The following is a 57,671-nucleotide window of genomic DNA, read 5'->3' on the forward strand; positions in this document are numbered from 1 at the left end:
GATAATGGTCCACAGTCTTTTTTTTACAAAAATCCGAAAAGTATAGATAATTCACACACAACTTTTGAGATTGATCCGATAAAACTTCTTCTGTAATTTTATAGTTGTATTCGGAAAATTAGATAAGAACTATATCGCAAGTATTAAGTCCAATTGTTAAGTTCTAAAACTGTAAATAGATTAAGAAGCTGTACTCTTATTGAAGTCGTTGAAAATAATTTTTATTGCTAAGTAGAATATATCATTCTGGTTAATTATATAGTAGTAGTATTGTAAATCTTCAAATTCTTATTTTTTCTTCTTAAAGATACTATCTAGAATAGTATTAATTCCTAGAAATAAAAAGAGAATAGCACCAATACACAGTATAAAGGCTATAATAAGAAGCGGTATATAAAGTGGCTTTTCACTATTATCTAATGCTAAATGTAATAATGTAGGACCAGCAAACATTAGGCCTAAACAAATCCCTAATCGTTTTAATCCTTTAGCTAATATGTCTCTGTCTGTTCTATTGTCTTCGTCCATGAGTAATACTATCTCTTACGTTTTTATGTTTACTTAATAATATAGTTGCTTCTGATTGTGAAATATTAAGTTCAGTCATAATCATTTTTGTAGCTCTATTGACTAATTTGTCATTACTAAGCTGCATATCTACCATTTTATTTCCTTTTACTTTTCCTAGCTGAATCATTACTGTTGTAGTAATCATATTTAAGACGAGTTTTTGAGCTGTACCAGCTTTCATTCTCGAACTTCCTGTTAAGAATTCTGGACCAACAATAACTTCAATTGGAAATTGCGCAGTTAAAGACAAAGGACTATTACGATTACAGGTTATACAAGCCGTTATGATACTATTTTCGTTGCATTTTTCTAATGCACTAATAACATAGGGGGTTGTACCAGATGCCGCTATACCTACAACCACATCCTTTTCTGTAATTTTATATGCTTCTAAGTCCTTCCAACCTTGAGTGGTAGAATCTTCGGCATTTTCTACTGCTTTTCTTATAGCATTATCACCACCAGCTATGATACCAATAACAAGATCATGTGAAACGCCAAAAGTAGGTGGACATTCGGAGGCATCAAGAATACCAAGTCTTCCACTTGTACCAGCACCCATGTAAAACAGTCGTCCTCCTGTATTTAATTTATTAACCACTTGAGAAATAAGGGGTTCTATTTGTGGTAAAGCATTCTCTACAGCTAACGGAACACTTTGGTCTTCTTTATTTATGGACGTTATAATCTCTTTAACAGACATGTCTTCGAGATTATTATAGTTAGAGTCTTGCTCTGTTGTTTTTATAAATGTCATGGCTTAAAGGTAAGAAATAATTTTTGCGGATAGGTTGCATTAGCGGTAGTAACGGCATCCTTTTTACAAAATTATATATTTAGTTTCAATAGAAAGGATAACTATGAATTTGTTGTAAATGTTACTTGATATTGGGACGTCCGTAAAAAGATATAGTGGATGACGCGACCCACCTTATGTGGGTAATGCCCAAATAAATAAATTACTCTACAGTATAAATTAATTCATCGACTTCAGATAATCTAAAATAGCCAAAAGGAAAATTATCTGGGTTGGTCGTATTAATACAATTTCCTCTTATAGTTGCGGGCTGAGTTTCGAAAGGCCCACCACCAGAGTCGCCTCCTTGTTGCAGGAGTATAAACATGAAATCGTAAAATTGACTAGAAACACCATAATTTCTAATAGTGACAATATCTCCGGGTTCTAAATCTTCTTCTGTGTAGAATCCAAATATTTCATTACCATCCGTAAATGTATCGTCATATACGGATAAGGTGGGTACGACGGGAATATCACTTATAAACTCGAAAAAATAGTAATTCTCTATTCCTAAAGGATCATTATAATAAGCTTTTAGTTCTATATCTTCTCCCGAAAAACCGCCTTCGTTATTTTGTTCTACATAATCAATAGGTACCACGGATGTTAAGGTTTCTGTAGCGGTATATGTTTCTCCTTCGTAATTTATTACCAATGTATAGACTTCATCTATAATAGGCATAAATGTGTTGTTGTTATAAATCCCAGTATTATTTTCCTCTATAAAATTGAAAATATTACCTGAAGTATCTGAAATTTGAATTGTAGCTCCATTAGCTGGAGGAATAGTCTCATCGAAAAAAGGAGCAGACAATGAAAGTTTTATACTTTGTTCGTTTCCTGTTGTATTTTTAAAATAATTTATGGAGGCTTCAATCACTAGTTTTGGTTCTGCTGTGTTTAGATCTACATCGATAACGTCTTCACAATTGGAAAAAAGTAAAAAAAATAGACTTATATATAATAATCTCTTCATGATTTAAAATTTAAAATTATAAGAAAATGATGGTACAATACCAAAAATGGATAGACGTGTAGCTTCATTCACACCTGTGTTTCTATTTTCACTAAAAGAAATGCTAGCAGCATTTTTTCGATTATAGACATTGTATATTCCGAATACCCATTCTCCTTTAAAGTTTTTTGTACTTTCTGGGTTTGGATTGTAATTTACAGCTAAATCTAAACGGTGATAGGATGGAAGTCTACTTGAATTTCGAGCTTCATAATTGGGAATAATGATATCATTGTATTGATATTGTCCGTTTGGAAAAGTTGTTGGCTGCCCTGTTTGAAAAATCAGATTAGAACTAAAAGACCATTTTTTGCTTAATTCATAACTTCCCGTGAGCGAAATATCGTGGGTTTTATCATATGGTGTGTTGTACCATTCGCCGTTGTTAATTCCGGTTTCAATAGCAGTTCTCCCTGGTGTTCTTTGCTCTGATTTTGAAAGTGTATAGGCTAACCAACCTGTAAATTTTCCTTCATTTTTTTTGAAAAGAACCTCTAAACCATAAGCTCGTCCTTCTCCATTAAGGATAACTTGTTCTATAGCGTTATTGGCAATTAAATCTGCACCATCTACATAATCAATTCGATTTTGAATGGTTTTATAAAAACTTTCAATTTCTAAGGAGTAGGCATTATTATTAAACGACTTAAAATAACCAATAGCTATTTGATCTAATAGTTGTGGTTTAATATATTTTCCGCTCGGAGTCCAAACATCTAAAGGTGTTGGCGAACTTGTGTTAGACAATAAATGTAGATATTGACTCATACGATTATAGCTCGCCTTTACAGATGAGTTATCATTTAATTGATACGCTATTGCTAATCGAGGTTCTAGATTTGTAAAAGATTCTATAACATCACTTTTATTAAATGTGTCGGTTCCTATAGCTTCGGCTTTTTCATAAATACCTAGTGTAGCATTAAAGTTTAATGGACTATTATTTTCATATATATTAAGTTCATCTTGCCCTAATCTGTGAAACATACTTAAACGTGCTCCATAACTTACGGTGAGTTTATCGCTTAATTTATGCTCAGCATCAATATAAATGGCGTTTTCAAAGGCATATTTATCAATGAGCTTAAAAGGATTAATACCAGATTCGTCATCTATGGGTTTAATATCGCCTGGATTAAATTTATAATACATACTATTTAAGCCATAATCTAATTTGAAATTATTACTTATATAATGTTTAAAATCGTATTTAAGATTGAAGTTTCTTATTCCCGAAACCCAATCAAAACCAACAAATCCTAGTTGTAGTCCGTAATAATAGTCTGAATAAATAAGTGATAAATTGGAAAATATCTTTTCAGAGTAAAGATGATTCCACCTGAAATTTAAAACAGAGTTTCCAAATGAATTTTCGAAATTATCGGAAATTTTAAAAACATCACGACCAAAATAACCAGATAAGTAAATATTGTTATTATCGTTGATGTTGTAGCTTAACTTGGTATTTAAATCATAGAAATACGCGACATTATCTAAGTCAAAAAGGGGTAAGAAAAGATGTGCATAACTGCTACGACCTCCAATTAAAAAAGAACCTTTATCTTTTTTTATAGGACCTTCTGCTAGTAAGCGACTTGAAATTAACCCAATACCTCCATTCATATGAAAAGATTTACTATTCCCTTCTTTTTGATAAATATCTAAGACAGAAGACACGCGACCACCATATTTGGCAGGAATTCCTCCTTTATACAGTTTTATATCTTTAATAGCATCAGGATTAAAAACAGAGAAAAAACCAAAAAGGTGAGATGAATTAAAAATTGTTGCTTCATCTAAAAGGATAAGATTTTGATCCGCAGCACCACCTCTTACATTAAAACCAGAAGAACCTTCACCAGCATTAGTAACACCAGGTAGAAGTGTAATTGATTTTATAACATCAACTTCACCCAGTACCACTGGCATATTCTTTATCGTTTTTATAGATAAAGAATTGACACTCATCTGTGGGTTTTTTATGTTTAATTTTTCTACGTCTTCGGTAACGATAACTTCATCTAAGCTTTCTGCTGTTTCATCAAGCTTATAATTTTTAGTAAGGTTGCTATTAAGGACTAAGGTTTCTGAAATTGTTTTAAAACCTAAATAACTTACTTGTACAACGTAAGTACCAGCTGGTAATGTAATAGAGTAGAAGCCATATTCGTTAGTAACGGTTCCGGTTTGTTGCTCGGGAATAATAATGTTTACTCCAATAAGAGTTTCATTGCTTTGATTATCTGCTACTGTTCCGCTTAATGTGAAGTTTTCTTGAGCTTGAAGTGCTATAGGACATAATAAAAAAATAAAAAGTATTCTTTTGAGAGTCAATATCATATGTTATGAGTGATGTGGTTTGATTGATGGGGTGTTCATTCTTTCCGAAGAGGCACCTATTTGTTTTACAATACTAAAAATAATTGAAAAGAATAAAAAAAGCTTCCCGAAGGAAGCTTTTTTAACATAACATTATACACGGCTAGTTATGAATTTATGATTGAATTTAATGTCGTACTTGGACGCATTGCATTCGAAATTAATTCTTCATTAGGAAGGTAATAACCGTCAATATTTACATTTTCTCCTTGACAATCAATTAACTCTTTTACAATAACTTCTTCATTAGAAGATAGTGTCTTAAATATTTTATCAAATTCGGCCTTTAATTCCGCATCTTTAGATTGGTTAGCGATAGCTTCTGCCCAGTATAAAGCCAAATAAAAATGACTTCCTCTGTTGTCTAATTCATTGACGTTTCTTGAAGGTCCTTTTCTGTTTTCTAATAATTTATCTGATGCATCATCTAACGTTTCACCTAAAATTCTAGCTTTTTCATTAGAATTAACAACAGCAAAGTGCTCTAAAGAAACGGCTAATGCTAAAAATTCTCCTAAAGAATCCCAACGTAAATGGTCTTCTGCTAGAAATTGTTGTACGTGCTTAGGTGCAGATCCACCAGCGCCAGTTTCAAATAAACCACCACCATTCATTAAAGGAACAATAGATAACATTTTAGCACTTGTACCAACTTCTAAAATTGGGAATAAATCAGTTAAGTAATCTCTAAGTACGTTTCCTGTTACAGAAATAGTATCTTTTCCTTCTTTAATTCTTTTTAATGTGAAGTTAGTAGCATCAACTAAAGACAAAATTCTGATATCTAAACCTTCAGTATCATGATCTTTAAGGTAAGTATTCACCTTTTTTATTAATTCAGCATCATGTGCTCTTTTCTTATCTAACCAAAAAACAGCAGGTGTTTCTGAAGCTCTTGCTCTTGTTACGGCAAGTTTTACCCAGTCTTGAATAGGTGCATCTTTAACTTGACACATTCTCCAAATATCACCAGCTTCTACTTTATGACTTAATAATACTTTACCATTAACATCAATAACTTCAACTTTTCCTTTTGATGCTATTTCAAAAGTTTTATCGTGAGATCCGTATTCTTCAGCTTTTTGAGCCATAAGTCCTACATTAGGAACTGTTCCCATTGTTGTAGGATCAAAAGCGCCGTGTTTTTTACAGAAATCAATAGTTGCACTATATACACCAGCATAACTACTATCTGGAATTACTGCTTTTGTATCTTGTAGTTTTCCTTCTGCATTCCACATCTGACCAGAAGTTCTTATCATTGCAGGCATAGAAGCATCTATAATAACATCACTAGGTACATGAAGATTTGTAATTCCTCTTTCAGAATTTACCATTGCAACATCTGCACCATGCGTTAATTCATAACGGATATCTGCTCTAATTACATCACGCTTTTCTTCTGGTAGTTCGCTTAATTTTTCTAATAAATTACCGAACCCATTATTGACATCAACACCAATTTTATCGAATGTTTTTCCATGCTTATCAAATAAATCTTTAAAGAAAATACGGACAGCATGACCAAAAATAATAGGATCAGAAACCTTCATCATCGTTGCTTTCATATGTAAAGAAAACAATACGCTTTTATCTAGAGCATCTTCTACTTGTTCCTCTAAGAACTCAAGTAAAGCTTTTTTGCTCATTATTGTAGCATCGATAATTTCACCTTGTAATAACGCTAAATCACTTTTTAAATTTGTTTTATTACCTTTTGCATCGGTATGTACAATATTTATAGAAGTCGCTTCGTCTAATGTTACAGATTTTTCATTATGAGCAAAATCTCCTTTAGACATGGTTGATACATGTGTTTTAGAAGTCGAAGACCAAGCTCCCATACTATGAGGGTTTTTCCTAGCGTAATTCTTAACAGCTTTTGGTGCACGTCTGTCTGAGTTTCCTTCTCTTAAAACAGGGTTAACAGCACTCCCTTTAATTTTATCGTAGCGAGACTTAATTTCTTTTTCTGCATCATCCTTTGCTTCCTCAGGGTAATTAGGAATCTTAAACCCTTTAGCTTGTAGTTCTTCAATAGCAGCAATAAGTTGTGGCACTGAAGCACTAATATTTGGTAATTTTATAATATTAGCTTCTGGTTTTTTCGCTAATTCACCTAATTCTGCTAATGCATCTGGTACTTTCTGATCGTCTGATAAAAAGTCTGGAAATGAAGCTAAAATTCTAGCAGCTAATGATATATCTTTTGTTTCTATAACAATACCTGAAGACTTTGTAAATGCTTCAACAATCGGTAAAAATGAACGCGTTGCTAAAGCTGGTGCTTCATCCGTTTTTGTATAAACAATCTTTGCTGTTTTTGTCATATGTCTTGTAAATAAAATGAATAATATTTTGCTCGAAATTGAGCTGTGCGAATATACGAAAACGTTTGATTTTTATAGGCATAAGATTAATACTAAAGAACCTCAAATTTTAAGAAATTGATAAATAAACCCTTAAATTGTTTATTTAATCTAGTATCTTGATATTAAAGCTCTCTAATAAACCCGAAATATTTTCTTTTGAGAAAGAAGCTTGTTTTAGTTGATTTAAATTAGGGTTGATATTGAAGTTATATGCTGAAGTAAAATCGGAATGTTCAAGATTGGTTCGGTCAAAAATAGATTGGTATAAATCACAATCTTTAAAAATGACATATTTTGCTTCAGTTTCAGTAAAATCAACCTGATGCATTATACAATTTGAAAAGTTTGTACGAGTGATTTTTAATTGATAAAAACTACTCAAATTTAATGTGCAATTGATAAATTTAAAGGACAGTAAAAAAGCATTGCAATTTTGAAATAATACTCCTAGAATTTTACAGCCTGTGAAGGTTACATCATCAAGAGTGGTGTGCATTACATCAGCATTACTAAAATTACAATCTATGAAATCACATTGAGAAAAGACAATATTAGAAAGATCTGAGTTATCAAAATTACAATTGATAAAAGTGCAGTCTGCATATTCTGCTTTAGGTAGTGTATTTATAGTGTAATCTTGCGATTTATAATGTTGCTCTTCTAGTAATGGTAAATTCATTTCACAAGAATACAAAAGAATTTGGATTTGAGAATTAGAATCTTTTACGAATTATATTAAACGATGATAGAATCCATTTCGCAAGCCAATGCTTACAATTATAGGAACCTTTATATTATTAAGGACTGGTTATAATATAAAACAAAAAGCCATATCACTACAGTTAAACTGCTCTGACATGGCTTTCATGAAAACGGTACTAACGTGACCTATTTAGCTTCCACTAACTCAGCTGTGTGACAAAAGCCATCATCTTTTTCGGTTCAAGCATTTCCGTTTCAAATCGAAACAGTTCATATCTTTCAAAATGTATTGACCTGATATTACTTTGTTTCTTAGGTTTGTTTTTCTTGATGTTTCTCCTATAATCTTCAAATTAATGAATGTTAGGTCTAAAACATTGCTCATCCTTTTCGTATTCACTTTCGATTCTACTACTTCTTCAAAGCTTTCCACTTTATTATGTTAACCTACAACATGGTGTGTTAAATAAATAAAGCTTCATGATTGTAATGCAAACACTTGTGTGAACACAAGCTGCAGTCCAACCTCAAAAAACAACCTCAGTACATAAAGAACGAATCTCTAGTAACAATTTAACATTAATTTAAAATAAACTTTAAAAACAAACTAGGTTCGTTGCTAATTGTTTTACTAAATTAAGTAAATAAGTTTAATTTTGCTATTATTTTAACATTTTATATATCAACACATTATGAACTGTGGTTATCAACAAATGTTAATAACCAAAAAAGCCTTCTTTATCAGAAGGCTTTTTACAGTAATATATAAGTTGGAATTATCTTCTAACTTCTTTGATTCTTGCTTTCTTACCAGTAAGACCTCTAAAGTAGAAAATTCTAGCTCTACGTACTTTTCCACGTTTGTTAACTTCTACTTTTTGTAAAGCAGGTAAGTTAACTGGGAAGATACGCTCTACACCAATTGTTCCTGACATTTTACGGATAGTAAACGTTTCAGAAGATCCACTTCCTTTACGTTGTAATACGACACCTCTAAAAAACTGGGTACGTACTTTTTCACCTTCTCTAATTTCGTAGTATACGGTGATTGTATCACCAGCACCAAATTTTGGAAAGTCTTTACGGACTACAAATTCGTCTTGTACAAATTTTACTAAAGAACTCATTTTATTTTATTTATAATAGTTGATTCAAAGCAACATTCACGATTCTCGCCAGAGGTTGGTCTAAATTGGTTTGCAAAAATAGTGCTTTTTTGTTTATTGACAATACTTTGGCTGCAAAATTTTATTACAAGACTTTCTAAGTCGTGAATTTAATTTTAAACGTATTTAATTTTTAAGACTTAGGTTTCGAAAACTCTGTTAAAGCTAATATTATCAGTCCTATAGCGAATAATGAATACGATAAATTTTGAACTATTATTGAAAAGCCTTGAGCCATTAAAATGGTATCCATACTTGCGCTACCAGTAAAAACAGTAAGCAATAAACTTCCTATATATGTAATGAAAACTAAGATATTACCAATTAAAATCAGCCATGTTGCTAGCGTTTTCTTCTTTATAAAAAGAATTAGTGCAGCGATTAATAGAATAAGCGTAGATAGACTACTAATAATTTGACCTATTGTAAAAAGAATCTCTGTAGAATTATTCATAAAATAATAGGTTTAATCTTCAAGTAAATCTGGTCGTCTGTCTTTGGTTCTTTGATAAGCTTGTTCTTCTCGCCATTTTTCAATTTTTGCAAAGTTACCACTGAATAGTACTTCAGGAACTTTCATGCCTTCGTATTCTCTTGGCTTCGTATAAATTGGAGGTGCTAATAAATTATCTTGAAATGAATCGGTTAGGGCAGAGGTTTCATTTCCTAAAACGCCAGGTATTAATCGAATCACAGCATCGCATAATACAGCAGCTCCTAGTTCTCCACCAGATAAAACGTAATCTCCAATAGATATTTCGCGCGTAATAAATCTATCACGCACACGTTGATCGACTCCTTTGTAATGTCCGCATAAGATAATTATGTTTTCTTTTAAGGAGGTTTGATTTGCAATGCTTTGATTAAGCTGTTCTCCATCAGGAGTCATATAAATAATCTCGTCGTAATTACGTTCTTGTTGTAATTTAGAAATGCATTTGTCGATAGGTGCTATGGACATTACCATGCCAGCACCTCCTCCAAACTGCGTGTCGTCAACAGATTTATAGCCACCCGTTGCATAATCTCTTAAATTATGAAAGTGGACTTCTACTAAACCAGCTTCAATTGCTCGCTTTAAGATAGAAGCTTCAAACGGACTTTTTAAAAGTTCTGGTAATACGGTTATGATATCTATACGCATGTTTTCATTCTATAAGTTTGCAAAGATATGTTTAATTGATGTATTTTTTAGATAGTCTTTTGTAGATGTTTCTGTGACTTGTTTATATCGTTTGTACCAACGAGTTTTCGAGCTTAAACTAAGACCTAAAAAAATCCGCAATTAAAATTACGGATTTTTATAATATTAAAAAGTGTGTTTTTGCGAAGTGTTTTTTTCCATATTTTAATTACAAACAAGGTTGATTAAGACTTCTGCTTATTCAATTCATCTTGTAATTGACGTCTTACTTTTTGCTCGCGCTCTAGAGCATTACGTCTGTGTTCCTCAAATTCCGACTCTACTTCTTCTAATTTGTGTTTTGCTTCTCGAGTTGCAGAATTGCTACCTTTAAATTTATAAATAAAGAACAGTAAAAAAGCTAAAAGGCCTCCGATAATACTCCACATTAAGACTTTGTAACTTGCTTTATTGGTTTGAATTCCAAATAATGAGATATTATCTTTTTCATTGTTTGTAGCATTCAAGGTTGATTCTGTATTAGATAGATTACTTTTTAAGCTTTCTATTTCATCAACTTGCTTATCAACAATTGCTTGTGTGTCTACTAAATCTTTATGAACCGCTTTAAGAGAATCAAGCGTGTGTGCTTTTAGCGCATAAAGCCATGTTTTCTTGACGGTTTTGTAATCTTGCCAACTGTTAGAGCGTCTAATTACAAATTCAAATTGATTATCTATTGTACCACTATTAAGAGATAATTTCTCGTCGTCGTTATCGGTCTGTGCGATTGTTGTTTGAAAACTAAATGTAACTAAAAGAATTACAGTAACTTTTGTTAAGAATTTCATCTTAGAGGTAATTTTGGTTGTGTTAGATTAATTGGATGCCAAGATAATAATTTTATGAGGATATCATAAACAAATTATCAAACAAATAGCCTTTCAATATTGAAAGGCATTTAATATACGGAAGAAAATATAGTTTAGATGTTGAATACTATAGTCTAACCTTCGTTTTATTCCTATTGCGTTATTAATTCACTATAAACCATACCTCTAATAATCAAAAAAATCTTGCCCAAAGACAAGATTTTCTTCTTTCCCTTTTTCAGAACGATCTAATAGTAAGCATAGCGTCTTACCTTAGATATATATTTTGCGAGTCTAATGACTTGTTGGCTATATCCATATTCGTTATCGTACCATATATATAGTATCGCATTTTTTCCATCTTTTCTAACAATGGTTGCTTTACTATCGTAAATAGCAGGCGCAGAACTACCAATAATATCACTAGAGACTAATTCGTCACTCATCTCATATTTAATTTGTTCTACTAAATCTCCTTCGAGTGCATATTTTTTCATAATAGTATTTATGCTCTCTACAGATGTCTCTTTTTCTAATTCTAAATTAAGAATAGCTAAAGAGCCATTAGGAACAGGTACTCTAATAGCATTAGATGTCAGCTTACCTTCTAAAGCCGGTATGGCTTTACTAACAGCTTGGCCAGCTCCAGTTTCTGTAATTACCATATTTAATCCTGCTGCACGACCGCGTCTGTATTTACTATGAAAATTATCTACTAAATTCTGATCGTTAGTATACGCATGTATCGTTTCTAAATGTCCTGTTATAATCCCGAAAGAATCTTCCACGGCTTTTAGAATTGGTGCAATGGCATTGGTTGTACAAGAAGCAGCAGAGACTATCTTAACTTTATCAGGATTGTGCTCTGTATGATTCACTCCATGGACAATATTAGGAATACCCTTTCCTGGAGCCGTTAATAGAACTTTTTCAACACCTTTAGCTTTTAAGTGTCTACTTAAAGCGTCCTTATCTCTAAATGCTCCGGTATTATCGATAACTAAAGCATTATTAATTCCGTAAGCTGTATAATCAATATCTTCTGGCGCATTCGCAGAAATAATTTTTACAGTTGTACCATTTATAATTAGTGCAGAATTTTTAATGTCTGTGCTCACCATACCAGAAAAATCACCATGTACAGAATCGTTTCTCAACAATGAGGCACGTTTTTCTAAAACGGTTTCAGTAATCTCTCCGCGTGTAACAATAGCTCTTAATCTTAATTGTGTGCCTTTTCCTGTACGTGTCATTAATTCACGTGCTACTAAACGGCCAATTCTACCAAAACCGTAAAGAACTACATCTTTTGGCTCTATACCTTTATTGTCTTTAGCATTGCCTAATTTAGAAGCTACAAAAGCAGTAGCATTACCATATTTTTGATCTTCTAAATGGAATTCGTAAGTTAATTTCCCAATGTCTAGTTTGGCAGGAGGTAAGTTTAGTGTACTAAGAGCTTGCGCAATTTCAACAGAATCGAAAATAGAAATAGGTTTCTGAACAAATTCTCCTGCATACTCATGCAAGTTTAGAATTTCGCTCACATTTCTGTCTATTAATTGGTTTCTGAATAATACCAGTTCAATAGATTTATCGTACCATAAGTCACTGATAATTTTAATAAATTCTACAGTTGCTCTGCGACGATCTGCTTGAAACGCTAACTCTTTTTCGTAAGTGTCGTTAAATCCCATGTTTTCTTGGTTTAAGTGATTTAGATTTTGCGCAAAAGTAATATATTTCAAACGTTTTCGTAACACCTTTTAGCGAAAATAAAAACCCTTCAAAGAAATATACTTTGAAGGGTAATTTAAGGACTAAATTTAAGTTTTTTTACCTAAAATGATAAACCATTTTTTCACCTTCTTTATTGATCACCTCAATTTGAAGTGGTTCATTAACAGCACGTGTTTTTATGGCATCTTGAGCATCGTCTATAGAATATAATTTCTTACCGTTAATTTTAGTAATAATACTACCTTCTTCAACTCCATTTTTATTCCAAGATGATTTATAATTTTCATCTAGTTTATTAATTTTTACTCCGTATTCCGTCTTGCTGCGCTTTAATTCCTTTTCTGAAGCATTTTTTATAAGACCAATTGTTGGCAATGTATAGATTGATGGTTTTAATAAGGTAACAGGAAGTGTTTCTTCATCACCATCTCTAAGTAAGGTAACATTAACGACATCATCAGGACTCTTAGTTTTTAAATACCCCGACAAATCAGAGAATTTATTAATTTCTACATTATCTATTTTTCTAATGATATCACCAGATTGAATCCCTGCTTTTTCTGCACCTGTACCTTCTTGCACTTCACTAACATAGAACCCTTCTGTGGAGTTGACCTCTAGTTTTTCTGCCGCTTCACTGTTTAGTGCACCACCAGAAACACCAAGGATACCGTTTTGCACGTTACCATATTCCATTATGTCATTCACAATTTTACGAGCAATATTACTTGGCACCGCAAAAGAATAGCCTATATAAGAGCCCGTTTGCGATGAAATAGCAGTATTTATACCTATAAGATCTCCATTAGTGTTAACCAAAGCACCACCTGAATTACCTGGATTTACAGCAGCATCGGTTTGTATAAAGGACTGCATATTTTGGCCAGATAAATCTCTAGATTTTGCGCTAATAATACCAGCTGTAACAGTAGAGTTAAGATTAAATGGATTACCAACAGCTAAAACCCACTCACCAATTTTTGCATTATCAGAGTCACCAAAAGCCATAAATGGTAAATCTTCATCAGCTTCAATTTTTAGTAGGGCAATATCTGTTGTCTCATCTGTACCAATCAATTCGGCCATGTAAGACTTGTTGTTATTCAAAGTAATGCTGATTTCATTCGCATTTTTAATAACATGGTTATTGGTAACAATATATCCTGTCGGAGAAATAATAACACCACTACCGGTACCCACTTGGGCACGTTGAGAACTGCGACCATAAAAATAATCGCGCATACTTGTTGGTGCATTTACAATGGCTGTGTTTTTTACATGCACAACGGAATGTATAGACTTATCAGCAGCTTCAACAAAATTTGGGGTTAATGTTGCATTACTGTTAAGGGTGTTAACGGTGTTGCTAGTCGGCACAAACATGGGGAATTCGGACGATTGCTCAACGGCTATAGCTTGTGTTTCATTCTCAACAAAAAGTTTGTAACCACCCAAAGTCAATAGGCCACCTAATGCAGAAACAAATACCAATGTTATTATCTTCTTCATAATTTTCAGATTTAAGTTTAACTATTTAATAATTATTTTAGGATTATCTACGATTAAAATTAGAAATTTATTGATTTCAATTTTCAATTTAACGCCTTTTTAACGTCAAATTTAACGAGCTCTTAACACCACAGAATACAGTCTAATATTCTTATATTTGTGGCTTATTAATTACTATGACATTTTATAAATATCAAGGAACAGGTAACGATTTTGTAATTGTAGATAATCGTTTACAGTATATAAACAAAAAGGATACCAAACGTATTGCAACCTTATGCGACCGACGTTTTGGCATAGGAGCTGATGGTTTTATACTGTTAGAAAATGATAAAAATGTAGATTTTAAAATGGTCTATTACAATGCAGATGGTAACGAAAGTACAATGTGTGGTAACGGTGGACGTTGTATTGTGGCGTTTGCAAAATTTTTAAAGATCATTGAAAACGAAACTGAATTTATAGCTATTGATGGTCTTCATAAAGCTAAAATTGAAGACGGTTTGGTGCATCTTCAAATGCAAGATGTTTCTGAAATTGAATCTTATGAAAACTACATGTTTTTAGATACAGGGTCTCCACATCATGTAGAAATTGTTTCAGGGTTAAAAGATTTTGAAGTTAAATCTAACGGAGAAAGAATAAGAAACGGTGCACCTTATAATGAAGCCGGAAGCAATGTGAATTTTGTAGAACAATTATCTACAGAAAATTTTGCAGTGAGAACTTACGAACGCGGAGTTGAGGATGAAACCTTATCGTGTGGTACAGGTGTCACAGCAGTTGCATTAGCCATGCATAAAAGTGGAAAAACAAAGGCTGATAAAATTAGTTTACAAACCCAAGGTGGTCCGCTGAATGTAACGTTTAGTACTAATGATAACGGTTACGATAATATTTGGTTAATAGGACCCGCTGAGCAGGTTTTTAAAGGTGAAATTGAATGGTAAACCTAAAAGGAGAACATATTTATTTAAGAGCTTTAGAACCTGAAGATTTAGACTTCGTTTACCGTATTGAAAATGATACTTCGTTATGGGAGTTAAGTGATACACAGACACCTTATTCAAGATTTTTAATAAAACAATATCTTGAAAATGCACAGCAAGACATTTTTGAAGCTAAACAGTTACGATTAGCTATTTGTGATTCTAAGGATCACACTATTGGTTTAATTGATGTGTTTGAATTTGACATTAAAAATAAACGTGCTGGTATCGGTATCCTTATTCAAGATGAAGAAAACAGAAATCAAGGTTACGGTAAAGAGGCATTAGAGTTATTAGTAGATTATTGTTTTCAAACCTTGCATTTACATCAGGTATATGCTAATATTTCTGAAAGTAACTTAGCTAGTTTAAAACTTTTTGAAACTAATGGTTTTCAAAAAATAGGATTAAAAAAAGATTGGAGTTTCGATGGTAAAATCTATACCAACGAATATATTTTACAACGAATTAACGCTTAATTATGTATATTAAAAAAATTCTTTGGGCAGTTGCTCTTATTGGTTTAGTCATCTTTGGTGTCATTGCTTACTATATTTATAGTACGATGTTTTCACCAAATACCAATTTCGAAAATGAAACAGCCTATATTTATGTTCCAACTAATGCAAATTACTCTGAAGTAAGATCGCAATTAGAACCACTTCTAAAAGATATTGGTGCGTTTGATGCTTTGGCAAAACAGAAAAAGTACGTCACTAATATTAAAGCAGGTCGGTTTGCCATTTCTAAGGGCATGAATAATAATGATATTATTAATTCAATCCGAAGTAAAAATCTTCCCGTAAAAATCGCATTTAACAATCAGCATAGTATAAAAGATTTAGCAGGACGAATTAGTATGCAGATTGAAGCTGATAGTTTGACATTGAATAAAGCAATGACGGATGAATTGTTCTTAACAAATAACGGATTTTCAAAAGCTACAGCGTTAGGTATGTATTTACCAAATAGCTATGAGTTTTTCTGGAATACTTCTGCGGAAACATTTAGAGATAGAATGTTAGTAGAATACAATCGTTTTTGGACAGACGCCAGAAAGGCAAAAGCTAAACAATTGAACTTAACTCCAAATGAAGTTATTACCTTAGCATCTATTGTGCATGAAGAGTCTAAACAAGCAGACGAGCAACCGAGAGTGGCAGGTGTGTATTTAAATAGATTACGAATTGGCATGCCATTACAAGCTGACCCTACGTTAAAGTTTGCTGCCTATCAGTTGCCACAATATCAAAACACCATTATTAGACGTGTATTAAACATTCATAAGGATATTAACTCTCCTTATAATACGTATCAAAACTCAGGTTTACCTCCGGGACCTATTGCAATGCCAGATTTATCAGCTATAAAAGCTGTTTTAGATCCGGAATCTCATAGTTACCTTTATTTTGCGGCCGATGCTAAGCGTATAGGCTATCATAAGTTTGCGAAAACATTGGGGCAACATAATAACAATGCGAGAGAATATCATAGGTATTTATCGTCTCAAGGCATTAATAAATAAGGTTTGAATCGCACTTTTGTCTATATTTTAGTTTTCTTTTTGGCAAATGCGTCGGTTTTTTCACAATCTAAACTCAATCAATTTTTTAAGCCTAGCGATACGTTAAACGTATCGCGTAGAAATGCCGTTGTAATTTCTGAAGCTGCATTAGCGACAACAACCTTAGTTGGATTGAATCAATTATGGTATGCTGATTATCCACGTTCAAATTTTAAAACCTTGAACGATAGTGGAGAGTGGCTGCAGATGGATAAATTAGGACATGCGTTTTCATCTTATCAATTAGGAAGGCTAGGGGCTAACACGTTAAATTGGGCTGGAGTTAGTAAAAAAGAGCAATTACTTTATGGTTCTACATTAGGTTTAGGCTTTTTAACGGCTGTTGAAATTATGGATGGTTTTTCTGAAGAATGGGGGTTTTCTTGGTCAGATATGGCGGCAAATGCAGCGGGAACAGGATTACATATCGGACAAGAACTACTTTGGGAAGACCAACGTATTGTACTAAAGTATTCATTTCATAGAACACAATTCGCGAAGCAACGACCAAATAAGCTAGGTAGTGGTTTGGCAGAAGAGTTTTTAAAAGACTATAATGGCCAAACGTATTGGTTAAGCGCCAATATTAATTCCTTTCTAAAAACGGAAACCATACCAAATTGGTTGAACGTTGCTTTTGGTTACGGAGCTGATGGCATGTTAACAGGTGAAGCATCTGATCCTTTATTTTTAAACCAAAATAGAGAACGTCAATATTACTTAAGTTTAGATGTTGATTTAACACGAATTAAAACAAATTCTCACTTCCTAAAAACATTATTTGACGTTTTTAACGTTATAAAGTTGCCTTTTCCTGCAGTAGAATTAAACAGCAGTGGTCGGATAAAATGGCACTCTGTCTACTTTTAAGTTAATTTTTTAACACTTAATCGGTTGATTTTCAGTAATTGAAAATATGTTGTATATTTGCACGCGAATTTTGTATGATAGTTTTTTGACACTATTTTACTGTAAAAATTTAACTGTTATGATTAAAAATAGCGTTAAGAGTATAGTGATACCATTTTCAATTTGTGTACTTATGGCATTAGCCTTGTACCCAAATGCATCTCTTAATCCTGATATGTATTCTACAAAAGGATTAGTATTGGATTATAACATTTCTGAAGAAGTGGCTATGGTCACTGAAGACCATAATGTAAAGAACAATGTGTTTACTCCACATTTAGGTAAGTCTTTTGAAGGATTTAAAGAAGCATTAGCTTTTAAAGAATCTAGAGGGGATTATTTTACCGTAAACACATTAGGTTATTTAGGGAAATATCAATTTGGTGCAGAAACATTAAAAGTTATTGGTATTTATAACCCTAATCAGTTCTTATATAATCCAGAATTACAAGAAAAAGCATTTATAGCCAATGCAGAACGTAATAAATGGGTACTTAGAAAAGACATTAAGCGTTTTGAAGGCAAAAATATTGCAGGTGTAAAAATTACCGAATCTGGTATATTAGCAGCTGCGCACTTAGCAGGTCCTGGAAGTGTGAAAAAGTTTTTACGTAGTTATGGCGTTAATAATCTTTCTGATGCTTATGGATCTTCTGTACGGTATTATATGAAAAAGTTTTCAGGATATGATACGTCTATGATTACTCCAGATAAGAAAGCTAGAGTTACACTCTAATTTTAATTAATCTTTCTGAATAATAAATATAGCAGGCCTCTTATGGAGGTCTTCTTTATTGTGTTTCCAATCGTTTGCTGTTTTTGTTTTTATAAACTCGGTAGGCAACGTTAAATCGCATGCTACACAAACTCTTGTATTTGGATGTAGTGTGCTGGTTAAATCTTCAAGCATTTTCATATTTCTATAAGGGGTTTCAATAAAAATTTGAGACTGGTTATGTTCAGAAGATAGGCGCTCTAAAGTCTTTAGTTTTGCCTTGCGTTCACTTTTGTCAATAGGTAAATAACCATTAAAAGTGAAACTCTGACCATTCATCCCAGAACCCATTAAGGCGAGTAGAATGGAAGAAGGCCCAACAAGAGGGACAACTTTTATATCCATTTGATGCGCTAATCCAACAATATCAGCACCAGGATCTGCAATTGCCGGACAACCAGCTTCAGAAAGTAAACCAATTGACACACCTTCTAAACATGGGTTTAAATATGTATTGCGCTCTGCTTCGGTAGTGTATTTATTTAATACCTGAAGTTTTAATGAGGGTTGTGATTTGCTAGGTGATATGCGTTTTATAAAACGACGTGCTGTTTTTTCGTTTTCAACAATGTAAAAGTCAATTTCTTCAAGTATTTTTTTGATAGAAATTGGTAAAACCTCAAGAGGTGGATTATCGCCTAATCGCGTTGGTATAAGATATAATTTTCCTTTAGTATTGCTCATTAATGTATGACTAGTTTATGGGTGCTTTGTATGCCGTTGCCTGAATTGATTTTTAAGATATAAATACCATCCGATAATTCAGTTGTGTTTATTGTTAAAGTAGTGTTGTTAGTGCTATGAATCTCCTTTACCTTTTTTCCTTGGATGTCATAAATATAGACATCAGTTAAAAGCTCTGTGTTGTGATTTGATCCTAAATTAATATGTAGGGTATTCTTAGTCGGATTTGGATAAATCGATACTCCCAAAAGTATATGGTCGTTATCACTTAAGGTAGGATCTGTGAGTTTATAAATAGTACCTCCAGAAAGATCAGAAACGTATAATTCTCCATTCACATCTTCGCCAAATGCAGACCATTGCCCTGAAAACTGCTGAAAGGTTTTAGTCCAAACCTCATTAGTTTCATCAAAAATTAAATATCCAATTTCCTGACTACAAAGGTCAGCAAAAAAGTACTTACCATAAAAATTTGGGTAATTACTACCTCTGTATCTGTAGCCCCCTGTAATGGAACATTTAACTTCACCATCTCCAAAGTGGTAATAACCACTGACAGGAAAAGTATAAGTACTTTCGTCTGCGCAACCCGTTGTATTGTAAGTATCACTACCTTCGTAACATTTCCAACCATAGTTGAGTCCTGTTAAGGCTTCTTCAATAGAGACTCTATTAATCTCTTCATATTGACTTTGGCCTACATCTGCAATCCATTGATCCCCATTTAGACGGTCGAAAGAAAATTTCCAGGGATTTCTAAGTCCATAAGCCCAAATTTCTGATTTAGCATTTGAATCTTCAATAAATGGGTTATCTACAGGCACACCGTAATTTTCTGTTTCTGTAGTGGTATCAATATCTAATCGTAATATTTTACCAAGTAAACTTAATTTATTTTGAGATCTGTTTTCCGGATCTCCAGAAGAACCACCATCACCAGAAGAGATGTAAAGATAACCGTCTGGCCCAAAAGCCAAATCACCACCATTATGGTTTGTGTAAGGTTGGTCGTAAGAAAGTATAATGAATTCAGAATCTGGATTTGCTATTTCAGAATTCGTGAAATCCTTTGTAAATCTAGAGATCACAGTGTTTCCTGAGTTGTTAATGTAGTTTACAAAAAAATAGCCATTAACAGCATAATCCGGATGAAAAGCCAAACCAAGCAGACCTCTTTCGTTTCCGGTATTAATTACAAGGCTGTTAATATCTAAGAAAGGAGTGGTTTGTAAGCTGCCGTCTGCATTAATAATTTTTATTTTCCCTGCCTGTTCCACGACAAATAACCTATCATCACCAGCGTGCTTAATGCTTACAGGTTTAGTTAAATTAGAAGCAAAAAGTTCTAAGTCTAATTGTTGCGCGTAAATGCTTGAGATAGTTATGAATGAAAGAAGAAGGTGTGTTATAGTCGTTTTCATAAGTAATGAGCGTTTAAAAGACTAATTTACAAAAAAAAGACTTTACTAAAGTTGAAAATGTTTGTGCTAGTTACCTAGTTCCTTAACTAATAAGTCGCATGTTTCGTTAATTAGGTTAAATACATATTCAAAACCATCGCTCCCTCCGTAATATGGATCTGGCATATTTTTATTTTGAATAGAGGGATTGGCCTCGAGAAAAAGTTTTACTTTTTCGATATCATCCGAGTTCCTTGCGATGTTGATAATATCAGAATAGTTTGATTCGTCCATAGCATAGATATAATCAAATGCATCAAAATCGGATACTTTAAATTGTCTTGCGCTTTGTGTACTAATATCTAAATCATTTTGTTTAGCAACAGCAATTGAACGCTTATCTGGCGCATTACCAATATGATAAGCCGCTGTGCCAGCAGAATCAACATAATAATGATCTTCAGAAAGTTTAGATTGCATGATGCCGTGAGCTAATGGTGAACGGCAAATGTTACCTAGGCACACCATTAAGATACGAGTCATAATAAAATGTAATTAAAGGGCTAGTTTTTTAGATAAGTCTTCAACGTATTTTCTAAATTGCTTGTCAGTTGAAGATAAATTATCAACGGTTTTACAAGCATGAAGAACTGTAGCGTGATCACGTTGCCCTATTTGAGAGCCAATACTAGCCAATGATGCTTTTGTGTATTTCTTAGCGAAAAACATGGCTAATTGACGGGCTTGTACAATATGACGTTTCCGTGTTTTAGATTGAAGTGTATTAACATCCATTTGAAAATAATCTGAAACTACTTTCTGAATGTAATCAATAGAAACTTCACGTTTAGTATTTTTAACAAACTTCTCTACAATATCTTTTGCAAGGTTAATTGTAATTTCTTTTTTGTTAAATGAAGACTGTGCGATTAATGAAATAATAGCACCTTCAAGCTCTCTAACATTAGTTTTAATATGTTTTGCAACATATTCTATAATGTCTTCAGGCATTTCAACACCGTCTCTGTAAAGTTTGTTCTTTAAAATAGAAACTCTAGTTTCAAAATCTGGAGTTTGTAATTCGGCAGAAAGTCCCCATTTAAAACGCGATAATAAGCGTTGCTCAATATCTTGCATGTCTACAGGAGCTTTGTCACTTGTTAAAATAACTTGCTTTCCGTTTTGATGCAAATGGTTAAAAATATGAAAGAAGACATCTTGCGTACCTGTTTTACCAGATAAGAATTGAACGTCATCTATGATAAGCACATCTATAATTTGATAGAAGTGAATAAAATCGTTTCTATTATTCTTTTTTACAGAATCTATATATTGTTGCGTGAATTTTTCGGCAGAAATATATAAAACTGTTTTTTCAGGATACTTATCTTTGATATCAACACCAATAGCATGTGCTAAATGTGTTTTTCCTAAACCAACACCACCAAAAATTAATAGTGGGTTAAAAGATGTGCCTCCTGGTTTGTTAGCAACTGCAATACCTGCATTTCTTGCTAAACGGTTAGAGTCACCTTCTAAGAAGTTTTCAAAACTATAACTTGGGTTAAGTTGCGATTCAATTTTTACATTTCTAATTCCAGGAATTATAAATGGATTCCTAAGCTCAGGACTTTTATTGTTAAAAGGCACATCTACATCTTGAGATTTTAATGCCGATCGGTTTGCACTTGGGATTTTTTCTGTAAAAGGTTGTTTATTGCCATAGGTGTTTTCCATTTTAATAACGTACACCAATTTAGCATCTTCACCTAACTCTTTTGTTAGGGATACCTTTAAGATTTTTACATAATGCTCTTCTAACCACTCATAGAAAAATTTACTGGGAACTTGAATGCTCAATGCATTACCGGAAAGTTTTACAGCGTCTATAGGTTCAAACCAAGTTTTATAGGCTTGTGGTTGTATATTATCTTTAATAAAAGCGAGACAATTACTCCATACAGATTGCGCTGTGATCTCCATTCTTTAAGTTAGGTTTTTCGTTGTTAGTTATTTTAGCAAAAAAAAAGAGAATTGGAATTCTCTAGTAGTTTTTCAACAGGACAAATATGTGAACAAAATTCTTAATAAAAAAATCAAATTAGATAGAATATTTAGATTTTTTTCCTCATGTTTAAAACAATTTAAAATTACAATATTTTTTCTTAATCAAACATTTATATATGAATTATAATGAAACTATTATTAGAGTACGCTACGGAGAGACTGACCAGATGGGAGTTGTGTATCATGGCAATTATGCAGTGTATTTTGAAGTAGGTAGAACCGAGTGGTTGCGCGAGTTTGGGCTTAGTTATAGTGGTATGGAAGCTGATGGAATTATGTTGCCTGTGGTTTCGTTATCTATAAATTACAAAAATTCAGCACGTTATGATGATGTGCTTAAAGTAAAAACAACACTCAAAAAGATGCCTACAGCCTCTATTGAATTTGAGTATGAATTACGAAATGAATCTAACGTTCTGTTGGCCACCGGAAATACAATTTTGGCATTTATCGACGTCAAGAGGAATCGACCTACGAGATGTCCAAAATATCTTTTAGATAAACTGCGAAATTATTCGTTATAATTCTTTGATTTCAACTCCGAAAAATTGATCAAATAATTCAAAAACTTTAGAACTGTGGGTTTTTCTGACAGATATTTCTAATACACAATTTAATTCTAAGGTTTGATTTGTTATTTTAACATCGTTTTCTTTTAAAATACGCATCACTTTACTCATGTTTTTATATTCAAAACTGAGTTTAAATTTTTTATTTATGGTACGTTCCACAATTTTTGAAGCTTCTAAAGCTAATTGTGCTCCTGTTCTATAAGCATTTATTAGGCCTCCAACTCCTAGTTTAACACCGCCATAATAGCGAATGACTACAATTAGGATGTTGGTGACTTCAAAAGATTGAATTTGTCCATAAATAGGCATTCCTGCAGAATTGTTAGGTTCTCCATCATCATTGGCGCGGTATTGAATCGTTTCTGTTCCTATCTGGTAGGCATAGCACCAATGTCTGGCAGCATAATGCTGTTTTTTTAAATCGTCTATATGTTGTTTTATTTGCTCTTCGTTCGTTACCGGAAAAGTAAATCCATAGAATTTGCTATTCTTATCTTTAAATAATTCTCCTTGTGCCGGTTTTGTAATCGTTTTATATAAATCGTCTTCCATTATGCTAAAGTGACTAATAGTATTGAAATGAGGGCTAAGATAATGCCAAGCCAATTTTTCTTAGAATTTTTTTCTTTAAATAATATTAAACCTATTAATGTTGAAAGCGCTAAAATCGCAATATGATTAATAGTGAATAAAGTTGAGCTCTCTGTATTCTCAACACGTAAGGCCATTAGTAAAAAGTGAATAGATCCATAGTTTACGATACCTAAAGCGATACCAAAGGGAATATTTATCAGTTTAAATCTAACTTTAGATTTTAATAAGTTTCCTAGTAATAGCACGACTCCAATGATTGCTGCCATAGCAAAGATGGTGGCCGAAAACAAAGCAATTTTGTCGTTTGGTGCAAAATAATTGATTGAGGTGTCAATAATACCCGAGCCTAAAAAAAGGATAATAGGTAAATAGATAGATTGCGTTAGTGTCGTGTGATCTTTTTGCTTTATAGATGTTAAGTAAACCGCTACTAAAGCTAATAGAATACCTATGATTTTTTGAGCACCAACACTTTCTTTAAAAATAACGATTCCGAAAATAATAGGAATTATTACACTCATTTTACTAGCAACGGAAGCTACGGAAAGTCCATTTTTCTGTGCGGTTAAGGCCATCACATTAAAAATAGCGATAAACAAAAAGCCTAAACATATAGCTGGGATAAACCAATTGGTTTTTATGATTTCAGAAGGTTCAATAGGGCCATTATAAAGTAAGAAACCTAAGAAAGAAGCTGTGAAATAATTAACAACTATACTATGCAGCGTATTAACCCCGTATTTTTTGAAGAGTTTAAAAACAACAAAAATTGCTGTAGATGCTAATATGCTAATCAGTAAATATATCAAAAGGGAGCTTTGTTGGTTTCAAAAAGGGTGGTAACGTCTTCTTTGGTTTCGTCTATATTCCAAGTATGGAACCCCATGGATTTTGCTGTATCTGTATTGTGTTTAGTGTCGTCGATAAAGAAACATTCGCTGGCCATTAAATTATTTTGTTCTAATACGAATTCAAAAATATCGGTATTTGGTTTTCTAAGGTGAATTTCTTGAGATAGGTAGAACTTGTCAAAGCAATTTTTAAATTCATCAAAGAAGGGTACATTGGCTTTTATAAAATCAATGTGCATGTGGTTGGTATTACTCAGCAATATGAGTTTGTAATTTTTTTGAAGTGCTAAGTGTTTAATAAAATCTAAGCGATGACTTGGAAAATCCTTTAATATACAGTTCCAGGCGTCGATAAGATTTGTCTCACTAATCTTTGGGAATTTAGTTTTGTGAAATTGTATAAATTCTGCAGTTGAAATTTTTCCAACTTCGTATAATTCATTGGTTTTAATTATATCAGCGTCAAAAACGTCTATATTAAATAGGTTTAAGGCATTTTGCATCGCACCTTGTTTGTCAAGGTTAATAAATACATCTCCAAAATCGAAAATGAGTGTTTTAATCTTTTGCATATATTTTTAATAAATCATTTTTAATTCTAGATTCAGAAATCAATCTCCCTTTGAGTTCTGGTGCTTTTGTACCGTCTTTAAATTCAACGGTTCCGGTAAAAATTCTGGCTTCATCCCATAATTCTTCATTTATAAAGGTTTGAAGTGTTTTTGCTCCCCCTTCAATAATAATCGAATTTATACTTTGCTTATGTAAAAGTGTGGCAATTTGTGTTGCTATTGGTTTATCGAAATCAATATCTTTATTTGTAATTCGTATGGTTTTAGAATCTTCATTAAAAATGCTGTAATCAGAGTTCAATTTTGAAATTTTGTCCAAAACCACTCTTATAGGATTTTCTCCTGACCAATCTCTAACGGTTAAACTCGGGTTATCTTCAATAACGGTATTTGTTCCCACTAAAATAGCTTGCTCTTCTGCACGCCATTTATGCACGAGTTGACGTGAGTATGTATTTGTAATCCAAACTGGCTTTTTTTTGTCCTTAATAATAGGAGCTATAAAACCATCGTGAGTTTCTGCCCATTTTAATATAATATAAGGACGCTTTTTATTGTGAAACGTAAAAAAGCGCTTGTGATGCGTTTTACATTCATTTTCTAAAACACCCACAGTAACATTACAGCCCGAAGCTTTTAGTTTAGCAATACCTTTTCCGGCCACTTCGGGGTTGTCATCAACACACCCAATCACTACATTAGGGATGCTGTGCTTTACAATTAAATCGCTACAAGGAGCTGTTTTTCCATAATGGCTGCAGGGTTCTAACGTCACGTAAAGTGTGCTTTTGCTTAATAATGATTTGTCTTTAACGGCATTAATAGCATTAACTTCTGCGTGGTTGCTGCCATAAGCGCTTGTGTAGCCTTCGCTAATTATGGTGTTATTATAAACAATTACAGCACCAACCATAGGATTTGGTCTTGTTGTTCCCAATCCGTTTTTGGCAATTTCTAAACAGCGTGATATGTAGATTTCGTGAGTTGTCAATTAGAATTTTATTTTTACATCCTGAATTTCATCTACCGTATATGTAGAGGAATACCCCATAATTTTATATTTAATATCGCCTTTGTAATGGACATTTAAATTTTGAGCGATAAGGCTTCCTAATAAGCCACCTAAACTACTTTTATCTACTAATTTTTCGGTGTCTACAGCAACGGTTAAAGGAATAGTGAAATTTTCGCGTTTAGGAACCTCAAATTCATCTGAAACAATTTTAGCGACTTCAATTTTATTAATATAGACTCTAAAATCGTCTGTTTTTAATGTGCCACCAACATGGTTTTTGTTTAAAAACAAAGCATCTACTTTTAAGGTTATGGATTTAGAGCTAGAGTCTACTATTTCAACATTGTCAAGTCTAACAAATTCTGGCTTTTTTGTAACCGCACAGTTAAGAAGTAGTGTAAAAGTCAGTAAAAACAATAAAGGTCTTTTAAACATAAAAGTGTTTTTATATGTATTTTTGATTTTGTCTAAAAAAGTTAATTCTGTGCGTAAAGATACTATTGTTATTCGAGAAATTGAAGCCAAGGACAATCCTAAAATTGCTAAAGCGGTTCGGTCTGTTTTAATAGAAATGGGAGTCCCTAAAGTAGGAACAGCCTATGAAGATGAAGCTTTAGATTGTATGACCGAAACGTACAATGAACCTAAGAAAGCTTATTTTGTTGTAGAACGTGGAGGTGATATTATTGGGGGAGCTGGAATTTCTCCTTTAGAAAATTACGAGGGCAATGTGTGCGAATTGCAAAAAATGTATTTTATGCCAGAGGCTAGAAGCAAAGGATTGGGAAGCGAAATGATGAATATATGTCTCAATTTTGCCAAACAAGCTGGTTTTGATCACTGTTATTTGGAAACCTTGCCCTATATGGAAGATGCACGTAAGCTCTACCGAAAAGTAGGTTTTAAAAGTTTAGAGAAGCCTATGGGGAACACTGGTCATTATTCGTGTACAGTTTGGATGCTAAAAGATTTGTAAGTCATGGTATTAAAAGAACTTCAACATATATTTCACATAGAATTAGATGCTATTTATGGTAAACATGAAGTAGACAGCTTTTTCTATTTGTGTACAGAGCATTATTTGAGTGTGCCAAGAATTCAATTGACATTAGAGCCAGAACTCACAATCACTAAACCTGAAACCGATACTTTTTTTAAAGTCTTAGAAGATTTAAAACAACATAAACCGATTCAATATATACTAGGTGATACAGAATTCTTCGGGTTGCCATTTAAAGTCAATGAAAATGTGTTAATTCCAAGACCGGAAACGGAGGAGTTAGTGGATATGATCATTCGAAATCACTCAGGACCTTATGACTGTACTCAAGACGTGCTGCGTGAAGAATCTCAATTTAAAATCCTAGATATAGGAACAGGTTCTGGTTGTATCGCAATTTCGCTGGCTAAAAATTTACCAAATGCAAAAGTGTGTGCTTTAGATGTGAGTCTTGAAGCGTTAAAGGTAGCGACCCAAAACGCAAAATCAAACAACGTAGAAATAACCTTTATTGAAGCAGATATTTTAAACGCGTCCACTTGGAATTTGTTTTTTGAAAATTTAGAATTTGATATTGTGGTGTCTAATCCACCATATGTAAGAGAATTAGAAAAACAAGAAATACAGCCTAATGTTTTAGAGAACGAACCGCATCTAGCTTTATTCGTAGATGATAATAATCCTTTAATATTCTACAAAGCTATTACTGATTTTGCTGTTAAAAAGTTGAAACCAAAGGGTAAATTATATTTTGAAATTAATCAATATCTTGGAGAAGAAACAAAGGCCTTATTAACTGATGCTAATTTTGAAGATGTAACGTTGTTAAAAGACTTAAATGGGAATGATAGAATGTTGAAAGGTGAAAAGATATAGTATGAGAGTTTTGGTTGTCTTTTTTATTTCAGTGCTTTGCTTTTCTTGTAAAGAGAAAAAAGAAGATGTTTTAGAGGTTGAGTATGAAATTAAAATCGATACGCTTTCAACTATAAATAAGGAAGACGAATTGATAAGACAAAAACTTCAAGAATTAAAAGAAAGATTTTACCATATAAAACTTTATAATTCAGAAATAGTAACAGATACTATTGTTGGGTTTGACTTTTTAGAAAGTGATTCAAACTTAGATTACACATTCGATTACGAGCCTTTTGTTAAAAGAGGTAATTTAGATTCTATTAGTTTATATACCAAAAATATTGAAGTTGTCATCCTTAAATCTAAGTTTGATAAAACGAAATCAAAACTCACTTATGATAGTGATAGTTTAAACATTATTCAAATTGATAATCACAATGTTATTGGAGCAGAAGATGTTCCGAACACCTATATTTCTAAAATATACTTAGATTTAAGCAACAACTATGTTGAAATCGATAAACGTTATTATGAAGACTTATATGAACCAAATTTCAATTTAACCGAAGCCTATTATTATGATAAAGAAATTATTGTAACAATGGGTAACAGTGATGGTTATTTAGGTTATAAGGTCAATTTTTTTATTGACGAACAATTAAATATAAAGCGCATTATTTACATTCCTTAAAAAATGAACACAAAACAAAAAATAGAATCACTCAGAGAAGAATTGCGTCAGCATAATTATAATTACTATATTTTAGATGATGCAACAATAAGTGATTACGACTTCGATATAAAACTAAAAGAACTTCAAGCCTTAGAAGACGCGCATCCTGAGTTTTATGATGCTAATTCGCCAACCCAACGGGTAGGGGGTGCTATTACCAAGAATTTTAAAACAACGGTTCACGATTCAAGAATGTACTCTTTAGATAACTCGTATTCTAAAGACGATTTGTTGGATTGGGAAACACGTGTCAAAAAAATGGTTGATGGTGAGGTTAGTTATACCTGTGAGCTAAAATACGATGGAGCTTCCATTAGTCTTACTTATGAAAACGGTAAATTATTAAGGGCAGTTACGCGTGGCGATGGTGTGCAGGGAGACGAAGTAACCGCAAACATAAAAACCATTAATACGGTGCCATTGCAATTAAAAGGAGATTTTCCTGAGCGTTTTGATATTAGAGGAGAAATTGTGCTACCAATTGCAGGGTTCTTAAAAATGAACGCGGAGCGTATAGCTAATGAAGAAGAGCCTTATAAAAATCCGAGAAACACGGCTTCAGGAAGTTTAAAATTACAAGACAGTTCTGAAGTTGCTAAACGTCCTTTAGAATGCTTATTATATAGTATTGTAGGAAACAATCTTAACATCACATCGCAATCTGAAGGTTTAGCCAAAGCAAGAGCTTGGGGTTTTAAAGTGCCACAAGAAGCAAAATTGGTAAATTCTATTGATGAGGTTTTAGAATATGTTGCGTATTGGGATGAAAACAGACATAATTTACCTTATGAAATTGATGGAGTCGTAATTAAGGTTAATAATCTGTATCAACAAGATGAGTTAGGTTTTACAGCAAAAGCACCACGTTGGGCAATGGCTTATAAGTTTAAAGCCGAGCAAGTATCAACAAAACTAAACGAAATTACGTATCAGGTAGGTCGGACAGGAGCTATAACACCTGTTGCTAATTTAGAACCTGTGCAATTGGCTGGTACCATAGTAAAACGCGCCTCACTTCATAATGCAGATCAAATTGAAAAACTAGACATTAGAGTAGGAGACGAGGTGTTTGTTGAAAAAGGTGGAGAGATTATCCCAAAGATAATTGCTGTGGATTTATCTAAACGACCATTGTATTCTGTGCCAACTCTATATGTAACTAATTGTCCAGAATGTGACACCGAACTCATTAGACTAGAGGGAGAGGCTAAACATTATTGTCCTAATGATACGGCTTGTCCTCCACAAGTTGTTGGTAGAATACAGCATTACATATCTAGAAAAGCAATGGACATTGACGGACTGGGAGGGGAAACGGTGGCGTTGTTAGTTAAGGAAGGTTTGATTGCTAATTATTCGGATCTGTATGAGTTGACTGTTGAGCAAATAGTTCCGCTAGAACGTATGGCGCAAAAGAGTGCAGAGAATTTAGTAAATGGAATTGAGGCTTCTAAACAAATTCCGTTTGAGCGTGTACTTTTTGGTTTAGGTATACGTTATGTAGGTGAGACAGTTGCAAAAAAATTGGCCAAGCATTATAAGTCTATCGATGCACTAATGTTTGCTTCACTATTAGATTTAGTTACGGTAGATGAAATAGGAGAGCGTATTGCGCAAAGTGTCGTTGAGTATTTTAGTTCAGAAGACAACAAGCAAATTATAGAGCGTTTAAAGTTGTTTGGTGTACAATTAGAAATCTCTGCAGAAAAATTAGACAACCAAACCGAAAAACTAAAAGGGTTATCTATCGTAGTTTCGGGTGTATTTGAGAACGTCTCAAGAAATGAGCTTAAAAAATTGATAGAAGACAACGGTGGAAAAGTGTCTTCATCTATCTCATCTAAAACAAGTTATTTAGTTGCAGGTGATAAAATGGGGCCAAGTAAGCGGGTAAAAGCAGAAAGTCTAAATGTTCCAATATTAACTGAAGAATCGTTTTTAGATTCTTTGAAGTAATTTCTTACAGAAATATAGTTATTTATTCGATAAAATGTATAATTTTAACGTTTATATGTAGAAAAAATAGTTATATTTGCTTTGTTAATAAGGGATGATTAATGTTATTAAATAAAATTTTAAAAGTAGTTTTACTGCTCTTAGGTGGTACCTATATTTTACTTCAAGGCTTTGCTTTAGAGGTAGAAGGAGATACGGTAGGAGCAATTGGATTTATTTTACTTACGGTCCTATATGTAGGTTGGACCAAAAATAAATCAAAATTATTTTTAATGTTTTTGGTTGCTTTTACTACAGCGCAAATATTAAGTTTTATTGGTTGGCATAGACCGGGACTTAGGGATGGGCAGACTGATTATTTATATTATATAGCAAATATTCTTAGTATCATTTCCTATGCTTTGCTTATTCTTAAAGTCTTCATTCACTTAAATTTAAAAACAGTATTTTCACAACTAACAGTTCCTATAATCATACTTGTGATTTTAGATATATTTTGTGTAACATTAATATCTAGCACTACAGAGAATTCATTCAACTTGTATGAGTACATTTTAGAATATGTCTATAACGTTGTTATAATGCTGCTTTTATCAATTGCGCTAATTAACTACATGTATAGAAATAATTATAAGTCAATGCTTTTTTTAATCGGCTCAATCTTTATAATGTTTTCAGAGATTATTCAATTAGCTTATTTCTATATCCTTAAAGATGATAACTTGGGTTATGTTTACTCTTCCTTTTTAGTCGTTGCATTTATCTTTTACTACCTACAGTCACAGCACTTAGTTACAGAGCCAACGCCTGCATACTCAGATGATCCTATAGAAGCCTGAGTCTTAAATAAGAATAGGTTTCCAGGTATATTATTTATGTTTTTAAGAGGTAACTTAGGCGCTAGTTAAACTATAATAGAAGCTCCTTCTGCAGTCACCTTTTTACCAGGTTCGAAATAAAAATCAATTTTACCAAGATATAAACCAAAACAACCCACTTGGTTAACTAATACGTTTTTACCGATACTATTTGTTTCTATAGTTGGTTTTGGTAAGAAAGTATGTGTATGTCCGCCGATAATTAAATCGATATCCTTGGTTGCTCTTGCTAGAGTAATGTCACTTACCTTATCAGGGTTATTCTTGTATTGATAACCAATATGAGACAAACAAATTACCAAATCGCAAGATTGTTCTTCTTTTAAGATGCGCGACATGTCTTGCGCAATCTCAATAGGATTGTGGTAAACAGTTTCTTTATACATGTCTTTATTTACTAAGCCATCAAGTTCAATCCCTAAACCGAAGATGCCGATTTTTATACCATCCTTAACAATTATTTTATAAGGCTTAACATGTGTATCCATCACTGTATTAGAAAAATCGTAATTGGCTGATACAAACTCAAAATCAGCATGTGGAATTTGAGCATAAAGTCCGTCAATACCATTATCAAAATCATGGTTACCAATAGTTGCGACATCGTATTTTAGCATGCTCATTAGTTTAAACTCTAATTCACCACCATAATAATTAAAATAAGGAGTGCCTTGAAAAATATCACCTGCATCTAATAATAGCGTATTAGGGTTTTCCATTCTAATAGACTCAACCAAAGTCGCACGTCTTGCCACACCACCTTTATTGGCATTTCTTCCGTCTTCAGGCCCAAAAGGATCAATATGGCTATGCACATCGTTGGTATGTAGAATCGTTATTTTTTTCGTTCTAGGCGCACTAAAAGATTGTAAACCTAAGCCACCAACACTAGCTAAAACTGTGGCTGCTGTAGATTTCTGAATAAATTGTCTTCTCTTCATGGCTTAATCTTTTAATTTTATAAAACGTTGATCTTGTTTAGGGTTTAATGTATCTGTCTTTTTAAAGTTGTCAATTAATACATTTCTAATTTTATAATTTAAGACATAGAGTCCTTCATTGGTTTGAAAAAAGTCCATACCATCACCTCCGTTATAGAGGTAATCATTAGTAGCTACGTAATAGGTTCTATTGATATCTATTGGTTTTCCGTTAACAGTAGTCGAACGAACTTCTGAATTTTTATCTAAAGTTAATTGTAATTGATGAGATACAGGATGTGCACGTTTGGCCTTAGAAAGGTACACCATCATTTCATTAATCTGCTCTCCTTTAAGAGCAACTACAACGACAGAATTTTCAAAAGGCATAATTCCATACGCAGTTCTGGTTGTAACATTTCCTTTAGAAAGGATGGATCGAATACCTCCATGGTTGAGTAGAACAAAATCAATGTTTTTTTTAGATTGTTGCATAAAGACAGGATTACCTTCGCTATATACAGCATCAGCCATTAAATTTCCAATCGCAGTATTAAATTCTCCATCAGATTTCGTATAGGTTTCTGGTGCATAAGAAATGATACTATCCATATCTTTATTAACGTGAAGCCTGTAAGGAGTTATAAAGTCTTCTACGGCTTTATTGGCGGATAGGCTGTCATCGATATCGATTCGTTTGCCTTCAATTTTAGAAATATTTGATGATGCACAAGAAAAAATGAGCAACAATAAACAGAGTTTTAGAATATGTTTACTAGTCATTGAATAACTTATAAGAAGTTTGTAATAAAATGTAAGTGCTTTTATTAAATTTGCACAAAGGCTAAAGGTAAATGATTTTAAAAGCATTTAAAGAAAAATCTAATCGAAAATATGTCAATAATTTATTAGCTACTCGTCAATCGACAGTTAATAATGACAAAATAAAAACAGTGGCGGTGCTTCTTAATGCGAACGAATTTCATGAATTTGAGGTGTTTAGAGTTTATTTTAAAGAGCTAGGTTTAGTCTCTCCAAAGCATAAAATTATTGCTTTTACTTTAGATGATAAATTAGAGCACAATAAGTGGAATGTACATTGTAGCCCAAAAGACTTTGGCTGGAAAGGAAAAATAAAAAACCCCGACTTAGAAGCTTTTATCAACGAACCGTACGATATGCTGATTTGCTTTTTTAAAAATGAAGTGTTGCAATTAAATCTTATGACGGCAGCATCTAAAGCGAATTTTAAAGTAGGAATTAGTAAAGAAGACGAACGTTTATATGATTTAATAATAGACGTAGAGTTAAGAGATATCAATATTTTTAAACAAGAGTTAAAAAAATACTTAAATATTTTAAACAAATTATAATGACCAAATTTATAGGAACTGGTGTGGCATTAATCACACCATTTAACGCAGATCTAAGTATCGATTTTGATGCATTAGAGCGTTTAGTGGAGTATAATATTGCCAACGGCACAGATTATTTAGTAATTAGCGGAACAACAGGAGAGAGTGTTACCGTTACCCCAGAAGAAAAAAAGGAGTTAATAGCGTTTATTGCTAAAATTAATAATGGAAGATTGCCATTAGTTTTAGGTATAGGTGGTAATAATACTGCAAGTGTTATCAATGAAATTAAAGCAACAGATTTTTCTACTATTGATGGTGTCTTATCAGTTTCTCCTTACTATAGTAAACCAACACAAGAAGGAATTTATCAGCATTTTAAGGCCATTTCTGCCGTAACTCCAAGACCAATTATTTTATATAACGTACCAGGTAGAACATCCTCAAACATGTCTCCTGAAACAACGTTGAGGTTAGCGAAAGATTGTGATAATATTGTAGCGGTTAAGGAAGCAGGCAATAATGTGCATCAATATTTAGAATTATTAAGAACTAAACCAGAAGATTTCTTAGTGTTATCTGGCGATGATGACTTAGCCTTAGGTGTTGCATTAGCAGGCGGATCGGGTGTTATTTCTGTTATAGGACAAGCATTACCTAAAGAATTTTCAGAAATGATTCGTTTAGGAATTGCAGGTAAAGCCAAAGAGGCTTATGATATCCATTTTAAGTTAATGCCAATAACCGGACTTATTTTTTCTGAAAATAATCCTTCTGGTATAAAAGCAGTTTTAAGTGCTTTAGAAATTTCAAAATTACATGTGCGTTTACCACTTGTTGAAGCGACAGATAACTTACAGGCAAGGATTAAATCAGAGTTAAAAAATCTTGGAAAAAGTTAAACTTAATATAAATAGGTATTCAGGCTAGATACAACGCTTAATTTAGCAGACAATAATTGTTTTTTAAATCCGTTAATAATGCTTACTTTTGCATTCTGTTTAAAAATTAGAAAATAAGCTTGTTATTTCATAGCACATTCTATTTGACAGATGCAAAGCAATTAAAGTGACCAAATGAAAAGAGGACTTTACATACTACTTATCAGTATTCTATTTATTTCTTGTAGTGACTTTCAGAAAACACTAAAATCTGAAGATACTGCTGCGAAATTTGAATTGGCTACAGAACTTTATGACGCTGAAAAGTGGAATAAATCTTATAGATTGTTAGATCAAATACTTCAACAATATAGAGGAAAGCCACAGGCAGAAAAACTAACTTTTATGCATGCAATGTGTTCTTACCAGTTAGGAACGTATTACGAAGCAAGTTATCACTTTGATAAATTTACAGATATTTATCCTCAAAGTGAAAAAGCTGAACAAGCTTCATTTTTAGCTGCTAAAGGGTATTATTTTAATTCGCCGGCGTATTCTAAAGAACAGAAAGAAACCATTGAAGCGATAGAAAAATTACAAATTTTTATTAATGAGTATCCTAATTCACAGTATTTAGCTGACGCTAACGAATTAGTTAAAGAGCTAGATTTTAAATTAGAGAAAAAGGCTTTCGAAATTGCAAAGCAATACAATATAATTAGAGAATATAAGGCTTCAATTAAATCATTTAATAACTTTTTGCTAGAGTTCCCTGGTGCTTCCTTAAGAAGTGAAGCTGTTTATTACAGATTCGATTCGGCATATAATTTGGCTGTTTTAAGTATTGAATATTTAAAAGAGCAGCGTGTAAAAGACGCTATCGGTTATTATAAAGTATTAAAGAAGTTGTATCCAGAATCAGAACATATGGAAGCGGCTACTTTAATGAATGAAGAATTACAAGAACAATTAAATACGTTTACGACTAAAAGTTAAACATTATAACGATGGATTTAAAAAAGACAGATGCACCAGTAAGTACAATTACTTACAACAGAAACGAAATAGATGCTGCAACAGATAATATCTATGAAGCAATTTCTGTAATTTCTAGACGTGCAGAGCAGATTAATACTGACATCAGACGTGAGTTAATAGACAAACTAGAAGAGTTTGCTACATATAATGATAGTCTTGAAGAGATTTTTGAAAACAAAGAACAAATTGAAGTTTCTAAGTTTTACGAAAAATTACCAAAGCCACACGCTTTAGCAGTAAAGGAGTGGTTAGATAATAAGATCTATCACAGAAATACTGAGGATCCTCAACCATAAATCTAAAGCCTTAGATGTCTATTCTAAAGGATAAGAATATTTTATTGGGCATTACTGCTGGTATTGCCGCCTATAAATCTGCCAGTTTAGTCAGATTATTCATTAAAGCAGGCGCTAACGTCAAAGTCGTTATGACGCCTGCTTCTAAAGAGTTTGTAACTCCGCTCACACTTTCCACCTTATCAAAAAATCCGGTATATTCTTCGTTTACAGATGAAGAAGATGACAACCAAATATGGAATAACCATGTCGATTTAGGCCTTTGGGCAGATCTCTTTGTGATTGCTCCTGCTACAGCCAATACTATGGCAAAAATGGCAAATGGTTCTTGTGATAATATCCTTCTAGCTACGTACCTTTCTGCTAAGTGTCCAATTTATTTTGCACCTGCAATGGATTTGGATATGTATAAGCACGATTCAACTAAAGCTTCCTTTCAAAAACTAAGATCTTACGGAAATAAACTTATTCCGGCAGGAACAGGAGAACTCGCAAGTGGCTTAATTGGTGAAGGTCGCATGGCGGAACCAGAAGATATTGTTAGCTATATTGAAAATGATATTTTAGACCAATTGCCTTTAAAAGGTAAACGCGTATTGATAACTGCTGGCCCAACTTACGAGGCCATAGATCCTGTACGTTTTATTGGCAATCATTCTAGTGGGAAAATGGGCTTCGAAATAGCAAAGACTGCCGCTAATCTAGGGGCTGAGGTTGTTTTAGTAACTGGTCCAACACATCAAAAAATTATACATAATCTCGTCACGGTTATACCTGTAATAACTGCAGAAGACATGTATAATGAAGTGCATAAGCATTTCAATACCTCAGATATTGCTATTCTTTCTGCAGCTGTGGCAGATTATAGGCCAAAGAATGTTGCTGATCAGAAAATAAAAAAGAAAGAAACCACGTTTACTATTGAGTTAGAAAAAACTAAAGACATTTTAAAATCCCTTGGTGAGATTAAAAAAGATCAATTTTTAGTTGGTTTTGCATTAGAAACTAATAACGAATTGGAACACGCGAAAGGAAAACTGACATCTAAGAATTTAGATCTTATTGTTTTAAATTCTTTACAAGATAAAGGAGCTGGTTTTGGAGTGTCAACAAATAAAGTTACATTTATAACGTCTTCTAACGACATTATAGAAAATGAATTAAAATCAAAAGCAGACGTTGCTAAAGATTTAATGCACCTTATATTAAAACAAACTCATGCGTAACCTATTTTTTTTATTTACTTTTTTAGTAACCTCAGTAACGTTTTCTCAAGAGTTAAACTGTACGGTATCCGTAATAGCGCAGCAAACAGGAGCTGAAAATGACATTTTATTTAAAACCTTAGGAAACCAACTTACAGAATTTATAAATAATACGAAATGGACTAAAAAGACGTTTGGTCAACAAGAGCGTATTAATTGCAGTATGGTAATTAATGTAACGGAACAAAGCAATAATTTGTTTTCTGCATCGATTCAGGTATCTTCTTCTAGACCTATTTTTAATTCAACGTACAGTTCACCTGTTTATAATTATAATGACAGAAATTTTAATTTTGAATATTTAGAATTTCAGAATTTGGTTTTTAATGAGAGTCAATTTGAATCTAACTTAATTTCTGTGTTGTCATTTCATGTTTATATGATTTTAGGAATAGATGCAGATACGTTTGAGCTTAATGGAGGCGATGAGTATTTTAGTCAAGCACAAACTATAGCGAGCTACTCACAACAACTCAATGGTCAGGGTTGGAAAGTAGAAGACGGATTACAGTCGCGTTTTGCTTTAATCGATAATATAATGTCCCCATCATTTAAAGATATGAGATTAGCTATGTATAAATATCATATTGAAGGCTTAGATATTATGAACGAAGGCGCAAAAGAAGGAAAGTCACAAATAATTTCTGTGCTAGACGATTTACAAAAGGTGCACAGAGTAAGGCCAAATTCGTTTTTAATGCGTGTGTTTTTTGATGCTAAAGCAGATGAAATAATGGATATACTCTCTGGGGGACCAAGTGTTAATATTACAGCAGCAATGGATATCTTAAACAGAATTGCTCCAATGCATTCTCAAAAGTGGAGGAATATTAAGTATTAATCGTTATTTATATTCTGTATTTTAAGTTATTGCATCAAGCCGAGGTGCTTTAATAGCTTAAACATATTTCCACTATAATTTCATATTACTTAGCCTTAAAAACTTAATTTTGTAATACAATAAATTTAAGCGCTTGTTAACATCACTTTACATAAAAAATTACGCACTCATCGATGAGTTAAACGTATCTTTTAATAATGGTTTAACTATTATTACAGGAGAAACAGGTGCAGGTAAGTCTATCTTATTAGGTGGTTTATCCTTGGTTTTAGGGAAACGTGCCGATCTGAGTCAGGTGAAAACTGCAGAAGAAAAATGTATCATAGAAGCTGTTTTCGATATTGCTAATTACGATTTAAAGTCGTTATTTAAATCTCTAGACTTAGATTATGATGTGCAAACCATCATTAGAAGAGAAATTTTAGCATCCGGAAAATCTAGAGCATTTATTAATGATACTCCAGTAACTCTAGAGAGCTTGGTGGCTTTGAGTAGTTATCTTATAGATATTCATTCACAACACCAAACACAACAGTTAACGCAAGACGATTATCAGTTTAAAGTTATAGATGCCTTAGCGGATAATAAATTGAATTTAGAAGACTTTTCTAAAGGTTTGAGTGTATTCAAAAAACTTCAAAAAGCATTAGCAGTATTAAAACTGTCTAAAGCTGAATTGATAAAAGAGTACGATTATAATCTGTTTTTATCCAATGAATTAAATGAAATTAATTTAGAGAAAATTAATCTCGAAGATTTAGAAAATCAATATGAAGAGCTTAACAATGTTGAAATCATTGGTGAGAAGCTAAGCAGTGCTAAAGCCATATTAGATGCTGAAGGACTAGGTGTCATAGATCAGATTAATTCTGCAAAACAAGAATTATCTAAAATAGCCACTTTTGGAAAACCTTACGAATCTTTAAAGGAACGTATCATTAGTGTAGGGATTGAATTAGATGATGTGCTTATTGAAATTGATAACCTAGAAGATAATTTATCTACAGACCCACAAGAATTAGAACGTATTAATAGTAAACTTCAAATTGTAAATAATCTATTTCAAAAGCATTCCGTTTCAGAGATTGAAGACTTAATTGCAATTAAGGTCGATTTACAATCTAAAATAAATGATACTGAAAGTTTAGATCAAACCATATTAGATAAAGAACAAGAGATTTTAAAAGCTAACGAAAAATTAAATCAAATTGCTTTAAAGATTTCAAAGAATAGAAAAAAAGTAATTCCAATATTTGTATCTAAGTTAGAAGCTATTCTTTCTGATTTAGGGATGCCAAATGCCAGATTTAAAGTTGATTTAGAGCCCACCGAGCAGTTTGTTAAAAACGGAAAAGACAGCTTGCAGTTTTTATTTATGGCTAATAAAGGTTCTAGCTTTAATGAACTTAAAAAGTCTGCATCTGGTGGGGAGTTATCGCGTATTATGTTAGCGATAAAATCTATTTTGGCAGAATATATTCAGTTACCATCTATAATGTTTGATGAAATTGACACCGGAGTTTCAGGTGAAATTTCAAATAAAATGGGAGACATTATGAAGCAGATGAGTAGTAGCATGCAAGTGTTTTCTATTACACATTTACCTCAAATTGCGGCGAAAGGCAATTCGCATTTCAAAGTATTTAAAACAGATATTGATGATATTACGCATACGCAACTCAAAAAATTAAACAAAGACGAACGTATAGTTGAAGTCGCGCAAATGTTAGGTGGTTTAACAATTACAGATTCTGCCATGGCACATGCAAAACAATTGTTAAACTGATTCAATTGAATAGATGAAACACTATTTTGCTATCCTATTGTTTATAGGAAGTTTTGCGCTTATAGGTTGCGCAGATGATGAAGATCCATGCGATGTAAAGCATGTTATTATTAATGGCGAATGTGTTCCAGATTATATTTTTCCAGACAATCAAACCATACAAAATGGAGATAAATATTATCATCAAGAATTTGGTGTTATCATATACAAAGACGCAAATTGGGTAGATGAATGGGATCATATTATTGAAGATCTAAAAATCAGAACCGATTAATACGTTCAAAGTTTTATTAACTTTGAAATCTTTACAATTCAACAAACTATCAACTAAATATATTGTAAACATGTCATACAACTTACTTAAAGGAAAGAGAGGAATTATATTTGGCGCATTAGACGAAAACTCTATTGCTTGGAAAACAGCTATACGCGTCCATGAAGAAGGAGGAACATTTGTATTAACCAACGCACCAGTTTCCATACGTATGGGACAAATAGATGAATTAGCAGAAAAGACAGGTTCTCAGATTATTTCTGCAGATGCTACTTCAGAAGAGGATTTACAAAATCTTGTAGCGCAGTCTATGGAAATTCTAGGAGGTAAAATAGATTTTGTTTTACATTCTATTGGTATGTCTATTAATGTTAGAAAAGGAAAACATTATACGGATCAAAACTATGCTTGGACTCAAAAAGGAACCGATGTCTCTGCAATGTCGTTTCATAAAGTTATGCAAACGCTTTATAAAGCAGATGCTATGAATGAATGGGGAAGTATTGTAGCCTTAACTTATATGGCAGCGCAGCGTGTGTTTCCAGATTATAATGATATGGCAGATAATAAAGCCTATTTAGAAAGTGTGGCGCGTAGTTTTGGCTATTTCTTTGGTAGAGATAAAAAAGTAAGAGTCAACACTATTTCGCAATCACCAACACCAACAACTGCTGGGACTGGGGTTAAAGGATTTGATGGCTTTATTGCATATGCAGAAAAAATGTCACCATTAGGAAACGCAACGGCAATGGATTGCGCCAATTATACAATAACATTATTTAGTGATTTAACCAAACGTGTCACACTTCAAAATCTTTATAATGATGGAGGATTTAGTAATATGGGGGTGAGTGACGACGTTATGGAAGCGTTTGTCGAGAAACAATGAAGCCTATAAACAGTATTCTTTTAGCCGTTATGTTATAACATAACGGCTTTTTTTATGCTTCGTAATGGCCATAAGTTGAAATAAAATGAGGAACAATTTAAATATACGATCCTAATGTTTTTTTTGTCGATGTTTTTTGCGGTTTATCGATTTGAAAGATAAAGCTGACAATGTTTTAAAGATTTAACATATTTTTAAAGAATTACTAACTAAAATATATTTTTATGAAGAAAATTACGTTTTTATTTTTATTACTTGGGATCTCTTTTTTTGGGTTCTCACAAGTAAGTCAAAATTTTGGCACTAATGGATCTGATAGCTCCCCAACAGTACTAACTATTCTTAACACAGACATTACTATAAATGGTACTGCTCCAATTACGGAAATTACATTAGGTAATTTCACGGTTCATTTTGGGGGTCCTACTGGGGATACAACTTATTGTGGAAATTATTATAATTTTGATTTATTAGTTGTAGGTGGGGTTGCAGATGGAACCAGTATATTAGGTGGTTGTGATTCAGATTTTAACGGTCTAGACATTACAGGTTTTACTGCTATAACAATTACCTCATTTGATGCTGACAACTGGTCAGATATCATATTTTTTGATATTGATTTGATGGTTACTTTTAATCTTTCTAGTAGCCCTGATTGTGATGCTGTATTAGTGGATACTGAAAATGTTAGTTTAGAGGGAGATTTATCATGGTCTGCGGCGACAGGTGTCGTAGATAATTATGAAGTATCTGTAGGTACTGCGTCTGGTTTATCGGATGTTTACTCTGAATCTTTAGGTAATGTTTTAACAACTAACATCGGAGTTTTACCAGAAGGTACAACGTATTATGTAACTATTACTCCATCTAACAGTGTAGGTATAGCGATAGATTGTACTGAGCAGACATTTACTACAATATCAGCGGCTTCTAATGATGATCCAACAAGCGCTATTGCTTTAATATTGGATGAAGGAACTGACTGTGGTGCTAATACTATTACTGGGTCAAATTTTGGAACTACAGATTCAGGTGTTGCAGCACCATCATGTGGTAATTATGGTACACCAACAGATAAAGGTGACTTATGGTATACATTTGTGGCGCCATCAAGCGGTGAATTAACGTTTAATACATCTAATCTTGTTGATTTAGTATCTGTATCTGGAGCTTATTATTCAGGTACAGTAGGTAGTCTTATTGAGGAAGGTTGTACTGAATTTGGTTCTGGTTGGCCATGGGATCTTTCTGGTCTAACAAGTGGTGAAACATACTATTTAAGGATTTGGGATTACAGTAACGATGAAATAGGAACTTTTGATCTTTGTGGTTACTATGTGGCTTGTACAACAGGTCAAGCGACAGTAGAAACAGTTTCAGATTGTGCAGCAAGTACATATAGCTTAAATGTTACATTTAGTACAGTAGGAGATGCTACAGAAGTTAGTGATGGTACTAATAGTTTTGCTATTTCTGGATCTGCAGCCGTAGCAGGACCATATGCATTTGGAACGACTGTAACATTGGAAGTTGTTCACACTGGTTCTGATTGTGATTTTGAATTAGGGACTTATCTTTTTGAGGCTTGTGCACCGGAAAATGATGATATTGCAAATGCAGTAGCAATTGCAGTCGATGAAGGATATTGTGATGGTACAAATACTAATGCTAATAACATTAGCGCAACTAATTCAGCTGAGGCAATGGGATCTTGTTTTCAAGGAACTGAGACACTTAGTGATGTTTGGTTTACATTTACTGTACCAGCAAATGTTGCAACTGTAGATGTTTCTACTGATTTTACAGGAGGAACTTTATTGGATACTGAATTAGCGGTTTATTCTGGTGCCCCAGGTAATTTAGTAGAAATTGGCTGTAGTCAAGATGATGGTGTTACCGATTTATCTAATGGTTTTTCTTGGAATTCTCTAATTAATGATTTAGCAGTTACTGCTGGAGAAACTTACTATATACAAATAGATGGTTATACTACGCAAACAGGAACGTTTTGTTTAGATATTTCTACAAACCAAGTATTAAGTACTAATAGCTACGAAAATGAAGCTGCTTTCACATACTATCCTAACCCAGTTAAAAACACATTATCATTAAATGCTCAAAAAACAATAGAGCAAGTGTCTATGTTTAATATGCTAGGTCAAGAAGTATTAAGAGCTACTCCTAATACTGTTGATAGTGATTTAGATATGTCTAACTTGGCAACAGGTGCTTACTTTGTTAAAGTAACTATAGCAAATGTGACAGAAACAATAAGAGTGATTAAGCAATAAGTATTAAACACTTTATTATATACAGGAAGCCGCTAAAATTAGCGGCTTCCTTTTGTTTTAAACTCTATTAAATCTCTAAGTTATGCCGTATTTATAGCGTTGAAAATAAAAAAAATTAAGTTCAATTGTTAGACGTTTAAATTTATATAGATGTTTTAGTTCTAAACGGTTTTCTTTGCGTTTAAACGATTTGAAGGTTAAACCTCAGATTTATATGAATAATTAACATATTTTTAAAGAATTACTAACTAAAATATATTTTATATGAAGAAAATTACATTAATTATGGCGATTTTGTTTACATCGCTTTCTTTTTCTCAAGTTACCATAGGTACAGGTAACGACGGTGGGACTTTTGAATCACCTCCAGTAACAGCTTATTATGGTTATTCTTATGGTCAATCTATTTATTTGGCTTCGGAAATAAATTCTACGGGTGATATCACATCGATGGATTTTCAGCTTATAACAGGAGCCGATATGTCATCTGCAGATGAAATGGTAGATGTTTGGATTGGACATACTACTAAATCCTCATTCGAGTCTACAACTGATTGGGTAGATGTTTCAACTTTAACACAAGTATTAACTAACGGAACCGTTACAATAGCAGCAGATGTTTTAACAGTTACATTTAGTACTCCGTTTACCTATAATGGAACAGATAATCTAATAATTGCTTTTGATGCAAATGAAGCAGACTATGGAGGTGGATCTGATCGTGTTTCTGCAACAGATGGTCCTACAGCTAATTTGTCATTAGTTGATAGAACAGATACTCCTGCAAATAATCCAGACCCATTAGCTCCACCAACAGGAGTTAGATTTCAGTCTAGAGGTAATGTTACTTTTAATGGAATAAGTGCGTTATGTGCACCAGCAGCAGCTACTGCTTCAATAGTTGAAGATTGTGATAACGCTCAATTCTCAATATTAGTAGATGTAACTGATTTAGGAGACTCTACCAATCTTGAAATCACTAACGATGCAGGCGTTGCTTCAACAATGGTGACTGAAACAGGTGAAGTTACTGTAGGGCCTTTCCCTATTGGAACACCTGTAGTGTTAACGCTTGAAAATGAAAATGAAGATACTTGCGATGTTGTGCTAGACTCAGTTTTGGATTTTTGTCCAACTGCGGCTACGACATTAGATTATTATAACTTACAATGGCCTGCTGCATTAACATTTGCTGAAAATGAAGCGGCTGACCAATTGGTTTTTGCACAAGCATACGAAGCTGGTTTAACTGACACCACTACAGGTGCAGCAGCAGGTATTGAGGCGTGGATTGGTTACAGTGATACAGATACAGATCCATCTGGTACAGGTTGGACTTGGGAAATTGCACCATTTTTCTCTGAAGAGGGAGGTAATAACAACGATCAATTTGCTGTAGCTATGCAAGATCTTGGTTTAACCGAGGGAACTTATTATTATGCGAGTCGTTTTACTTTGAACGCAGGTCCTTATATGTATGGAGGTTTTGAAGGAGCATGGGATGCAACAACTAATCCATCTGGTGTGTTAACGGTTACAGCACGTTTAGCAGTTTCTGGTGATGATTGTGCAAACCCAATTGTTATAAACACTTTGCCATATAACACTACAGATGATACTGTTAATTATACTAATTTTTTCGGGAATGGTGATAGTGTTTGTAATGCTAATTATTTAAGTGGAAATGACGTTGTTTATACATATACACCAAGCGCAGATGCTAATATTAATTTAGGTTTAACAGAATTAACAGCTACGTGGTCTGCTATTCATTTATTAGATGGATGTCCTACGGATGAAGCAACGGCTTGTGTAGGTTTTGCAGGTTCTGCTGGTAGTACCGATAGAGGTATTGAAGGTGTAGATGTTGTTGGAGGAACTACATATTATATTGTGATTTCTACATTCGCAACACCAAATTCTGTGGGTTACACTTTAGATATTACAGAAAACACTTGTGCCAATGCAACGGCTACATATACTGTAGTTAGTGATTGTGGTACTAGTGGTGGATTTAATATCGAAGTAGATATTACAGATATGGGAACAGCTACTGCTGTTACTGTAACTGACGATCAAGGGAATGATGCTCAAGCAGCAACAGAGGCGACAATATTAACATTTGGTCCATATACAAATGCTACAGATGTAGTGATTACAATTGCAGATGATAATGATGGAACGTGTGAGCAATCAAGTGAAGCTTTAACACAATTAGCATGCCCTCCTGTAAATGACGATATTGCTACTGCAATAGCAATTACAATTGATGAAGGGTTCTGTGATGGATCAAACACCAATAGTTCTAACATTTCAGCAACAGACTCTGCAGAACTGATAGGTGATTGTTTTAGTGGTACTAATGCAGCTAGCGATGTTTGGTTTACTTTTACTGTACCTGCAGATGTAGCAAGTGTAGATGTTTCTACGGATTTTACAGGAGGAACATTAACAGATACTGAATTAGCAGTTTATTCTGGTATTCCAGGTAATTTAGTAGAAATTGGTTGTAGTCAAGATGACGGTACTACTATTTTATCTAATGGGAGTTCTTACAATTCATTAATTACAGATTTAGCAGTAACAGTTGGAGAAACTTACTATGTACAAGTAGATGGTTATACTACGCAAACAGGAACGTTTTGCTTAGATATTTCTACTAACCAAGTATTAAGTACTGTTAACTACGAAAGTGAATCTGCTTTCACATACTATCCAAACCCAGTTAAAAATACATTAACATTAAATGCTCAGAACACAATAGAGCAGGTGGCGATGTATAATATGCTAGGTCAAGAAGTATTAAGAGTAACTCCTAATACAGTTGATAGTGACTTAGATATGTCTCACTTGCAAACAGGGACTTACTTTGTTAAAGTTACTATTGCAAATGTGACTGAAACTATACGAGTTATTAAGCAATAAGCTTATTAACTTTATAATTCTTAAAAAGCCGCTAATTTTAGCGGCTTTTTTTTTGCTCTAAATCAACGAAAAGCAATGAGATTTATTTCTGTATTTTGAATTTATTTTAAGCTATCGTAACTGTTAAAAATTGTATTTGGTTTAATTACCTTTGTGACTTATGGAGACTCTTAATTTTTCATTTATTATTCCTGTTTATAACAGACCCAACGAAATTAAAGAACTGCTAGAAAGTTTTTCAAATTTTGAAGGTCAGCATACCTATGAAATTGTAATCGTAGAAGATGGCTCAACCGAAACATCAGAATCTATTGTAAAGTTGTATAATAATCAGCTCGATATTTCTTATTATTTTAAAGAGAATTCAGGGCCAGGAGATTCTAGGAATTATGGTATGGAGAAGGCTAAAGGAAATTATTTTATCATTTTAGATTCAGATGTACTGTTACCTTCAAATTACCTAGTAGAAGTAAAAACGTTTTTAGACACATCTTATTATGATTGTTTTGGTGGCCCGGATGCGGCTCATAGTTCGTTTTCTAATCTTCAGAAAGCTATAAATTTTGCTATGACTTCTTTTATTACCACAGGAGGTATAAGAGGAGGGAAGCAAAATGTAGAAGACTTTCAACCGCGAAGTTTTAATATGGGTTTGTCTAAAAAGGCTTTTTTGGCTTCAGGTGGATTTGGTAAAATTCATCCTGGCGAAGATCCCGATTTATCCTTACGATTACGTAAACTAGGTTTTAAAACGACTTTAATTGAAACTGCTTTTGTGTATCACAAACGACGAATTTCGTGGTCTAAGTTTTACAAGCAAGTTCATAAATTTGGTATGGTAAGACCTATTCTAAATCAATGGCATCCAAATTCTAAAAGTATTGTCTACTGGTTTCCTACAGTATTTAGTTTGGGCTTTATAGTTTCGATAGTTATGGCGATTTTTCAAATGCATCTACTGTTGTATTTTTACGAATTATATTTTGCTACAGCTTTTATATTGGCTTTAATTTCAAATCGAAGTCTAAGTGTTGCTTTTCAAGCGTTGCTAGCTATAATTATTCAGTTTTTTGGATATGGACTCGGCTTTTTGAAATCGACATTTAATTTGGTTATATTAAGAAAGAACCCTGAAGACTCATTTCCACAACTATTTTTTTAATAATAAATGAAAACGAAGAAGAACTTGAACATATTAGACCATTTAAAAAAGAAGAACTTTAAACGGTTTACTTTATTTTTTGTGGTGGCCTTTGTGTTTCTAATTTTTTCAAAATTGTCTAATGACTACAAACAAACCATAAAATTAAAAGTTAATTTGGTTAATGTTGATGATGAGATACTCTTAAAAAAGGATTCGACGAACTATATTCAAGCGTATGTAGAAGCAAAAGGGTTTTCATTAATGCCCTTTATGTTTAATAACTCTAAGGAGTTAGAAGTAGATGCGAAAAGTGAGGTCACTTTAAAATCTCAAAATTTTGTTTTCGATGTGTTAAAGCACAAGTATCTTATTGAGAGTCAGTTGGGTAGTGCTTATGAGGTTATTTCTATAATGCCAGACACACTTTTAATTGCGTACTCAAAAAGAGCTTCAAAGACGGTTCCTGTAAGATTTAAGAAAGCTATTAATTACGCTGTAGGTTATGATTTAAAAGGAGAATTTAGTTTTAATATAGATAGTGTAAAAGTAGTTGGTTCGTTAGAAGAAGTAGATAAAATCGATTCTGTAACTACAGAAGCTCTGGTGCTAAATGATATAAAAAGTGATATTAAACATATTGTGAGATTAGATATTTCTGATTATGATCATATTGATGTATTTCCAAAATCACTAGAGGTAACAGGTAATGTTACGCGCTTTACTGAAGGTATAATAGAAGTGCCTATTGTAATAACAAATCAGCCAGAAAATATTACAATTAATTACTTCCCTAAAGCTGTTACACTTTCGTATTATGTAGATTTAGAAAATTATGATGCCATAAAAGCTTTAGACTTTAAAGTTGAATGCGATTATGCCGAATTAGAAGAAAATCAAACCTTCTTAATACCAAAAGTAGTTAAGAAACCCGATTTTATAAAACATGTTAATATCAAACAGAAACAAATAGATTTTATAGAACTCTAATTATGATAGTAGGATTAACAGGCGGAATTGGGAGTGGTAAATCCACTATTTTAGAATGTTTTAAATCATTCGGGATTCCTGTATACATTGCTGATGACGAAGCAAAAAAGTTAATGAACCGTTCAAAGGTTATTAAGCGAAAATTAATAAGCTTGTTTGGAGAAAAGGCTTACGTTGATGACCAATTGAATAGACCGTATTTAGCTTCAAAAATATTTAATGATAAGACGTTGCTTTCTAAAATGAATGCTATTGTGCATCCAAAAGTAGCATCGCATTTTAACCACTGGCTTAATAATCAAGATTCAGAATACGTTATAAAGGAAGTCGCCATTATTTTCGAAAACAACCTACAAGACCAATACGATTATATTATAACCGTTGTTGCAGATGAAGATCTACGAAAGCAACGCGTTATGAAACGTGATAACGTATCAAGGGAAAAAGTTGAGGCTATTATGAAAAATCAATGGTCTGATGCAGATAAAATAGAAAAATCTGACTTTGTTATTGTTAATGATGATCTACAAAAAGCTAAGAAGCAAGCTCTAGATATTCATAATATGCTACTTAAAATATTAAAACACTAAATATTTACTTTCATTTGTTAACGTTAGGTTAAACCTAATTTATACTAAATGTTAAAATGTTAAATTTGACTGATGAGCAAAAAGCTATTTGTGTTATTGATAGTCTTAATGAGTTTATCTCTCATTGGGATTATTTTTGTACAATCATTTTTTATAAATAACAGTATAATAAATGAAGACAAAAACTTTACGTTTAGTGTAAAGCGTTCGCTAAGTTATGTTTCTAAAGCAATTGAAGAATATGAATTTAGAAATTATTTCGATAAAATAGGACCGTATCTAAACAAAGAGAATAAGATGGATTCTTCCATCATTAAACAATTGTTAATATCGGAAGAGGATGATATTAATGATAAAACCATTGTACATCGTAATACCGTTTTAGAAGAACGATTTAAGGTGCCTTCATTGTTTAATGAGATAGATGCAGATAGTTTTAGTATCAGCAAGTTATATAGTGAGCGTATTACAGAGACTTACAATATTACAACTATAGATGGTGTAAGGCGAATAGACCCAGAAACTAGAATAAGAGAATATTCTTCTTTAAATGCTTTTGATAAACAGTTTTATGAAGATTCTTTTAAAGATTTGTTAAAAGATAAATTGGTTTATAACCGTGTTACGGCAAAACAGGTTGAAACTTTTTTAAGACGTGAATTAGAAGATGAAGGTGTAAGTTTAGATTTTGAATTTGCCATTTATGACAATGATTTAGCAACCAAAGTGCAATCTCAAAATTTTGAAATGTCACCAGATGCTCATGGCGTAAAGATATTTTTAGATAATAATAATGAAAGTAGTTATAATCTTTGGATTGATTTTCCTGAAAGAAAGAAGTATTTAATATCATCTATATTTTGGATGATTGTACTTTCAATAATATTTACAGGTATTATAATTATTGCTTATACGAGTGCCATTTATCAGTTAATAAGACAACGTCAAATATCACAGATTAAGACGGATTTTATTAATAATATGACACACGAGTTTAAAACACCAATTGCCACAATTAACTTGGCGTTAGACTCCATAAAAAATCCTAAAATAATCAATGACCAAGAAAAGGTGTTGCGATATTTAGGAATGATAAAAGAAGAGAATAAGCGTATGCATGCGCAAGTAGAAAATGTATTGCGTATTTCTAAGTTAGATAAAAATGAATTAAATATAAGTAAGGAACGTCTAGATTTACACGACCTAGTAGAAGATGCTATTACACACGTAGAATTAATAGTAGAAGATAGAAAAGGTTATGTAAAAACACATTTAAAAGCAGACCATACATCAGTTTTGGCAAACGATACGCATTTTACAAATGTTATTGTTAATGTATTGGATAATGCTATTAAATATTCGGATAATGCACCAAAAATAGATGTATATACCGAAAACGTTGGAAATAATATTATTGTAAAAATATCAGACCAAGGTAATGGAATGTCTAAAGCCGTTGCGAAACGTGTGTTTGAGAAGTTTTATAGAGAACATACAGGAAATGTGCATAATGTAAAAGGGCACGGCTTAGGTTTGGCATATGTTAAGAAAATAGTAGAAGACCATCAAGGTCATATATCAGTAGAAAGTGAAAAAGGAAAAGGCAGCACTTTTATAATAAAGATGCCGTTAATATCATAAAAACGAATTATGGAAGAGCAAAACAAAAAAATTCTTTTGGTAGAAGACGATCCAAATTTTGGAACTGTTTTAAAAGATTATTTAATGATGAACGATTACGACGTAGTACATGCTAAAAATGGCATGGAAGGTTTTGAAAAGTTCAAAAAGGACGATTATGATCTTTGTATTTTAGACGTTATGATGCCTTATAAAGATGGTTTTACATTAGCCAAAGAAATTAGAGAAAAAAATGAAGATGTACCTATCGTATTCTTAACGGCTAAAGCCATGAAAGAAGATGTACTTAAAGGTTATAAAGTAGGAGCAGACGATTATCTAAATAAACCTTTTGATAGTGAGGTTTTATTAATGAAGATTAAAGCTATAATGCAACGTAAAGCTAAAGATACTGTTGCAGATAGCAAACAATTTGAATTTAAAATTGGTCGTTTTGATTTAAACTCTAAACTACGTTTTCTTAAGTTTGATGGCGGAGATCCTTCTAAATTATCACCAAAAGAAAACGAATTATTACGCTTATTAGCATTACACGAAAATGATTTAATGCCGAGAGAATTAGCATTAACAAAGATTTGGAGAGATGATAATTACTTTACGTCTCGAAGTATGGATGTGTATATTGCTAAATTACGTAAATACTTAAAGCCAGATCCGAATGTTGAGATTTTAAACATTCACGGAGAAGGCTTCAGATTAGTTATTAATAACAAATAAGTCTTTACTTTATATATATAGAATCCAGTTCATTGAGCTGGATTTTTTGTTTCTAAACGGCCGTGTATTACTTAATTTGAGTGTCTATATGGTTTAGGATGGCGTCAATGTTAGTCTCATAATCGAACCAAGTAATTGCGTCGTCTTTTCTAAACCAAGTAAGTTGTCTTTTTGCAAAGCGTCTTGTGTTTTTTTTAATTTCAGAGATAGCAAACTCTAAAGTAGATTCACCTTCAAAATAAGCAAACAACTCTTTGTAACCAACCGTGTTTAATGCATTAAGATCTTTATACGGCAAAAGTGCTTTAGCTTCTTCTAGTAGGCCGTTAGCGATCATTATATCTACACGTTGATTAATTCTATCGTAAATCATAGAGCGATCTGCACTTAAGCCAATACTAATGGTTTTAAATTCTCTATTCTTTTCGGAATTAGTAAGAAAAGAAGAATACGGTTTAGCTGTACCAATACAAATTTCTAAGGCCCTAATAACGCGTTGAGGATTATCTATGGCAATTGTATTGTAAGCTTCAAAATCTAAAGTCTTAAGCTGTTCTTGCAATGGAATTAAGCCGCTATTTTCTAGTTGAAGGTTAAGATTTTCTCTAATATTGGCATCCACTTCTGGAAAATAATCTAAACCTTTGGTTACAGCTTTTACATATAATCCAGAGCCACCAACCATAACTACAATAGGATTTTTTTGATGTAAATCGTTGATTTTAGAAATCGCTTCCCGTTCAAAATCACCAACACTAAAATACTCTTTAATCGATTTATGTTGAATAAAGTGATGTGGAGCGGCACTTAATTCTTCTTTGGAAGGCACCGCAGTTCCTATAGCCATTTCTTTAAAGAATTGACGAGAATCTGCCGATATAATTTCAGAATTAAAATGTTGAGCAAGTTTTATACTTAACGCCGTTTTACCAATAGCAGTCGGGCCAACAATGGCAATTACAAAGTTTTGGGGTGTTTTAGACATTATAATATCTACAAATTAATGGTGAAGTGGGTGTCCGCAATTATAACAAAAATCAGCATTATCTCTATGGTTTGAAACGTTGCAATAATCACAGTGTTGCGAGTTAAGATGAACTTTTATATTATCATTATCCAATTTCACTGCTGCATTTTTATTTTGCTCTAAAGCTTCATTTTCTTTGTCTGCTTTTTGGCTAGTTCTAACGTATTCGGCAGAGACAATTCCGGTAGGTACAGCGATAATACCGTAACCTAATATCATGATAAACGTTGTGATGAGTTGGCCTAGTGCGGTTTGTGGTGCGATATCACCAAAACCAACAGTGGTAAGGGTAACCACACACCAATACACACTTTTAGGAATATTATCAAAACCGTTAGCTTCTCCTTCAACTAAATACATAATGGTACCAAAAATCACAGAAGAAATCATGACAGCAAATAAAAATACCATAATTTTTACACGACTTGCAACAATGGAATCTTTGAGTTGGTTTGAGGCGCCTAAGTATCTCGCTAATTTTAAAATTCTGAAAACTCTAAGTAATCGCAAAGCTCTTAGTGTTACTAGAGCTTGAGATCCTACAAAGAAGAATGATAAATACATTGGTATAGTCGATAAAAAATCGATAATACCGAATGGACTAAAGATGTATTTAAATGGTTTTTTTACAGAAACAATCCTTAAAATATATTCAATAGAAAATAATATGGTTACAATCCACTCTCCGATATACAGGAGTCTATGGTATTCTCTGTCGATACTTACCACACTCTCTAACATTACTAAAACGATACTGAGTATTATAAATACTAACAATAAAATATCAAAAAGCTTCCCAGAAGGAGTATCCGCTTCATAGATAACTTCGTGAAGTATCGATTTCCAAGTATGTTTCTTATTCGATTCCATATTCTAAATGTACGAAAAGTTAAATTATTGTTTTTCTAGAGCAATTTTAATGTTATACAGTTTTTCTTGCATTATTATCTTGTGAAAAACCTAAAAAAGTAACAAATAATGTTACCACCGTAAACCTATAAATCATGTCTGTTATTTTAAATCAATAATTTTGAGTCTTTTGTTTCGCCTCATATAACTTTGAATAATATGCTGCGTATCTCTATTGTTTTCCATTGGAGTAATAAGAGATGCTAAGATAGCTCTATTGTTAATTTGATGGTTTAAGTCGAAAAAGCCCATGCCTTTAAAGATACCATTTTCTATTAAGAACACACTTTTTTCTTCAATACTCCGACCTTTATCAATGATAAGCATGTCTTTATTTGCGTAACTAAATTTCTCTATAAGTGTATTTACGCGTTCATTATAGGATTCTATAGGCTCTTCATTAATGCAAGCTCCAAGACATTCTTTTACTTCATATTTAAAACAGCTTGTTTTTGTGTCATATAAATCAGTGAGTTTTTGACACAAATTAAAATCTTCTGCGGCTTTAAACATAAAATGTTTCGCACTAGCTCTATTGCTAAATGTTGTAATAGGATTTTCTTCTCTATTGGATTTATCGATAAAAAGGTTGACATAACCATTCTTGTCGGTAGAACTATATAAGGCGTGTGTAAAAACTGTTCGTCTTAAGGCTCTATTAAAAATAGGTTTGTTTGCTTTTATTTCGGCACTTTCCTTTAGTAATGCTGCTAATTCACTTCCTGTTTTTTCATAAGTTACAGTACTAACTAATTTTTGAATTTTTTTAGACTTAGAATTTGTTCCTGTAAAATGCTGTATAATGCGTTTTCTAATGTTATTGCTCTTACCAATGTAAATGATTTCACCGTTTGCATTGTGAATGTAGTACACACCCGTATCCGAAGGTAGTTCTTCTATAATATCCTTAAGATTGGTAGCGATGTTAGATTTCTTTTCAATCTTAATAGCATCCTTTACAATGACCTTATCTAGGTCTTTGTTCAGTAACATCTTAAATAACTTTACAGTAGCCATAGCATCACCATTAGCTCTATGTCTATCGCTCATTGGGATTCCTAAAGCACGCGTTAGTTTACCTAAGCTATATGATGCCATATCTGGTATGAGCTGCTGAGAAAGTTCCACAGTACAAAGTGTTTTTCTTTTAAATGGAAAGCCTAAACGTTTAAATTCAGTTTTAAGGATTCTATAATCAAATGATGAGTTATGGGCGACTAGGATGCAATCTTCCGTAATCTCAACAATGCGTTTTGCAACCTCATAAAATTTAGGTGCATTTTTAAGCATGTTAGAATTAATGCCTGTAAGATTAACTACAAAAGGTTGAATTTCTCGTTCTGGGTTAACTAATGAAATGAATTGATCTGTTACTTTATGGCCATCAAATTGGTAGATTGCAATTTCTGTAATTCCTTCCTCGTTGAACTTTCCACCAGTGGTTTCTATGTCTAGTATTGCGTAAATGTTGTATCGTTTTTAATGTTTAGTTTTCGACTGAAAACTGATATTTAAAGCGCTCGGGTGCTAATGCGACTGAGAACTAATTAATTATAGTTTCTTGTTCCAAAGATACTACTTCCAACGCGAACCATGGTACTTCCGCAGTCAATTGCTAATCGGTAATCTCCACTCATTCCCATGCTAATGATGTTGAGTTCAGAATTTATAGCTTTAAGTTCTGTGAATGTGTGTTTTAGGAATTTAAATTCACTATCAACTTGCGTCATATTATCAGTAAATGTGGCCATTCCCATAACACCAACAACGTTAATATGCTTTAATTCGGAAAATTCATCGGATTGTAATAGGGTAGAAGCGTCCGAAGCAGACATACCAAATTTACTATCTTCTTCAGCAATTTTAATTTGAAGTAAACAGTCTATAATTCTATCGTGTTTTTTGGCTTGCTTGTTAATTTCATTTAATAATTTGAAGCTTTCTACTCCATGAATTAAACTCACAAATTCAGCCATATATTTCACCTTATTTCGCTGAACGTGACCAATCATATGCCATTCAATATCTTTTGGCATTTCGGCATATTTATCTGCCATTTCTTGGATTTTGTTTTCTCCAAAAATGCGTTGTCCAGTATTATAGGCTTCCATTAAATCAGACACAGGTTTTGTTTTTGAAACGGCTACAAGAGTAACGTGTTCTGGTAAGTTTGATTTAATTTTTAATAGGTTTTCTTGTATAGACATAATAATTTAATCTCTAGTTAATGCATAGTATATAACATATAGCCAACTGAATATTCCGTGTAAAATTGCCCATAGAATAGATTTATTTCTATCCCATGAAAGTACAACTGCAATAACAGTACCTAAGCCAACCCCACTTTTTATAACGGTATCAGATCCTTCGTTTTGAGCGAAGCAGGCGAAGCTAAAACTCATAAAAAGTAATAATAAGATATATTTTTTAGTCATAATTAGTATTCGTAAATAGTGATACCACTTCTCAACTTCGGCAGAATATAAGTGCTTTTTGGAGGCATTGTTAAACCTTCATCCGCAATTTGTTTCATTTGTTGCACATTAGAAGGACACATGCCAAAACCAACGACATAGTCGCCACTATCAACGCTACTTTTAATGGTAATCATTTCATGTTGACCGTTAACATACGAAATTCTATTATCATGTCGTAAATCATCAATGCCTAAAACAGACTGAAGAATCGTTTTATACAGCAGTTGTGCATCTAACTGATCTAAGGCCGTATTGAAATCATAAGCTGTTTTTCTTAAATAAAGCGAATAAAACTCACCATCTAAATACATGCTGAAATGATGCGGTTTTGTTGGCTTGTAGGGCATTATGCCTCTATTTTCAATACGATAAGAAGCATCTAGTTGTATTAAAAATTCTTTTTTAGTTAAACCGTTTAAATCTTTTATCAGTCTATTAAATTCATGAATCACTAAATCCGATTCCGGAATTAAATACGACATAAAAAAGTTATAAGACTCGCTGCCATTATGATTAGGATTCTTTGCTTTCTCATCTTTATATAAAAGGTAAGATGAAGCCGATCTATGATGACCATCAGCAATATAAACGGTTTTCATTTTTTTAAATTCACTTTGAATCGTAGCAATGGTTTTTTCATTATCTATTTTCCATAAATAATGGGTGTCTCTATAGGTCATGGTAAATTCAAACTCGGCATGTACCTTTTGCGCCTCCTTAATAATATCAGCTATTACGACATTATCAGGATAGGTTAATAATACAGGCTCAGCATTAAAACCGACGGTTTGCAAATAGCTTTTAAAAGTTTCTTCACGTTTGGCAATGGTATCTTCATGCTTTTTTATGATATCGTTTTCATAATCTTCTGCACTTGCAGCAGCGATAATTCCGCTAAATTCTTCTCCATGTCGGTTCACAATTTTATAGACATAAAAAGAAGGGGTGTTATCTTGAATAAAAACTCCATCTTCTTTAAATTCTAAATATCTGTTTTTAACAAGTCTGTAGCGTTCTTCTCCAATAACTTCTTGGTCGTATTTATAACCAGGATTAACAATATGAAGAAAACTATAGGGATTATAAGCCATTCGAGATTCACGTTCATCAATGGTGTAACTTTGATAAGGACGTGCAGCGACAAGTCCGACAATTGCTCTTGTAGGTCTTACGGCTTTGAATGGGATTATTTTTGGCATGTAAAAGTATTCAGTGTTCAGTAATCAGTGCTCAGTAGCTTCAAATTTTGTGAGATCCGAATTTTTCTGGATTTCGAATCATGTAATTTATAAGTTTTCCTACTTCAATACTTTGTTCTGTGAGTTCATTAAATTGTTCTGTACTAATATAATTTGATGCTAAAGAAAATTCTAACCATGTTTGCGTTTCTGAATTTTCAGCATCACAATCGGTTAATTTACTTATGAAATGTTTTGGGTAAAGGCGTTTTCTGTATGCTTCTGCCATATTCGCACAAACACTTCGTGACGAACGTCTAATTTGATCAGTTAATGAATAGGTCTCTTCCTTTGGAAAAGATTTCGATACGCTCAATATTTTCATAGCCAAATCAAATCCTTTCTTATAAGCAAGTAAATCTTGAAATTTCATAATGTTTTATTGTTCAAAAGCATATCTTCAATTTACTGACCACTGACCACTGACCACTGACCACTTTCTACTTCAAAAATTGCGATGCAATTTTTTCCGCCTTCCGACTTTCAGAATAGTCATAAAAGCCTTCTCCTGATTTG

58 protein-coding genes (1 of these 58 running past the window's edge) are annotated in these 57,671 nt (G+C 32.9%); 27 read left to right on the forward strand and 31 right to left on the reverse strand.

Going from position 1 to position 57,671, the window contains the following annotated elements; all coding sequences use genetic code 11:
* Nucleotides 1–288 precede the first annotated feature (288 nt).
* The 12 genes from HM984_RS14755 to HM984_RS14810 all read right to left on the reverse strand — a co-directional run bounded on the left by HM984_RS14755 (nt 289) and on the right by HM984_RS14810 (nt 14,247).
* Nucleotides 289–528 carry a DUF6095 family protein gene (locus HM984_RS14755; protein WP_115812048.1) on the reverse strand — a complete coding sequence of 80 codons (240 nt, stop codon included), beginning with the start codon at nt 526–528 and terminating at the stop codon, nt 289–291.
* Nucleotides 512–1,327: an N-acetylmuramic acid 6-phosphate etherase gene (gene murQ / locus HM984_RS14760; RefSeq protein WP_179349713.1), complete on the reverse strand. Its 816-nt coding sequence runs from the start codon at nt 1,325–1,327 to the stop codon at nt 512–514. The genes HM984_RS14755 and murQ overlap by 17 nt, the downstream gene beginning before the upstream one ends.
* 202 nt (nt 1,328–1,529) lie before the next feature.
* Nucleotides 1,530–2,345: a DUF4249 domain-containing protein gene (locus tag HM984_RS14765; protein WP_179349714.1), complete on the reverse strand. Its 816-nt coding sequence runs from the start codon at nt 2,343–2,345 to the stop codon at nt 1,530–1,532.
* Nucleotides 2,346–2,348: 3 nt separating this feature from the next.
* On the reverse strand, nt 2,349–4,724 hold the full coding sequence (locus HM984_RS14770) for a TonB-dependent receptor (protein ID WP_179349715.1): 2,376 nt from the start codon (nt 4,722–4,724) through the stop codon (nt 2,349–2,351).
* Nucleotides 4,725–4,870: 146 nt separating this feature from the next.
* The gene (locus tag HM984_RS14775; protein ID WP_179349716.1) at nt 4,871–7,093 is read right to left on the reverse strand and encodes an NADP-dependent isocitrate dehydrogenase; all 2,223 of its coding nucleotides are present in this window, start codon (nt 7,091–7,093) and stop codon (nt 4,871–4,873) included.
* Nucleotides 7,094–7,238: 145 nt separating this feature from the next.
* The gene (locus HM984_RS14780; protein ID WP_179349717.1) at nt 7,239–7,814 is read right to left on the reverse strand and encodes a pentapeptide repeat-containing protein; all 576 of its coding nucleotides are present in this window, start codon (nt 7,812–7,814) and stop codon (nt 7,239–7,241) included.
* A gap of 799 nt (nt 7,815–8,613) precedes the next feature.
* A complete protein-coding gene (gene rplS / locus HM984_RS14785; RefSeq protein WP_020896040.1) occupies nt 8,614–8,964 on the reverse strand; it encodes a 50S ribosomal protein L19 in 351 nt (116 codons plus the stop codon).
* A gap of 172 nt (nt 8,965–9,136) precedes the next feature.
* Complete coding sequence (locus tag HM984_RS14790) at nt 9,137–9,457, reverse strand: hypothetical protein (RefSeq protein ID WP_179349718.1); 321 nt, start codon at nt 9,455–9,457, stop codon at nt 9,137–9,139.
* Between the two features lie 12 nt (nt 9,458–9,469).
* A complete protein-coding gene (trmD, locus tag HM984_RS14795) occupies nt 9,470–10,147 on the reverse strand; it encodes a tRNA (guanosine(37)-N1)-methyltransferase TrmD (RefSeq protein ID WP_179349719.1) in 678 nt (225 codons plus the stop codon).
* A gap of 224 nt (nt 10,148–10,371) precedes the next feature.
* Nucleotides 10,372–10,977: a tRNA (guanine-N1)-methyltransferase gene (locus tag HM984_RS14800; protein ID WP_115812030.1), complete on the reverse strand. Its 606-nt coding sequence runs from the start codon at nt 10,975–10,977 to the stop codon at nt 10,372–10,374.
* 269 nt (nt 10,978–11,246) lie between these two features.
* On the reverse strand, nt 11,247–12,695 hold the full coding sequence (locus tag HM984_RS14805; RefSeq protein WP_179349720.1) for a glyceraldehyde-3-phosphate dehydrogenase: 1,449 nt from the start codon (nt 12,693–12,695) through the stop codon (nt 11,247–11,249).
* A gap of 139 nt (nt 12,696–12,834) precedes the next feature.
* A complete protein-coding gene (locus tag HM984_RS14810; protein WP_179349721.1) occupies nt 12,835–14,247 on the reverse strand; it encodes a trypsin-like peptidase domain-containing protein in 1,413 nt (470 codons plus the stop codon).
* A 170-nt stretch (nt 14,248–14,417) separates the two neighbouring features.
* Here HM984_RS14810 and dapF point away from each other — a divergent pair, with 170 nt between their 5' ends.
* From dapF to HM984_RS14835, 5 genes are all read left to right on the forward strand, one after another.
* A complete protein-coding gene (gene dapF, locus HM984_RS14815) occupies nt 14,418–15,197 on the forward strand; it encodes a diaminopimelate epimerase (protein ID WP_179349763.1) in 780 nt (259 codons plus the stop codon).
* Nucleotides 15,191–15,715, forward strand: a complete 525-nt coding sequence (locus HM984_RS14820; RefSeq protein WP_179349722.1) for a GNAT family N-acetyltransferase — start codon at nt 15,191–15,193, stop codon at nt 15,713–15,715. Before dapF ends, HM984_RS14820 begins: the two co-directional genes overlap by 7 nt.
* 2 nt (nt 15,716–15,717) lie before the next feature.
* Nucleotides 15,718–16,761, forward strand: a complete 1,044-nt coding sequence (mltG, locus tag HM984_RS14825) for an endolytic transglycosylase MltG (protein ID WP_179349723.1) — start codon at nt 15,718–15,720, stop codon at nt 16,759–16,761.
* A 3-nt stretch (nt 16,762–16,764) separates the two neighbouring features.
* Nucleotides 16,765–17,670 carry a DUF2279 domain-containing protein gene (locus HM984_RS14830; RefSeq protein WP_257018508.1) on the forward strand — a complete coding sequence of 302 codons (906 nt, stop codon included), beginning with the start codon at nt 16,765–16,767 and terminating at the stop codon, nt 17,668–17,670.
* Nucleotides 17,671–17,788: 118 nt separating this feature from the next.
* On the forward strand, nt 17,789–18,445 hold the full coding sequence (locus tag HM984_RS14835; protein ID WP_115812015.1) for a peptidoglycan-binding protein LysM: 657 nt from the start codon (nt 17,789–17,791) through the stop codon (nt 18,443–18,445).
* Nucleotides 18,446–18,451: 6 nt separating this feature from the next.
* On the opposite strand, the gene HM984_RS14840 is transcribed toward HM984_RS14835, so the two are convergent.
* The 4 genes from HM984_RS14840 to dnaA all read right to left on the reverse strand — a co-directional run bounded on the left by HM984_RS14840 (nt 18,452) and on the right by dnaA (nt 22,551).
* Entirely contained in the window at nt 18,452–19,168 is a 717-nt protein-coding gene (locus tag HM984_RS14840; protein ID WP_179349724.1) for an SAM-dependent methyltransferase, read from the reverse strand.
* On the reverse strand, nt 19,168–20,589 hold the full coding sequence (locus tag HM984_RS14845) for a PQQ-dependent sugar dehydrogenase (protein WP_179349725.1): 1,422 nt from the start codon (nt 20,587–20,589) through the stop codon (nt 19,168–19,170). The genes HM984_RS14840 and HM984_RS14845 overlap by 1 nt, the downstream gene beginning before the upstream one ends.
* Before the next feature lie 66 nt (nt 20,590–20,655).
* Nucleotides 20,656–21,111, reverse strand: coding sequence for a low molecular weight protein-tyrosine-phosphatase (locus HM984_RS14850; RefSeq protein ID WP_179349726.1), 456 nt, complete (start codon nt 21,109–21,111; stop codon nt 20,656–20,658).
* A 12-nt stretch (nt 21,112–21,123) separates the two neighbouring features.
* Entirely contained in the window at nt 21,124–22,551 is a 1,428-nt protein-coding gene (gene dnaA, locus HM984_RS14855; RefSeq protein WP_115812007.1) for a chromosomal replication initiator protein DnaA, read from the reverse strand.
* A gap of 200 nt (nt 22,552–22,751) precedes the next feature.
* On the opposite strand from dnaA, the gene HM984_RS14860 reads away from it, so the two are divergent.
* Nucleotides 22,752–23,159 carry an acyl-CoA thioesterase gene (locus HM984_RS14860; protein WP_020896024.1) on the forward strand — a complete coding sequence of 136 codons (408 nt, stop codon included), beginning with the start codon at nt 22,752–22,754 and terminating at the stop codon, nt 23,157–23,159.
* Here the strand turns inward: HM984_RS14860 and HM984_RS14865 are convergent.
* Genes HM984_RS14865 through HM984_RS14885 form a run of 5 tightly spaced genes read right to left on the reverse strand, consistent with a single transcriptional unit; the run spans nt 23,154 to nt 26,674 of the window.
* Nucleotides 23,154–23,759, reverse strand: coding sequence for an IMPACT family protein (locus tag HM984_RS14865; RefSeq protein ID WP_179349727.1), 606 nt, complete (start codon nt 23,757–23,759; stop codon nt 23,154–23,156). The genes HM984_RS14860 and HM984_RS14865 overlap by 6 nt on opposite strands.
* The gene (locus tag HM984_RS14870) at nt 23,759–24,610 is read right to left on the reverse strand and encodes an EamA family transporter (protein ID WP_179349728.1); all 852 of its coding nucleotides are present in this window, start codon (nt 24,608–24,610) and stop codon (nt 23,759–23,761) included. Before HM984_RS14870 ends, HM984_RS14865 begins: the two co-directional genes overlap by 1 nt.
* Nucleotides 24,607–25,224, reverse strand: a complete 618-nt coding sequence (locus HM984_RS14875) for an HAD family hydrolase (RefSeq protein ID WP_179349729.1) — start codon at nt 25,222–25,224, stop codon at nt 24,607–24,609. Before HM984_RS14875 ends, HM984_RS14870 begins: the two co-directional genes overlap by 4 nt.
* Complete coding sequence (gene ribD / locus HM984_RS14880; protein ID WP_179349730.1) at nt 25,211–26,215, reverse strand: bifunctional diaminohydroxyphosphoribosylaminopyrimidine deaminase/5-amino-6-(5-phosphoribosylamino)uracil reductase RibD; 1,005 nt, start codon at nt 26,213–26,215, stop codon at nt 25,211–25,213. Before ribD ends, HM984_RS14875 begins: the two co-directional genes overlap by 14 nt.
* Nucleotides 26,216–26,674 (reverse strand): hypothetical protein, encoded by a 459-nt coding sequence (locus HM984_RS14885; protein WP_179349731.1) that lies wholly within the window; start codon nt 26,672–26,674, stop codon nt 26,216–26,218. It abuts the gene before it with no gap.
* A 49-nt stretch (nt 26,675–26,723) separates the two neighbouring features.
* Here HM984_RS14885 and HM984_RS14890 point away from each other — a divergent pair, with 49 nt between their 5' ends.
* From HM984_RS14890 to HM984_RS14910, 5 genes are all read left to right on the forward strand, one after another.
* On the forward strand, nt 26,724–27,215 hold the full coding sequence (locus HM984_RS14890; RefSeq protein WP_179349732.1) for a GNAT family N-acetyltransferase: 492 nt from the start codon (nt 26,724–26,726) through the stop codon (nt 27,213–27,215).
* Nucleotides 27,216–27,218: 3 nt separating this feature from the next.
* Complete coding sequence (prmC, locus tag HM984_RS14895; RefSeq protein ID WP_179349733.1) at nt 27,219–28,115, forward strand: peptide chain release factor N(5)-glutamine methyltransferase; 897 nt, start codon at nt 27,219–27,221, stop codon at nt 28,113–28,115.
* Nucleotide 28,116: 1 nt separating this feature from the next.
* Nucleotides 28,117–28,788, forward strand: a complete 672-nt coding sequence (locus HM984_RS14900) for a hypothetical protein (protein WP_115811992.1) — start codon at nt 28,117–28,119, stop codon at nt 28,786–28,788.
* Nucleotides 28,789–28,791: 3 nt separating this feature from the next.
* Complete coding sequence (ligA, locus tag HM984_RS14905; protein WP_179349734.1) at nt 28,792–30,786, forward strand: NAD-dependent DNA ligase LigA; 1,995 nt, start codon at nt 28,792–28,794, stop codon at nt 30,784–30,786.
* A gap of 101 nt (nt 30,787–30,887) precedes the next feature.
* On the forward strand, nt 30,888–31,625 hold the full coding sequence (locus tag HM984_RS14910) for a hypothetical protein (RefSeq protein ID WP_179349735.1): 738 nt from the start codon (nt 30,888–30,890) through the stop codon (nt 31,623–31,625).
* 65 nt (nt 31,626–31,690) lie between these two features.
* Here HM984_RS14910 and HM984_RS14915 read toward each other — a convergent pair whose 3' ends face one another.
* Nucleotides 31,691–32,605 carry a bifunctional metallophosphatase/5'-nucleotidase gene (locus HM984_RS14915; protein WP_179349736.1) on the reverse strand — a complete coding sequence of 305 codons (915 nt, stop codon included), beginning with the start codon at nt 32,603–32,605 and terminating at the stop codon, nt 31,691–31,693.
* 3 nt (nt 32,606–32,608) lie between these two features.
* Nucleotides 32,609–33,367: a 5'-nucleotidase C-terminal domain-containing protein gene (locus HM984_RS14920; RefSeq protein WP_179349737.1), complete on the reverse strand. Its 759-nt coding sequence runs from the start codon at nt 33,365–33,367 to the stop codon at nt 32,609–32,611.
* 71 nt (nt 33,368–33,438) lie between these two features.
* Here HM984_RS14920 and HM984_RS14925 point away from each other — a divergent pair, with 71 nt between their 5' ends.
* From HM984_RS14925 to HM984_RS15000, 16 genes are all read left to right on the forward strand, one after another.
* A complete protein-coding gene (locus HM984_RS14925; RefSeq protein WP_115811986.1) occupies nt 33,439–33,957 on the forward strand; it encodes a DUF6913 domain-containing protein in 519 nt (172 codons plus the stop codon).
* Nucleotides 33,957–34,841, forward strand: a complete 885-nt coding sequence (dapA, locus tag HM984_RS14930; RefSeq protein WP_179349738.1) for a 4-hydroxy-tetrahydrodipicolinate synthase — start codon at nt 33,957–33,959, stop codon at nt 34,839–34,841. The genes HM984_RS14925 and dapA overlap by 1 nt, the downstream gene beginning before the upstream one ends.
* Nucleotides 34,842–35,015: 174 nt before the next feature.
* Nucleotides 35,016–35,816, forward strand: coding sequence for an outer membrane protein assembly factor BamD (locus HM984_RS14935; RefSeq protein ID WP_115811982.1), 801 nt, complete (start codon nt 35,016–35,018; stop codon nt 35,814–35,816).
* Between the two features lie 11 nt (nt 35,817–35,827).
* Nucleotides 35,828–36,154: a DNA-directed RNA polymerase subunit omega gene (locus HM984_RS14940; protein WP_020896009.1), complete on the forward strand. Its 327-nt coding sequence runs from the start codon at nt 35,828–35,830 to the stop codon at nt 36,152–36,154.
* A 14-nt stretch (nt 36,155–36,168) separates the two neighbouring features.
* Nucleotides 36,169–37,380 carry a bifunctional phosphopantothenoylcysteine decarboxylase/phosphopantothenate--cysteine ligase CoaBC gene (gene coaBC, locus HM984_RS14945; RefSeq protein WP_179349739.1) on the forward strand — a complete coding sequence of 404 codons (1,212 nt, stop codon included), beginning with the start codon at nt 36,169–36,171 and terminating at the stop codon, nt 37,378–37,380.
* The gene (gene porD / locus HM984_RS14950; RefSeq protein WP_115811978.1) at nt 37,373–38,260 is read left to right on the forward strand and encodes a type IX secretion system protein PorD; all 888 of its coding nucleotides are present in this window, start codon (nt 37,373–37,375) and stop codon (nt 38,258–38,260) included. Before coaBC ends, porD begins: the two co-directional genes overlap by 8 nt.
* Nucleotides 38,261–38,393: 133 nt before the next feature.
* Nucleotides 38,394–40,046 carry a DNA repair protein RecN gene (gene recN / locus HM984_RS14955; RefSeq protein ID WP_179349740.1) on the forward strand — a complete coding sequence of 551 codons (1,653 nt, stop codon included), beginning with the start codon at nt 38,394–38,396 and terminating at the stop codon, nt 40,044–40,046.
* Between the two features lie 13 nt (nt 40,047–40,059).
* The gene (locus tag HM984_RS14960) at nt 40,060–40,320 is read left to right on the forward strand and encodes a hypothetical protein (RefSeq protein ID WP_179349741.1); all 261 of its coding nucleotides are present in this window, start codon (nt 40,060–40,062) and stop codon (nt 40,318–40,320) included.
* A 70-nt stretch (nt 40,321–40,390) separates the two neighbouring features.
* Nucleotides 40,391–41,209, forward strand: a complete 819-nt coding sequence (locus HM984_RS14965) for an enoyl-ACP reductase FabI (protein WP_179349742.1) — start codon at nt 40,391–40,393, stop codon at nt 41,207–41,209.
* Between the two features lie 224 nt (nt 41,210–41,433).
* Nucleotides 41,434–43,500, forward strand: a complete 2,067-nt coding sequence (locus HM984_RS14970) for a T9SS type A sorting domain-containing protein (protein WP_179349743.1) — start codon at nt 41,434–41,436, stop codon at nt 43,498–43,500.
* A gap of 264 nt (nt 43,501–43,764) precedes the next feature.
* Nucleotides 43,765–46,425: a T9SS type A sorting domain-containing protein gene (locus HM984_RS14975; protein ID WP_179349744.1), complete on the forward strand. Its 2,661-nt coding sequence runs from the start codon at nt 43,765–43,767 to the stop codon at nt 46,423–46,425.
* A 160-nt stretch (nt 46,426–46,585) separates the two neighbouring features.
* Nucleotides 46,586–47,587: a glycosyltransferase family 2 protein gene (locus HM984_RS14980; RefSeq protein ID WP_179349745.1), complete on the forward strand. Its 1,002-nt coding sequence runs from the start codon at nt 46,586–46,588 to the stop codon at nt 47,585–47,587.
* 24 nt (nt 47,588–47,611) lie between these two features.
* Nucleotides 47,612–48,556 carry a YbbR-like domain-containing protein gene (locus tag HM984_RS14985; protein ID WP_179349746.1) on the forward strand — a complete coding sequence of 315 codons (945 nt, stop codon included), beginning with the start codon at nt 47,612–47,614 and terminating at the stop codon, nt 48,554–48,556.
* 2 nt (nt 48,557–48,558) lie between these two features.
* On the forward strand, nt 48,559–49,146 hold the full coding sequence (gene coaE, locus HM984_RS14990) for a dephospho-CoA kinase (protein ID WP_218845061.1): 588 nt from the start codon (nt 48,559–48,561) through the stop codon (nt 49,144–49,146).
* Between the two features lie 72 nt (nt 49,147–49,218).
* Nucleotides 49,219–50,787, forward strand: a complete 1,569-nt coding sequence (locus HM984_RS14995) for a sensor histidine kinase (RefSeq protein ID WP_257018509.1) — start codon at nt 49,219–49,221, stop codon at nt 50,785–50,787.
* Between the two features lie 9 nt (nt 50,788–50,796).
* On the forward strand, nt 50,797–51,504 hold the full coding sequence (locus HM984_RS15000) for a response regulator transcription factor (protein WP_115811958.1): 708 nt from the start codon (nt 50,797–50,799) through the stop codon (nt 51,502–51,504).
* Between the two features lie 67 nt (nt 51,505–51,571).
* Here HM984_RS15000 and miaA read toward each other — a convergent pair whose 3' ends face one another.
* From miaA to HM984_RS15040, 8 genes are all read right to left on the reverse strand, one after another.
* Nucleotides 51,572–52,489 (reverse strand): tRNA (adenosine(37)-N6)-dimethylallyltransferase MiaA, encoded by a 918-nt coding sequence (gene miaA / locus HM984_RS15005; RefSeq protein WP_179349747.1) that lies wholly within the window; start codon nt 52,487–52,489, stop codon nt 51,572–51,574.
* 15 nt (nt 52,490–52,504) lie between these two features.
* Nucleotides 52,505–53,401, reverse strand: a complete 897-nt coding sequence (locus HM984_RS15010; protein WP_115811954.1) for an ion transporter — start codon at nt 53,399–53,401, stop codon at nt 52,505–52,507.
* 141 nt (nt 53,402–53,542) lie between these two features.
* Nucleotides 53,543–54,907 carry an exonuclease domain-containing protein gene (locus HM984_RS15015; RefSeq protein WP_179349767.1) on the reverse strand — a complete coding sequence of 455 codons (1,365 nt, stop codon included), beginning with the start codon at nt 54,905–54,907 and terminating at the stop codon, nt 53,543–53,545.
* Nucleotides 54,908–54,987: 80 nt separating this feature from the next.
* Complete coding sequence (locus HM984_RS15020; RefSeq protein WP_179349748.1) at nt 54,988–55,647, reverse strand: YggS family pyridoxal phosphate-dependent enzyme; 660 nt, start codon at nt 55,645–55,647, stop codon at nt 54,988–54,990.
* Between the two features lie 6 nt (nt 55,648–55,653).
* Nucleotides 55,654–55,842 (reverse strand): hypothetical protein, encoded by a 189-nt coding sequence (locus HM984_RS15025; RefSeq protein ID WP_179349768.1) that lies wholly within the window; start codon nt 55,840–55,842, stop codon nt 55,654–55,656.
* 35 nt (nt 55,843–55,877) lie between these two features.
* Nucleotides 55,878–57,116 (reverse strand): DUF1015 domain-containing protein, encoded by a 1,239-nt coding sequence (locus HM984_RS15030; RefSeq protein ID WP_179349749.1) that lies wholly within the window; start codon nt 57,114–57,116, stop codon nt 55,878–55,880.
* Between the two features lie 40 nt (nt 57,117–57,156).
* Entirely contained in the window at nt 57,157–57,528 is a 372-nt protein-coding gene (locus HM984_RS15035; RefSeq protein WP_179349750.1) for a four helix bundle protein, read from the reverse strand.
* A 67-nt stretch (nt 57,529–57,595) separates the two neighbouring features.
* Nucleotides 57,596–57,671, reverse strand: partial view of a 3-hydroxyacyl-CoA dehydrogenase family protein gene (locus HM984_RS15040; protein ID WP_179349751.1) — the 3' end only. Its footprint extends 815 nt past the window's final position; only the last 76 of its 891 coding nucleotides appear in the window; its start codon lies off the right edge, out of view — the gene reads right to left on this strand; it ends in the stop codon at nt 57,596–57,598.

Source organism: Winogradskyella pacifica (assembly GCF_013403915.1).
In the GTDB taxonomy this organism is placed as follows: Bacteria; Bacteroidota; Bacteroidia; order Flavobacteriales; family Flavobacteriaceae; genus Winogradskyella; species Winogradskyella pacifica.

Excerpts from the sequence above, each read along its gene's own strand:
- dapA (WP_179349738.1), top strand. The coding sequence starts at position 33,957 with ATGACCAAATTTATAGGAACTGGTGTGGCATTAATCACACCATTTAAC.
- HM984_RS14840 (WP_179349724.1), bottom strand. The coding sequence starts at position 19,168 with ATGAGCAATACTAAAGGAAAATTATATCTTATACCAACGCGATTAGGC.
- trmD (WP_179349719.1), bottom strand. The coding sequence starts at position 10,147 with ATGCGTATAGATATCATAACCGTATTACCAGAACTTTTAAAAAGTCCG.
- HM984_RS14845 (WP_179349725.1), bottom strand. The coding sequence starts at position 20,589 with ATGAAAACGACTATAACACACCTTCTTCTTTCATTCATAACTATCTCA.
- HM984_RS14850 (WP_179349726.1), bottom strand. The coding sequence starts at position 21,111 with ATGACTCGTATCTTAATGGTGTGCCTAGGTAACATTTGCCGTTCACCA.
- HM984_RS14800 (WP_115812030.1), bottom strand. The coding sequence starts at position 10,977 with ATGAAATTCTTAACAAAAGTTACTGTAATTCTTTTAGTTACATTTAGT.
- HM984_RS15025 (WP_179349768.1), bottom strand. The coding sequence starts at position 55,842 with ATGAGTTTTAGCTTCGCCTGCTTCGCTCAAAACGAAGGATCTGATACC.
- HM984_RS14965 (WP_179349742.1), top strand. The coding sequence starts at position 40,391 with ATGTCATACAACTTACTTAAAGGAAAGAGAGGAATTATATTTGGCGCA.
- coaBC (WP_179349739.1), top strand. The coding sequence starts at position 36,169 with ATGTCTATTCTAAAGGATAAGAATATTTTATTGGGCATTACTGCTGGT.
- HM984_RS14960 (WP_179349741.1), top strand. The coding sequence starts at position 40,060 with ATGAAACACTATTTTGCTATCCTATTGTTTATAGGAAGTTTTGCGCTT.
- HM984_RS14885 (WP_179349731.1), bottom strand. The coding sequence starts at position 26,674 with ATGTTTAAAAGACCTTTATTGTTTTTACTGACTTTTACACTACTTCTT.
- HM984_RS14900 (WP_115811992.1), top strand. The coding sequence starts at position 28,117 with ATGAGAGTTTTGGTTGTCTTTTTTATTTCAGTGCTTTGCTTTTCTTGT.
- HM984_RS14940 (WP_020896009.1), top strand. The coding sequence starts at position 35,828 with ATGGATTTAAAAAAGACAGATGCACCAGTAAGTACAATTACTTACAAC.
- HM984_RS14970 (WP_179349743.1), top strand. The coding sequence starts at position 41,434 with ATGAAGAAAATTACGTTTTTATTTTTATTACTTGGGATCTCTTTTTTT.
- HM984_RS14810 (WP_179349721.1), bottom strand. The coding sequence starts at position 14,247 with ATGAAGAAGATAATAACATTGGTATTTGTTTCTGCATTAGGTGGCCTA.
- HM984_RS14755 (WP_115812048.1), bottom strand. The coding sequence starts at position 528 with ATGGACGAAGACAATAGAACAGACAGAGACATATTAGCTAAAGGATTA.
- HM984_RS14920 (WP_179349737.1), bottom strand. The coding sequence starts at position 33,367 with ATGACTAGTAAACATATTCTAAAACTCTGTTTATTGTTGCTCATTTTT.
- HM984_RS14860 (WP_020896024.1), top strand. The coding sequence starts at position 22,752 with ATGAATTATAATGAAACTATTATTAGAGTACGCTACGGAGAGACTGAC.
- HM984_RS15035 (WP_179349750.1), bottom strand. The coding sequence starts at position 57,528 with ATGAAATTTCAAGATTTACTTGCTTATAAGAAAGGATTTGATTTGGCT.
- prmC (WP_179349733.1), top strand. The coding sequence starts at position 27,219 with ATGGTATTAAAAGAACTTCAACATATATTTCACATAGAATTAGATGCT.
- murQ (WP_179349713.1), bottom strand. The coding sequence starts at position 1,327 with ATGACATTTATAAAAACAACAGAGCAAGACTCTAACTATAATAATCTC.
- HM984_RS15010 (WP_115811954.1), bottom strand. The coding sequence starts at position 53,401 with ATGGAATCGAATAAGAAACATACTTGGAAATCGATACTTCACGAAGTT.
- HM984_RS14780 (WP_179349717.1), bottom strand. The coding sequence starts at position 7,814 with ATGAATTTACCATTACTAGAAGAGCAACATTATAAATCGCAAGATTAC.
- HM984_RS14770 (WP_179349715.1), bottom strand. The coding sequence starts at position 4,724 with ATGATATTGACTCTCAAAAGAATACTTTTTATTTTTTTATTATGTCCT.
- HM984_RS14775 (WP_179349716.1), bottom strand. The coding sequence starts at position 7,093 with ATGACAAAAACAGCAAAGATTGTTTATACAAAAACGGATGAAGCACCA.
- HM984_RS14805 (WP_179349720.1), bottom strand. The coding sequence starts at position 12,695 with ATGGGATTTAACGACACTTACGAAAAAGAGTTAGCGTTTCAAGCAGAT.
- HM984_RS14835 (WP_115812015.1), top strand. The coding sequence starts at position 17,789 with ATGATTAAAAATAGCGTTAAGAGTATAGTGATACCATTTTCAATTTGT.
- HM984_RS14975 (WP_179349744.1), top strand. The coding sequence starts at position 43,765 with ATGAAGAAAATTACATTAATTATGGCGATTTTGTTTACATCGCTTTCT.
- coaE (WP_218845061.1), top strand. The coding sequence starts at position 48,559 with ATGATAGTAGGATTAACAGGCGGAATTGGGAGTGGTAAATCCACTATT.
- dnaA (WP_115812007.1), bottom strand. The coding sequence starts at position 22,551 with ATGGAGATCACAGCGCAATCTGTATGGAGTAATTGTCTCGCTTTTATT.
- HM984_RS14935 (WP_115811982.1), top strand. The coding sequence starts at position 35,016 with ATGAAAAGAGGACTTTACATACTACTTATCAGTATTCTATTTATTTCT.
- HM984_RS15000 (WP_115811958.1), top strand. The coding sequence starts at position 50,797 with ATGGAAGAGCAAAACAAAAAAATTCTTTTGGTAGAAGACGATCCAAAT.
- HM984_RS14995 (WP_257018509.1), top strand. The coding sequence starts at position 49,219 with ATGAGCAAAAAGCTATTTGTGTTATTGATAGTCTTAATGAGTTTATCT.
- HM984_RS15030 (WP_179349749.1), bottom strand. The coding sequence starts at position 57,116 with ATGCCAAAAATAATCCCATTCAAAGCCGTAAGACCTACAAGAGCAATT.
- HM984_RS14980 (WP_179349745.1), top strand. The coding sequence starts at position 46,586 with ATGGAGACTCTTAATTTTTCATTTATTATTCCTGTTTATAACAGACCC.
- HM984_RS15020 (WP_179349748.1), bottom strand. The coding sequence starts at position 55,647 with ATGTCTATACAAGAAAACCTATTAAAAATTAAATCAAACTTACCAGAA.
- miaA (WP_179349747.1), bottom strand. The coding sequence starts at position 52,489 with ATGTCTAAAACACCCCAAAACTTTGTAATTGCCATTGTTGGCCCGACT.
- mltG (WP_179349723.1), top strand. The coding sequence starts at position 15,718 with ATGTATATTAAAAAAATTCTTTGGGCAGTTGCTCTTATTGGTTTAGTC.
- HM984_RS14925 (WP_115811986.1), top strand. The coding sequence starts at position 33,439 with ATGATTTTAAAAGCATTTAAAGAAAAATCTAATCGAAAATATGTCAAT.
- HM984_RS14865 (WP_179349727.1), bottom strand. The coding sequence starts at position 23,759 with ATGGAAGACGATTTATATAAAACGATTACAAAACCGGCACAAGGAGAA.
- HM984_RS14790 (WP_179349718.1), bottom strand. The coding sequence starts at position 9,457 with ATGAATAATTCTACAGAGATTCTTTTTACAATAGGTCAAATTATTAGT.
- porD (WP_115811978.1), top strand. The coding sequence starts at position 37,373 with ATGCGTAACCTATTTTTTTTATTTACTTTTTTAGTAACCTCAGTAACG.
- HM984_RS14915 (WP_179349736.1), bottom strand. The coding sequence starts at position 32,605 with ATGAAGAGAAGACAATTTATTCAGAAATCTACAGCAGCCACAGTTTTA.
- HM984_RS14765 (WP_179349714.1), bottom strand. The coding sequence starts at position 2,345 with ATGAAGAGATTATTATATATAAGTCTATTTTTTTTACTTTTTTCCAAT.
- HM984_RS14875 (WP_179349729.1), bottom strand. The coding sequence starts at position 25,224 with ATGCAAAAGATTAAAACACTCATTTTCGATTTTGGAGATGTATTTATT.
- rplS (WP_020896040.1), bottom strand. The coding sequence starts at position 8,964 with ATGAGTTCTTTAGTAAAATTTGTACAAGACGAATTTGTAGTCCGTAAA.
- HM984_RS14820 (WP_179349722.1), top strand. The coding sequence starts at position 15,191 with ATGGTAAACCTAAAAGGAGAACATATTTATTTAAGAGCTTTAGAACCT.
- HM984_RS14910 (WP_179349735.1), top strand. The coding sequence starts at position 30,888 with ATGTTATTAAATAAAATTTTAAAAGTAGTTTTACTGCTCTTAGGTGGT.
- ligA (WP_179349734.1), top strand. The coding sequence starts at position 28,792 with ATGAACACAAAACAAAAAATAGAATCACTCAGAGAAGAATTGCGTCAG.